The following is a 57671-nucleotide window of genomic DNA, read 5'->3' as shown; positions in this document are numbered from 1 at the left end:
TCTTTTCAAAAACTCTTTTTGAGTCAAACTTAATAATATCTCTTTGTGCAATTCGTTCAACATAAATCTGCTCATAATATACCTCTAAAATTAGATTTAATTGCACACATTATATCATAGTCCAAAGTTTACTGCAAGAATATCATAAAATTCACAAACCATCATAATTCAACAAAACAAACGATTTACTCTTGTAAAATATTCTGAAATGTATTATATTAAATTACACATGAAATCATTTTATTTAATTGCATAACAAATAAAATTATTGGAGGCTAAAATGTTTTTATTGACTTACTTTTATGAGGGTTCAGAAGCTGCAGGATTTCTGAACAGTAACAAGAATGGTATCATTCCTGCATCCGTTGTATTTTTAAAATTAAATGTTCCAGCACCTTCAAACATGCTGAATATAATTGATGTTTTTGATGATTTGGAATTGGATAAAATCAATGAGGCAATTGTATCCTGTTCTGAATTTATTGACTTGGATAAAGTTAAAATTTTGTCTCCAATTCCTTACCCCAGAAGAAACGTAATTTGTCTTGGAAAAAATTATCTGGATCATGTTAAAGAAGTTAAAAATCTAAAAAATGTAAGTGCTGACATACCGTCAAAACCTATTTATTTCAGCAAAATTGCATACCCTGCCATAGGTCAGGATGATTTTGTTGATATGCATCAGGGAATTGTCAAGGAACTGGACTATGAAGCAGAGCTTGCTGTCATAATAGGCAAGAAAGGCAAGAACATATGTAAGGAAGAGGCAGAAGACTATATATTTGGATATACAATTTGCAATGATATTTCTGCTAGAGATTTGCAGCAGGAACACGTTCAGTGGCACAAGGGAAAATCATTTGACACATTTTGCCCATTAGGACCGGTAATAGCTCACAAATCAACAATTGCTTTCCCGCCTAAACTTGAAATAAAAAGCTTCATCAACGGAGAAATCAGACAAAACAGCAATACTAAACAGCTCATATTTGACATACCCACAATAATAAGCGACCTTTCTGGTGGCATCACACTATATCCCGGAGACATAATCCTAACAGGAACACCTGCAGGAGTGGGAGCAGGATTTAATCCTCCGAAATATCTTAATCCCGGAGATAAAATGGAATGCTTCATAGAAGGAATAGGAACTCTTGTTAATACTGTAAAATAATTAAAAAATATTATCCAGTGCAAGACATTCATTTTCCTTAATAATGTTAAATTGTATCCTTAAGTGCTCAAGCTCTGCTTGAGCCATATTTTTATCTTTGTTTTTAATGAATGATTGGAGCTTTTTGATGGAGGAATCAATGTTGTCTATTTCATCCTGATTGACGAAATACACCCACAAACCCCTTGCTTCTTCCCACCTGCTGTAATAAAGTTCATAATCTTCTCCTGCTTTTTCCCAGTTACCATCTTCTATACACTGTGATAAAAGAGGCAGTCTTTCCCAATAATATGATGTAACAGGCTCTATGGATGTAAAATGAAACCACACCCACACCCCAATCATTACAATCAATACTATAAGTGAAATAATTACCATTCTCATATGCTACCTCTTATAAAAAATGAATTTATCATCTTCATCAACAAAACCATACAGTACCTGCCGGGATTTAAGCTTATTCTTTTTAAGCTCATCTTGTAAATCAGATTCTGAAATATTAAACTTCTCAAGATTTTTCTGCATTATTTCCCCGTCAAGAATTACTGCTATGGGAATTCTTGCGCATCTTTTGCCAGGCTCGTCGTCAGGAGCAATGATGCTCATCTCTCCGTTTGTCTCCATTATCAGATAATCTATGTCTTCAACGCTGTAATACCCTTTAAGCCTCATTTGTCCAAGAACATCATTGACATTGATCCTCAGCTTGTTCATGTCCTTTGTATTGAATTGTCCATGATCAATTATTATTGTGGGAGTGCCGCATATAATTTTCCTTGCTGTATTGCTCTTCAAAGTAATATAGGATATGAAACACTGTAAAAACATAATAACAGCTATTGCCATGAAACCATGGACCATTGGCGCCCCAAGATCTTCCATGGGCATAACTGCAAGCTCTGCAAGCATAAGCGAAACTACAAGGTCAAAAGGCTGAAGCTCGCCCAGCTCACCCTTTCCCATTATTCTCATTGACACAAGCAAAATTGCATACAGTATCAAAGATCTGATAGCAACAATAATCATTTTTACCTCTCTGTTTAAAGTTATCTAAAAATGCTAAAAACAAATGAAGCATAAACGTGAATTTTGCTTCATTAATATTATTGGTTTATTACATAAAAAAAATACTCATTTCTGAGTATTTTTATTGTTTATACAGCTTTGTTTATTACGTTTTTAAGTTTTGCAAAAATCATTCTTCCTGCAGCAGTCTGTAATACGCTAGTAACAGTAACCACAACAGAATCTCCAATACACTTTTTGCCGCCTTCCACAACTATCATTGTGCCATCGTCAAGATATGCAAGTCCCTGGCCTGACTCTTTTCCGTCTTTAACAACCATGACTGTCATTTCTTCTCCTGGAAGAACTATCGGTTTAACCGCATTTGCCAGCTCGTTGATGTTTAACACCTCAACTCCCTGGAACTCAGCGACCTTGTTAAGGTTAAAGTCGTTAGTCAGAACCTTACCTCCAAGCTCCTTTGCAAGTTTTAAAAGCTTTACATCCACTTCAATGTTGTCGCCGTAATCCTTTGATTCAATCAAAACATTTACTGTGTCATCCTTTTGAAGAATATTTAAAATATCCAGACCTCTTCTTCCTCTGTTTCTTTTAAGACTGTCGGAAGAATCTGCTATGTGCCTTAATTCCTTAAGTACAAATTCTGGAATTACAAGTGTGCCTTCAACAAATCCTGTCTTGCAAATGTCAGAAATTCTACCATCAATAATAACGCTTGTATCAAGTATCTTTGGAGAAACTATTTCTTTTTTCGCACTTTTATCTTTCTTAACCGGCTGGACTTTTTTAAGATTTAACTGCGGCCATATAACATCGTCTTTTTTTCTTGTGGATATTTTTATTCCCAAGTAACCAAACAACAAGTATGACAATATGGAAACTATTGTTCCCACATACTTGATGTCAGCAAATGGCTGGCTTATTAAGAAAGCTATAACAAACCCAACAATAAGACCCAAAGCCCCCCAGATAATATCAATAGTTGAAAATTTCATCAATTCCCTTTCGAAAGCTTCAGCTATCCTCTGACCAGTCTTTTTAATTTTAACAGAAAGTAGAAAAAATATTATTCCAAAAATTAAACTGATACCAATAATTATTAAAATGTTTTGCAAACCTGATAATTTAAGAAGACCATTTTGATTTAACACTACTCCTATAAAAGCCCCTATAGAAGCTCCTATGGTAGTAATAACTGCTCTTACAATTTTATCTATCATTTAATCACCTCCTTAGTAGTATACCCAAATTTTGTTATATTATTTAATGTAACACATTTTTTCTTATTTGGCTACATTTAAATGAAATTATACCGCATTTTTATTAAACAAATCTTAACCTGCATAAAAAAAGAATGCACTAAGCATGAGCTTCTAAACATTCAGTGCATCTTCATTTATTATATTGTCCAAATATTCCTGAATTCCGTTGGAGTCTGTCTCTGTTGAAAGTGATATTTCACTTACAAGCATCTGCTTTGCGCTTACAAGCATTTTCTTTTCTCCGGTTGAAAGACCTTTCTCCTTGTCCCTGTATGTCAGATCCCTAACCACCTGGGCAACTTCAAAAATGTCTCCTGTCTTCATTTTAATCATATTATCGCGGAACCTTTTGTTCCAGTTGGAATCATTCAATACCGCAGCCTGCTTTAATATGCTGTAGACTCCTTCAACAAGACTTTTATCAATAATGTTTCTCAAGCCGATATTGTTTACATTGTCAACAGGTATCATAAGCTTCATTTCTCCAATCGGCATTTTCAAAACGTAATAACTTTTTACTTCGCCTAAAATTTCCTTAGACTCCAATGTCTCTATTACCCCAGCTCCGTGCATGGGATAAACTACCTTATCTCCTAAATTAAACATATTGTTACCTCCTATTATTTATAGTATACACTATCGGGCAACTTATGTCAAATTTATCATTATACCTTGGCAGTATGTTGTTGTCAACAAAAAATATTAATTTTTTTATTAAAATTTCAACTTATTTTTTAGTTTTCTTTTATAACGTTATACCGACATGAAAACGATATGCATAAAATTTCAAAAAAAATATTTTTTAAAATTTTATAAAAAACAAGTGCCTTTCGGCACTTATTTCATTTTTATGATTTCCTTACATGAATCTTCTATATTTTTCTCAGTGAGCATGTATTTTTCCATGAGGTCTTCAGGTTTTCCAGATTCACCAAATGTGTCCATAACTCCGATTCTTCTTACAGGTACAGGGCATGTGTCCGAAAGTACTTCCAGCACTGCACTTCCCAATCCGCCGATAATGCTGTGTTCTTCAGCAGTTACTATTGCTCTTGTTTCTTTGGCAGCCTTAATGATAATTTCCTTGTCAATAGGCTTGATTGTGTGTATGTTTATAACTCTTGCATCAATCCCCTGTGCCTTTAATGATTCAGCTGCCTTCAAAGCTTTCTGAACCATTATTCCTGTGGCAATTATTGTCACATCACTTCCGTTCTTAAGCTCAACACCCTTACCTATTTCAAACTGGTATGAAGAATCATAAACATCTTCAACAGCCATTCTTCCAAGTCTTATATAAACCGGCCCAACATACTCCGCAGCTTTTAAAACTGCCTGTTCTGCTTCTATACAGTCTGCAGGGTTTATGACAGTCATGTTTGGAATGCTTCTCATGAGGCTTATGTCTTCAATGGCCTGATGTGATGCTCCGTCTTCTCCGACTGTAAGGCCTGCGTGTGTTGCAGCTATTTTAACATTTAAAAATGGATATGCCACAGTGTTTCTGATTATTTCAAATGCTCTTCCGGCAGCAAACATTGCAAATGAGCTTGCAAATGGAATTTTTCCCGCAAGAGACATTCCAGCTGCCGTGCCGATTAAATTTTGTTCTGCAATTCCCACATTGAAAAATCTCTCAGGACTTACCTTTTTAAATTCTGCTGTCTTGGTGGAACCGGACAAATCAGCATCCAACACCACAACATTTGGATTGTTTGCAGCAAGCTTTTTTAACGCCTCGCCGTATGCTTCTCTAGTTGCTTTAGCCATTCAAGCCACCTCCAATTTCTTCCATTGCCATACAAAACTCTTCATAGTTAGGGGCTTTTCCATGCCATGAAGCCTTACCTTCCATGAAGGAGCAGCCTTTTCCTTTTATAGTTTCTGCTATGATCAGTGCAGGTTTTCCTGTTAACTTTTTTTCTTTCTTCGAATGCCTTTTCAAGTGACTCAAAGTCATGACCGTCTGCCTTTATAACATGCCATCCGAATGCTTCGAATTTCTCATCTATTGGCTCAACTGTCATAACGTCGTTGTTTTTACCGTCTATCTGTAGGCCGTTGTGGTCAAGAATAGCAGTGAGGTTGTCAAGATGGTAATGATTTGCAAGCATAGCAGCTTCCCAAATCATTCCTTCCTGAATTTCTCCGTCTCCAAGAAGTGCAAACACTCTGTTTTCCTTTTTGTCCAGCTTGAAAGCAAGAGCCATTCCGTTTGCAATGGAAAGTCCCTGTCCAAGAGATCCAGTTGAAGCTTCAACTCCTGGAAGCTTTTTCATGTCAGGATGTCCCTGAAGCTTTGAGTTAACCTGTCTTAATGTGCCCATGAGCTCCTTATTTATGAATCCCTTTTCCATGAGTGCTGAGTACAGAACCGGAGCCCCGTGTCCTTTTGAAAGAATGAAACGGTCTCTCCCCTCATCATGAGGATCCTTTATGTTCATTTCCTTGAAGTACAGATAGGTAACAATTTCAACAGCTGAAAGAGACCCGCCCGGGTGCCCTGATTTTGCTTCATGAATCATAGTCAGAATGTTTTTTCTTAAATTCTGTGCTGTGAGTTTCAAATCATCATATTTCATATTTTCCTCCGCTTTTTTATTAATTGAGGTAATTAAGTTCTAATTTTAAAACTAACTCAATCATTATTCTTAATTTTTTGGAACTGTTTCCCAGTCCTTGAGAAACTGCTCAATTCCCCTGTCTGTAAGAGGATGCTTTGTCATCTGAACAAGAACCTTGTATGGAACTGTTGCTATGTGACAGCCTATTCTTGCAGCCTGTGTTACATGCATAGGGTGTCTTATGCTTGCAGCAATGATTTCTGATTTTATGTTGTGATAGTTGAATATATCAACAATTTCTGAAATAAGCTCCATTCCGTCTGTACTTATATCATCAAGTCTTCCCACAAATGGGCTTACATATGTTGCTCCTGCTCTTGCGGCAAGAAGAGCCTGACCAGCTGAAAATATAAGTGTTACGTTTGTTTTGATGTTTTCACTGCTTAAAACTTTAACAGCCTTGAGTCCTTCAGCAGTCATAGGTATTTTAATTATTATGTTTTTGTGTATTTTGGCCAGTTCAACAGCTTCTCTAATCATTCCTTCTGAATCAAGGCTTATAACTTCAGCACTTATGGGACCGTCAACAATTTGCGTTATTTCTCTTACAACTTCTTCAAATTTTCTTCCTTCTTTGGCAATAAGTGAAGGATTTGTAGTGACTCCGCAGATGATACCCATGTCATTTGCTTTTTTTATTTCTTCAACATTGGCTGTATCGATAAATAATTTCATATGTACCTCCTATTTAATTTCTTTCACTATATTTTTATTTCCAAAAATAACCTTTAGCATAAATACAGGCAACACTGCCTGACGAGATATTCTCTTTGGTTCCTTTATGAGTCTGTACAACCACTCAAGTCCTAAGTTCACATATATGTCAGGGGCTCTTTTCACATTGCCGGCAAGAACGTCAATTGTTCCTCCATTGCCGATTATGATTTTAGCATTTAACTTATCCTTGTTGAATTCAATCCATTGTTCCTGTTTTTTTGCTCCGAATCCAACAAACAATATGTCAGGTTCCTGCATGTTTATTTCATCAACAACCTTCTGTTCTTCTTCATGTCCTCCCTGGCCTAAGTGTGCTCCCTTGAAATAACCGTGATGATACCCGGCAATTTTTATTCCGGGATATTCTTCGTGGACATTTTTCATGGCAGTTTCAGCAATTCCGGGCTTTCCTCCAACAGCGTAAAGCTTAAGTCCTTTTTTGTCAGCAAGCTCAAGAAGTTTCATTGACAAATCAAATCCTGCAACTTTTCCCTTCAAAGGATGTTTTTTGATTTTTGATGCATAAACAAGTCCTATACCATCTGGTATGTTGATGCTTGATTTGTTCATGTAGTTCAGGAATTCCTCATCATTCTGGCACATCATGACTATTTCTGTATTGGGAGTATATATAATGTATTTTTCTCCCTTTGACAAACTGTCCGCAACGGTGCTCATCACTTCGTCCATTGACTTGTTGTCAATTCTTACACCCATAATACTTATTTTATCCATTTTAAATTTCCTTTAATATTTTATAATTTACATTTGTCAGTTCACGAAGTTTGGATACGCTTTGTTTAAGCATCAGTTTCTCTTCATTTTCATTTTCTATTTTGTTTATTATTTCACTGTATAGCTGTATGGAATCTATATTGTCTATCTTGCATGAAACCTTCATGTTGACGCTGTTTGCAAAATGGTCAACCTTGTGGTCATAGGATACAGCAACAAAAGGTACATTGGCTGCAGCTGCAAATATTAAAGAATGAAGTCTCACTCCAACCATGACATCCATATTTTTTATTATGTCAAATGCATCAGTTGTAGTAAGTCTTTCCTTGTAATACACTGCCTTGTCGCCCAGGCTTTTTTCAACCTCTTCAATGAGAAGTAAATCTTCGTTGTAATAAAAAGGTATGAAACAGCACTCTATACCGTCACTTATTAACTTTTGTGCAACCTGTACGATTTTTGTGCTCACATCTGCATTTTTCCAGTTTCTCAGTGAAAAACAAACCCTTTTTGGTCCATGTGGGGTTTTGTTAATGCTTTCGCCGGCCTTTAAGTTGATAACCGGGTCCGTTGACAAAAAAATCTTGTCCTGGTTTACTCCCAGGGCCTCTAAATAGTCCTTTGAATGTTTATCTCGGACAGTTATATAATCCACAAGCTTAAGTGTGCTTGCTACTGCATTTTTGCTCTTTTCATTTATAATTGGTCCTATTCCCTGACTGAGCATTATGATTTTATTGTTCATGAGCTTTGCTAGCCTTATGAGGAATAAATAGTAATAAATGCTTCTTTTGCTCGTTATATCCTGAAGAAGGCTCCCTCCTCCGAACACTATGGCATCAGATGACTTGAGTTTCCTAAGTATGGACATCACATTGTACCTATCTATGGTGTCTATGTCATATTTTCTTGCGGTTGCTTCCTTGTTGCCCGACAAAATGGTTATGTTTTTTCTGTCCGTTATTTGCAGGATTTGCTCAAGGGCCATTTCCAGTATTGCTTCGTCACCTAAGTTGCCAAAGCCGTAATACCCTGCTAACAATATTCTTTTCACTTAAGTCTCTCCTGTAATTTAACGAATAATTTATTAAGCCAATCAAGCACAACAACCAGAATGCATCCTATAATTATACCAAATCCAAGAGCAATTAATGTCCTTGCAAATGATAAGTAAATCGGAGTTCTCAAATGAGAAAATGTATTTATTACGGATGATGTTCCAATGGCAGAAGCCAGCATAAACAGCCCTGTATAAAAAATTGATTTTTTGCTTGCAGCATAAACAGCAGCAAAAATAGAAGGGAATGCAATTAAGAATTCCTTTGTTCTAGGCCTTGCAAGAAGAACATATTCCATGAAATTTCTGGATATCATTTCAATGTTTGAAGGCTGAATGTTTGTTTCATGTCCTGTTCTTGAAATGTAGATATAGCCTACAACAGCCAATATTCCTGCAATGATTCCATAGTAAATTTTAATTTCCTTGTTCAAAATTTTAATTGTTGTATTGACTACGCTTTTTACCGAATCTTCCTGTTCGTTGTTTATGAAATATATTAAAAACATCATTACAAAGACTCCAAACGGAAGAATCTGAGCAAACTTAACTCCTCTGAAAATATCCATTTCAAGGAAGTACTTCACATCAGCAAGCATTGCATCAACAAACACAGCACCTGCCAGTGATATGGCAACAGAAGCTGTAAGGATTAACGTTGAATAAATCATAAGCTGGACGTTTGTGTATTGTTTTTTTGATATGAATATTTTCTTTATATGCATCATGAAAAAATAAATTGCAATTCCTGAAAATGAAACCGCAGCAGCAAAGGAAAATCCTTTTTCAGCAATATTTCTCATGACAAAAGGCACTGCTGAAGCCGGGACTGCTGCCAGGTACAGGTAATTGAAAAACTTGTGTTTAATGTTGAACATCTTAAGGAATAAAAACACACAGGATAATGTAATTCCTGCTGCCATTACAGCAAGTCTTTTTGCGCCTATATGGAATTCATGCATTGCCTGAGCCTTTCCAAGAGTTATGTTGTGCTCGCTCAGTCTTTCCTGAAGGCTATTGAATGTTCTTTCATATTCTGCTGCTTCAGTCATGAACTTTGTGCTTTTTTCTTCTTCATAGAAGGGTTTGAAATAAATGACTCTTATGTTTCGTTCTGTTATTGCCCTGAACATTGTATTTTCTATTTCTTCCGCACCTTCATAATTGTAATATTTGTTCCTTGCCCTTATGTAATCCCACATTGTGAATGCTCTTAATGCCTGGTACCCTGAATCTTCAACCAGGTCCTCAAGCCCTTCCTGCTTGATGTGCTCTCTCTGCTCGGAACTTTCAATCATAACTATGGAAATATCATTTTCCATTACATAATCAAGAAGTTTTTGTTCATTATCAGGAAATCCCAGAACTTCCTTGCCGTGAAGTATGTAAAGCCTCGGCTCTAAATTGTATCTTTCATTTGCATTCTTATATGCATCTGCAAGCTTTTCGTTGTGAGACGGAAAATTAATTGGTCTTAATATTACATCAAGATCTGCATCTTTTATAAGATTGATTTTTTCCTCATCATAGCCGATTCCTATGTTAAGAAGCCTTGAATCGCTTATTTCTTTTGCTTCGTAAACTCCCAAGCCTTCATTGTTGACAATTTTAAGAGTAGGGCTGTAATAAAGATCGTTGGCTGTTCCGTCAAGAACTATGTAAAAAACACCATCAAAAGAGTATGTATTGAAAAATTCATCAGTATATCTTTCATTGAGCCCTGAAACCAAGTAATCATAAGTTTCTTTATCCTTTGTTGAAACAACCACATCATACTGATCTATTTCTTTATTCATGATCATTTCTACAATTTCAGGTTTGTAAAATTCAACCCAGTTGTAGTTTTCAATCAGCTTTGAAACAATTTCAGCTCTGAGGGGTTTACCGTCTTGGATGAGAAGTTTTATTGTTTCTTCCTGTATTGCAACAGACTGAGAACCGTATTTTTTAAACTCTTTGAGCCACCAACTCAAATCTTTTTCAGAGCTGTCGGCAAATTTTTTCATTTCATTGTAATCAAGTACTATTTCAGCAGTCTTGTACTGCTTTTCAACTTCTACGCGCTGGTATATGGTAAACATCCCCACAAGCAGTGTCAGGCATATTATTAAAAACACTGTTTTATCTATTTTGTTAAGTTTCATCATATCTCCTTTTCAGACGTTTAAATCTAATAAACAATAACATATTAATTTCATAAAATCAACTTTGTAACTATCAAATTATTTTTCCAGCACGCACACAACCATTTTAACAAGAAATTCCTTAAAAAAAGGTAATTTTGCAGGATACTTAAATATTCCACGAAGGGGTTCTTCCGAATAATACACAGTCTTGAACCTGCTGTTATTTAAGATTTTTTTTGCTCTTTTGATTGTCATTTTGTTTATGTATGAAAAATACTCAGTTCCATCAGATTTTGCTGCAATTCTAAACTCAACTCTTTCCTTGCCGTCAGGCAAATCCTTCACAAGTTCCTTGTATGTTTCTATGAGTGTTTTTTCACTGAAAAATACATGTACCCACGGCATTCCTATGGCATCGCTTAAATGTGCTCCGTAGGGATGGTTGTATGGTGGAAAATTCAAATATAATTTTCCGTTTTTTTTCAATATTCTGTAGCATTCTTCAAGAACCTTCTCCGGCTCATCCACATGTTCCATGGCATCATTCATTATAATAGTGTCAAATGTCTCATTGTCAAAAGGAGTTTTTGAAGCATCCGCGCACACAAACTGGAACTTATCGCTCATGTTGTATTTTTCTGCAAGCTTTTCTGCTTCATTTTTATACTTTCCCAGTATTTCTACCCCTGTTATGCTCTTAACGCCCTTAGAGCCGTAAAAAACAGTCTTTCCTCCTGCTCCGCAGCCAATGTCAAGCACATCTTTATCCTTAAACATTTTATCCACATCTGTATATTTCAAATAAAATTTTATAGTATCTATTCCTTTTTCATACTGCCATTCTGCATATGTTTTTTTACCTTCATTGTTTAAATTGAAAGGATGTAGTGGCAGCTTGAACAGTTTGTTGACTGTCATACATAAATTGCGCATATAATAACCTTCTTCTTTAAGTTTTTATTACTTTGCAATTATAACATTACATTTTGGCAAATTCAATCTTTAGTTGCATATTCAGCATATTTCGTTCTTCTTCTAAAATTTTACCCATAATTTTTATTTGTCACTTTATGTTGAATTATTTGTTAATTTAAGTTAAAATGTTTTATATACTATTAAGGGAGTTGTTATTTTGAAAAAAGTTTTAGTTTTGACATTGATATTGCTGCTTGCATTTTCTACGGTTATTTTTGCAGCTCCAGGAGACACAAGCGATCCTATTGTGGTGTTGAGCTACTTGAATGAGCAGATAGAAGCTCTTATCAGCAAGTACAAACTTGAAGACATCGATGATATGCAAAAACAAATTGACAATTTAGACTCATCAGGCGGAAGTTCCTCTGGTATGGCTCTTGAAATTGTTGAAATCAGAGATGGCGAAAAAATAATTGCAGGCTCCGGATCTGAGCTCATTTTAAGAGGCGGAGAAGCTGTCATCATAGGAAGCGAAATGGGCGGTATTTCAGATGTTACCCTAGGTAAGGACTTTGTGTCAGGAATGTCTGTTGTTCCAAACCACCTTATGATAGTTCCAAGAGATGACGGAAGAGGCGTTTATGCTGAAAAATACGCCATATTCATGGTGCGAGGCTCATACGAAGTAGTTAAATAAGAATTATAACAAAATGATAAATGGATTTCCATTTATCATTTTTTATATATTTAGCCTTACAGACACTTCCCCTGAAATAATTTTCTCAGTCTTTCCATCTTCAGTTATAACCACCAGTTCTCCTTCAGAACTTATGTCAACGGCAGTTGCCTTTCTGACTAAATTGTTTTCAATGAGGTTTATGTTCTTTCCTATGACATATGATTTTTCTCTGCATATGTCCAGGCTTTCTTTAAAATTCCCTTTTATGAATTCATTGTACAAAATTTCAAAGTTATTGAGTATTTTTGCAGAAACAAGACTCTTCTCAAAAATAATTCCTGTTTCCATATACAATGAAGAAGCTACGTCTTTTATTTCATCAGGAAAATTGTCGTTGTTTATGTTCATTCCTATTCCAACAACCACATATGGATGTTTGTTCATCTCAGTCTTCATCTCAGTGAGTATTCCGCATATCTTTTTGCCGTTTAAGAAAATGTCGTTAGGCCACTTGATCTGAGAGATGATTTGAAGTTCATCAAGTGCTTTTGCCACTGCAGCAGCACAAACTTGAGTGATTTTCGAAATTTGAGACAGTTCAATTTCAGGAATAAGCACTACGGACATGCACATTCCCTTTTGCGATTCCCATCTTCTGCCCAGCCTTCCCCTGCCTGTTGTCTGTTCTTCACATGTTACAAGGCTGCCATTTGAAAGGTCGTTGTTTTTAGCATAATTGTTTGTTGAGTCAACTTTTTCAATAAACACAACATTTCTTCCCATAAACTTCGTATTGAGATGTTTGTTTAAATTTTCCCCACTTAAGTAATCCTTCATTGTTGTTCAGCCAGTTCCTTTATAAATTTTACAAACTCTTCATCAGCCTCGTACCCTTGAAGATCCAGTCTGTTGTTTTTAGTGCTGAATTCGTTGTGGTATTTTTCCTTCACATAAATTTTTTCTTCTTCAATATCATAGTAAAGATCAAAATTGTATTCATCTTCATTTTCAAATATGAAAAAACTGTTTTCAACAATTACACTGACATCCAGCCAGTAGTACCCGTCATCCTTATTAGACAACTCCTTGACTTTAGCTGCTTCATCTGCATCTGCCAGATTTTCCAGTAAAAGTTTTGCAACGCCAACTTTATCAAGGTCATCAGACAAAGCGCCATCAAAGCTGTTAAGCTTTTTAATTCTTTCATGCTGACTTGTATATCTGATTCCTTCATTGGAATATACAGTTGGGTCAACAAATGAAACGCTGCTTATGCTTCCGGAAATTTTTAATATTTCCGAGCTCATAACCTCATCAATTTTCTCCTGGTAATCCTGGGTGCTAAAAAAGCTGTATACTGCAAACACAAGAGCAGCCAGCACCGCAAGCAGCACAATTATTCGTCCGTAATTTATTTTTCGTTTTTTGCTGTACATGCTATGTCTTCTTGCCATAACTACCACCTTATATCTTTTAATTTAAGAAGCTTCTTTATATTTTCTTCAAGCTCCTGTAGTGTGCCCTCATTGTCAATGATTTCATCTGCCATTGAAATTTTCTTTTTAATAGGTATTTGTTTGCTGATGATTTTTAAAACATCTTCAGGGTTTTTACCTTCCTTCAGAGCCCTTTTTTCTAGCCTTTTTCTTTGTGTTTCTTCACTTACACTCACAAGCCATATCTCATCAAACTTAACGCTGTATGACTCATTCCTTGCAATGCTTTCAAAAATCAGAGGTATGTCTAAAAATATTACTTCGTCATTTGAACTTTCAACACCCTTTGCAAGCTCCTCCCTGACGAATGCATGAACCATGTCATTGAGAGCTTCGAGTCTTTGTGTGTCATTGAACACAATGCTGCCGAGAATACTCCTGTTAATTGTGCCATCTTCATTTAAAATTGTATCTCCGAATAAGTCAACAACCTTGTTATAAAGCTCTGTTCCTTTATTGTAGCCTTCATGGACAATTTTATCCGAATCAAGAACATTAAATCCCATTTTTTTAAAATATCCACAGCCGCTGACTTACCTGTTCCAATGCTTCCTGTGATGACAATCACTTTTTTATCATTAAATGTTTCTGATTCTTTTTTATGATGATCTTGATTATTTTGCTTCATACCAGCTACCGCCCACATTCACGTCAGATTCCAGGCGAACCTTGAACCCTTGGACCACATTTTCCATTTCTTCCTTAAGAAGTGTCTTGACCGCTTCCAGCTCATCACCGGCAGTTTCTATTATAAGCTCATCGTGCACCTGCAAAATCAGCCTTGATTTCATTTTGTTTTTCTTTAACCTGTTGTAAACTCCAACCATTGCAGATTTGATTATATCTGCTGCCGTACCTTGTACAGGTGTGTTCAGGGCAATTCTTTCTCCAAAAGAACGGATGTTGAAGTTGCGGGATGCAAGTTCTGGAATGTATCTTCGTCGCCCAAAAAATGTTGTAACATATCCATCCTTCTTGCCCTGTTCAACAATGTTTTTCATGTATTGGTCAATGTTTGAGAAAAACGATAGATAATTGTCTATGTACTGTTTTGCTTCCTTCCTTGGAATACCCAGGTCTCTGCTTAAGCCGTAGTCGCTTATGCCATAGACGATTCCAAAGTTTACTGCCTTCGCCCTGCTTCTCATGGTGGAAGTAACTTGTTCCATGTCAACATGGAAAACCTGTGATGCTGTCTTTGTATGTATGTCTTCATGATTTATAAATGCATCAATAAGATTTTTTTCATTTGCAAGATGTGCCAGCACACGAAGTTCTATTTGGGAATAATCGGCATCGCATAGAACAAATCCATTCTCAGCAACAAAAGCCTTTCTCAGCTCCCTTCCCTCATCCGTCCTTGTAGGAATATTCTGAAGGTTTGGTTCTGTGCTTGATATTCTTCCTGTTGCTGCAATTGTCTGGTTGAATACAGAATGAACTCGTCCGTCTTCCTTGCTTATTACATTTTTAAGCCCGTCAACATATGTTGAGTTTAACTTAGCCATCTGCCTGTAATCAACAATATATCTGGCTATTTCATGTTCAGACATGAGTTTTTCCAACACTTCCGCATCAGTTGAAACGCCTGTCTTAGTCTTCTTTATAACAGGAAGATTCAGTTTTTCAAAAAGAATATATGAAAGCTGTTTTGGGGAATTTATGTTGAAGTTTTCACCTGCCATCTCATAGATGACTTTTTCAAGCTCTGCAATTTTTTCCTGAAAATGAACTCCAAGTACACCAAGCATATCCGGATCAACCTTGAAACCTATGAACTCCATGTATGCCAGCACTTCAATAAGAGGAATTTCAATCAAGTTGAAAAGGTCTGTCATTTCAAGTTCAGCAATTTCAGATAAAATAAGTTTTTCGGTCCTTATGACAACATTAATGAAATTGTACAAATAAGTTTTTTTGTTTTCCAAGTCCAGTTCACTGAATGTAATTCCTTTTTTGCCTGTACCAAGAATTTCATTTTCAGAAAGTATGTCTTCTTTCAGGTATTCATAAGCTATTTTGTCTATGGAATATGAGCTTTCAGAAGGATTAAGAAGATATTTTCCTATTTCAGAGTCAAAGAATATTCCGTTAAGCTCTATATTATTTCTCATAAGGTAAATAACTTCATTTTTGATGTTGTGTCCTGATACATTAATTGTTCCGTCAACAAATATATCCTTTAAAATGTCAAGGACCTTTTCTTCGCTTACTTTATCTAAATCTATGTAGTATATTTTGATTCCGTCAGAAATTCCTATTGCAACTGCATTGCTGTACAATGCCCTTTCGCCGTCTAAGAGAAATTTAATATAAATCTTTTTAGTTTTTTTGATATCTTCTGCAATTTCAATTATCTTTTTTTCATCATCTAAATAAATAATGCTTGTGTCCATGTAGTTTTTTGCATTTACATTTACATTTACATCTTCATTGACCTCTGCAGCATCAAACAAAGACATTTGCGACTGTTCCTGTACATTTTCAGGCGAGGTAGTGTCTTCTATTCTTTTTTTGAAATTTCTGAACTCCAGCTGATCGTACAAATCTGAAAGACTTTTTGCATCCGGCTTTTTAAGCCTGTAGTCTTCAATATTAAAATCAATGGGAATGTCTGTGATTATGCGAGCGAGGCCCTGGCTCATATATGCCTGAAGTTTGTCTGTTTCAAGTTTTTCTTTTAGCTTACCTTTTATGTTGTCAATATTTTCATAAATGTTGTCCAGGCTTTTGTATTCCTGAATTAGCTTCAGAGCTGTTTTTTCTCCCACACCCCCAACTCCAGGAATGTTGTCAGAAGAATCTCCCATAAGAGCCTTAAGGTCTATGAACTGAGCAGGGGTTATTCCATATTCCTCGTTCATTCTTTCAATGCTCATTTCCTCGGTGTTTGTAACGCCTTTTTTCGTAAGTATAACTCTTGTGTTGTTGTCTATAAGCTGAAGATAATCCTTGTCGCTTGTTACAAGGTATGTCTTTGCTCCATATTCTTCTGCAGCGCTGGCAAATGTTCCTGCCACGTCGTCTGCTTCAAAACCTTCTATTTCAACACATTTAATATTATGAACCTCAAGAACATCCCGGATGAGCTGAAACTGTGAAACAAGCTCGTCAGGAGCTTTTTGTCTTGTGGCTTTGTAATCCTTGTATTGTTCATGCCTGAATGTAGGCTTCTTTGGATCAAATGCAACACATATGTACTCAGGAGAATATGTATCTAAAAGTTTATACATCATGCTTAAAAAACCATAAACAGCATTTGTAAACTGACCTTTTTTAGTCTTAAGAGGAGGCATTGCGTAAAACGCTCTGAAAAGCAAGCTGTTGCCATCCAATATCATAATTTTATTTTCCATGTAATCTCCTTTGCATCAAAAGAATTCCGTTTTGCTGCAACAGCACCGGTATCTTATTATTATTTTTATTATAACAATTTCTATTCTCAGGGTAAAGGAATATTTTATCTCATATATTGATTTTTCAAACATATAATTAATTAACGATGTGGAGGTGCAATAAATATTGAACAAGATTGCTGCTAAAAACTATAATTTTTCAAATGTGAAGTTCTTTACTCCCATGCAATTAAGCGAACACTACAACTTGTACACAAGATATATTGATAGCCTTAATAAGGTTAATCTTGAAATGACCTACAGCGATACAAATGAATGCAACCAAAATTACAGCAGTACAAGATCCGCCCAAAAATCAAAGACATTTTGTTTTGATGCCATAAAACTCCATGAACTGTATTTTGAAAACCTTACAGGAAACAACACAACAATTTACGGATCTGCTTCAGAAGTAATTGGCGAGGTGTTTGGTTCATACAGCAATTTTCTTGAAAAATTCAAATGCATCGCACTGTCCATGAGAGGATGGGTAATGTTTTGTTTTGACAAGTACAACGGCGAATATTACATCTATGGGCAGGATTCCCACGACGACGGTGTCATGCTTTACGCTGAGCCTCTTATAGTTCTTGATGTTTATGAGCATTCCTATATGATTGATTACGGAACTAACAGAAGCCTATACATTGATGTATTTTTTGAAAACCTTGATTTTAAAGTTGTTAATTCAAGAATAAATTATCTACAAAATTTGGAACCCAAAGAAGCCCCCCACATATAATAAATTAAACAATAAACTTAAGGAGGTTTCAAATATGGGATTTTTTCATGGCAATAGAGTAGGCGGCGCTAGCGGAACAAATTTACTGTTTTTCTTCTTATTGTTGGTAATTTTATTCGACCAGTGCGATAATTTTGATCTGTAATAAATAGAAATTGCATTTAATAAGAACAATAAAAGGCCTGGATTTCCAGGCCTTGTTATTGCATTTTTTTCTATTGTTATTTGTCTTTGTATCTTTCAACCATAAATTCCTTAAATTTTTCTTCAACTTTGGAAAAATATCTGTCAGGCTGATATACATAGTAAAGCTTTCTTTTAAGATTCATACCTTCAACGTTCAATATGAACGCTTTTTTTTCATTTATTTCTTGTTCCACTGCCTTTTTAGGAAGGACAGCAAGTCCTAAGTTGTTTGTTATGAACTTCTTGATTATATCATTGTCTTCAGCCTGAATTACAATATTCAGGTCGCTCAATTTAATTTTTTTTCCGTTCAGATAGTTTTCAAACATGTGTAATGTTGCTGATCCCTTTTCTCTGACAATGAACTTTTGCTCAAGAAGATCAGCAGCTTTTATTTTACGGTCCTTGAACTCTTCATTTTTTTCGGCAGATGCCACAACAACAACTTCATCTTCAGCAATGCATATGCTCTTTAATTTTTTGTTCTTGGATAATATTCCTGTAAAACCAAAGCTTGTGAATCCTTCTTCTATGTTTTTGAACACCATGTCCGAGTCAATTTTTTTAATTACATATGTTGTTTCAGGATACAATTTGTTAAATTCTATTATCAAATCGTGTATGTAGTAATCTGCAGGCATTGAACTTGTGTACACAGTCAAATTGCCCTTTACCAAGTCGTCTTCACATCTAAGCAAAGAATATATTTTGTTTTCTTCGCTCAATACGCTTTTTGCATATTTGTATAGAATGTAGCCTTCTTCGGTTGGTACTATTTCTCTGCCGCTTTTCTTAAAAAGCTCTGCTCCGAAATCCTTCTCAAGAAGCTGCATTTGTTTAGAAACTGCAGGCTGTGTTATAAAAAGCTTTTCTGCTGCCTTCGATATATTTTTCAAATTAATTACTTCTATAAATGTTCTTAGGTAAGATGTATTCATGATTAACCCTCATATTATATTGGCTGTATGCCCATACCAACTGCTTCATGCTCAAAACCTCTTCTAGGAGAGCCTATCTGTCCGTAAAGAACAACAGCAATCCAATTTCCGCTGGAAGGGTCGTCCTCGATTAAGGTACCTCTTACAATTGTAAATGTAAGGCCTGCGCTCCTTAAAACTTCACCTAGCATGACCTGCCCCCTGCAGTAACCGCTGAGAGCTTCGATGATAGCATGATAAAGTGCATGTTCTTCATGGTAGTTCTCACGAATGATGTCTTCTCTTGAAGCCGCTGTTTCTATGGCTGCAACAATTTTCTTCGCATCCATTGAACCGGCCTGGCCCCTGTAAATGACATAGTTCTTTTTTTCATAAAATTCTTTGAGATTTTCCATGTCGCCGTCATCCATTGCCAGCAGCAATGCTATTTTACCAATACCACGTTTATTCATGACTACCTCTTCATTGAGTTAATTATAACGCATAACGTTTTTTAAATTATACCATTAAAATGGTGATAATTCCAATACTTTTTTCTCATAAAAAAGTGTTTCTTCCTGAAGAACATCTGCTCTGTTTTTATATTCAAGAACAAAATCCTTATCACTGATTGTTTCAAGGTTTATTCTTACATTTAATAAAGCGGAGAGAACTGCTGTTCTTGCAAGCATTGCAGCTACAAGACCGTCAGTAACGGCATTTGAATTTCCTCTTGCAACAACGGCCTCAGCCAGAGGAAGGATTTTAAAAGATGTTTCAGCAACGTCAAGAGGAACCTCAGCTGCTATTTTTGCACTTTCTTCTATAGCTTTGTTTCTAAGAATTTTTTGTTCATCATCTTCCTTTGGCATTTTGTATGCTTCCATTACTTTGTTGTATGCGTAGCTGTCTCTTTCAATGTCATCAAGAAGCTTTGTTCTAAGAGCCATTGCCTTGTTTTTTATTTCATTCATTTCAGATTCAACTTCAATGTATTTTTTCTTGCCTGTTGTCAAATTTGCAACCATTTCTGCAAGAGCGGCGCTCAATGCTCCGCAAAGGGCAGCAATGCTTCCTCCTCCAGGAACAGGAGAATTAGAAGCTACAACTTCTGCAAATTCATGTATAGACTTATTTTTCATATGTGTTCCCCTTTACAATTTTTCCATTTTTAATTACTGTTTCAACTATGTTTACTGCTGCATGGTATGGAAGAAAATGAATGGAAGGATATTCAAGAATTATTATGTCTGCCTTCTTTCCTTTTTCAATGCTTCCTATTGTGTCAGCTCTGCCCACTGCAGCCGCAGCATTTATTGTGAGAGCTGTAATTATTTCTTCAATCGACAATTTCATGTGAATTGCTGCTAAAGCTATGACAAGTGGTATTGAATTTGTGAAGCAGCTTCCCGGATTAAAATCCGTAGCCAGTGCCACAGCACAGCCTTCATCTATCATCATTCTTCCCCTTGCATATTCTTCCTTGAGGCAAAATGCAGTTGCGGGCAGAAGTGTGGCAATAGTATCAGACTTTGATAGCATATTGATTCCTTCATCAGAAGACTGCAGCAGGTGGTCTGCAGAAACACAGCCCAGTTCAACTGCAAGTTCTGTTCCTCCAAGCTGAACCATTTCATCGGCATGAATTTTAAGTTTTAATCCTGCATTTTTAGCAGCAGTCAAAAATCTTCTTGACTGTTCCACAGAAAAAACATTTTTTTCACAGAAAATGTCTGCGAATTCTGCCAATTGTTTTTCAGCAACAACTTTCAGAACATCGTTTATCATAAAATCAATGAATTCATCTTCTTTTTCCCTGTATTCAGGCAGAACGCTGTGAGGTCCTAAGAATGTAGGAACCAAGTCCACAGGATGAATTTCGTCAAGTTTTTTCATGGCTTCAAGCTGCCTTATTTCTGTCTCCATGTCAAGGCCGTATCCGCTTTTTCCTTCTATGGTTGTAACGCCCATATCCATAACTTTATCAAGCCTTTTCTTGCCTGTCTGGACAAATTCTTCTAACGTTGTGCTTCTTGTGGCTCTTACGGAACTTGTTATTCCACCGCCTCTTTCCATGATGGACATATAATTGTCCCCTCTTAATCTCCATGAAAATTCGTCAGCCCTGTATCCTCCGAAAATTAAATGAGTGTGAGAATCAATAAATCCCGGAAGCACTGCCTTGTCCATGGCATCTATTACTGTATATTCATTTTCATCATATTTTGAAAGAATCTCATCTGAATCACCAACTTCAACAATTATACCGTCTTCAACGACAACAGCACCATTTCTGATTATTCCAATATCAGACATTGATTTGCCGTGCTTTGGAGCATTTCCTCTGCATGTCACAAGCTCTGAAGCATTTTTTATAATAAGTCTTTTCATTTTTCTCCTTTCACAGTTACCTTCTGCACCGAAATGCAGAAGGTAATATATTTTACTGCAATCTTGTTTCAAGCACCTGGTCGCTTGAGAAATTTTCAAGTCTTAAATAGTAATCTGCTGTATCAACCAATGCCTGCATTGGAACAAGCCCTACTATTTCGCTGCCCACAATGTTTACTCCGTATCTTGCAGCTTCCATTTTGATTGTTTCAAAAACTCTGTAAATGGATGTCTTTGTGTAGTCCGTAAGGTTCATGGATACCTGTACTATGCCCCTGTCTTCAAGTTCTATTCCAAGAGCCTTCACATATCTGAACCCGCCGCTTAAGTGTCTGACCTGTTTTGCAATTTTGCTTGCAATTTCAAGGTTGTTGGTTGAAAGATTAACATTGTATGCAACAAGAGGCATTCTTGCTCCAATTACTGTGGCTCCTGCTGTAGGGTGTATAGTATCAGGACCAAAATCAGGCTTCCACATGTCGTCCTTCATTTTTTCTGCCATTCCTTCAAACTGTCCTTTTCTTATGTTTGCTAGATTTTCTCTGTGAGGAGCTGTTGCAGATTTTTCATAAAGGAAAAACGGACAGTCCGTATTTTTCTAGAAGCTTCCTTTGCAACATGCTTTGCAAGAGCATCTGCTTCTTCAACAGTTGCATTTTTTATTGGAATGAATGGAATAACGTCAACTGCTCCCATACGTGGATGCTGTCCTTCGTGATGATTGAGGTCTATTAATTCAACTGCCCTGCCTATGGCTTCAATCATGGCAGCCCCTAATTCTTCCGGTTCACCAACAAGAGTTACAACTGTTCTGTTGTGATCTTCGTCGCTGGAATAATCAAGAAGCTTAATATTTTTCTTTCCTCTGAAAACATCAAGTATTTTTTCTAATTTCTGCAAATCTCTTCCTTCACTGAAATTTGGAACGCATTCTATTATTTTGTTCATGATTTTCTCCTGTTATTTTTTATATTCTGTAAATGTTCTGTCAATTAATTCATCGCTTGCAACATAAGGAATTGTAATGTGGTCTTCCCCTGCAAACTGCTTGTTGTATTCCATTGTTGTTTCGATGGAATTTTCATTTCGTGCCCATGACCTTCTTGATACTCCAACCATTGTATCCCATGGTATTGACTTAAATAGAATTTCATCAACTCTTCTGCTTCCGTCAAGAACCATTCCAAATCCACCGTTTATGGACTTGCTTATTCCAACTCCCCCGCCGTTGTGAAGGGCAACAAGGCTCATTCCTCTTGCTGCATTTCCTGCAAAGCAGTGTACTGCCATGTCTGCTGTTACGTTGCTTCCGTCATATATGTTTGATGTTTCTCTGAAAGGTGAATCTGTTCCCCCTGTGTCATGGTGGTCTCTTCCTATCATCACAGGACCTATTTCACCGTTTCTTACCATTTCATTAAACTTAAGAGCAATGTCACGTCTTCCAAGGGCATCCTGGTAAAGAATTCTGGCCTGTGTTCCAACAACAAGTTTGTTTTTTTCAGCATCGCGTATCCAGATGTAGTTGTCTCTGTCCTGTCCTCTTCTGTCAGGATTTATACATGACATGGCTGCATGGTCTGTCTTTCTTAAATCTTCAGGATTTCCACTTAAGCAAACCCATCTGAAAGGGCCGTAGCCATAATCAAACAGCATTGGTCCCATTATGTCTTCCACATATGACGGGAATATGAATCCTTCGCTGGTGTCAGTTCCATTTTTTGCAATTTCCTTTACTCCCGCATCAAAAACAGCTTTCATGAACGCATTGCCGTAATCAAAGAAATAAGTTCCTCTGTCAACCAGTGTTTTTACGGCCTTAAAATGTTCTGCCAGAGATTTGTTTACAAGTTCAGCAAATTTTTCTCTGTCAGCTTTTAACAGCTCGGTTCTTTGCTCAAAAGAAAGACCCTTAGGGCAGTATCCTCCGTCATATGGAACATGACAGGATGTCTGGTCGGACAAAAGGTCCACGTGAATATTTTTATCTACTGCATATTCAAGGAGATCAACTATGTTTCCGTGATATGCAATAGAAATTGTCTGTTTTTTATCCAGGTATTCCTGAGCCTTTTTAAAGGCTTCTTCAAGGCTGTCAGTTACCAAAGAAACCCATCCCTGATTCAGTCTTGTTACAATTCTTGAATAATCAACTTCAGCAATTATTCCAACACCGTTGGCAATTTCAACAGCCTTTGGCTGAGCACCGCTCATTCCTCCAAGACCTGAAGTTATAAAAAGATGTCCTGCAAGGTCCTGGTCAGCAGGTATTCCAAGTTCTTTTCTGCCAGCATTGATGAGGGTGTTGAATGTTCCATGAACTATTCCCTGAGGTCCTATATACATCCATCCCCCTGCTGTCATTTGTCCGTAGCTTGAAACACCCATGGCTGTAGCCTTTGCCCAGTCGTGAGGATTGTCAAACATGCCTATCATAAGACCGTTTGATACTAAAACTCTCGGACTAGTTTTGTGAGACTTGAAAAGTCCCAAAGGATGGCCTGACATAACAGCAAGAGTTTGTTCATCTGTAAGCTGTTCAAGATATTTTTTTAAAAGACAGTACTGCATCCAGTTCTGGCAAACCTGGCCTGTTTCCCCGTATGTCACAAGTTCATAAGGGTACAGTGCAACTTCATGGTCAAGGTTGTTGTCGATCATGACCTGAAAAGCTTTGCCTTCAACGCAGTTTCCTTTGTATTCTTCAATTGGTTTTCCGTAAATTCTTTCCTTTGGCATGAAACGATAGCCGTAAATTCTGCCTCTTGTCATTAGCTCTTCTAGAAATTCAGGAGCAAGCTTTTCATGCAGGCTTTCAGGAACATACCTGAGAGCATTTTTAAGAGCAAGCTTGATTTCTCTTTCATTCAATGTAAGCTCTCTCTTGGGTGCTCTTCTCACATTTTCTTTAAACACTGGGTATTCCGGAAGAACGTCATCTAATTTAATTGTCATAGCATTTGATATGTCTAAATTATTAATCATCTTAATACCTCCATTCTTATTAATATCATTATACAAGAACACCGTCGATAAATCGTCTATACATTTAAGATTTCTTAAAGCTTTTTTTATTATAATTAATTTACAGTTAGTAAGAGAAATCTTATTAACATCTCTCCCCCTTGTTTTTTTATAAATACGTTATTAGGTCTTGCAGTGCAAGGCCTAATTTTTTTCAATTTCACCCCTTATCCATTATGCTTAAAATTGTTGATTTTATTGATAATATACTATATTATTGAAATATAAACTTCAGGAGATACTATGGATATTATTTCAGTAAAAATGCTTGGTAACCCCACAGTTATGTACAACCAAAATAAGGTGACTTTTCCTTACAAAAAGGCAGAGGCCTTGTTTTATTATGTCTGCGTCAACAAGCATGTGAGAAGAGAAGAAGCAATTAACGTATTCTGGGCTGACACTGACGAAGCTACCGGGCGCAAGAATTTAAGGGATGCAATTTATAAAATAAAAATAAGCACCTACGATACAATTTTTTCGCCATCAAAAACATACATTGAATTTTCTGACAATGTTAATATTGAAATTGACACAGACAATCTTGATGTTTCAAATGCCAGAAATTTGTACTCTGGAGATTTTCTATTGAACTTCTCAGTAAAAAACTGCTTTGATTTTGAAAACTGGATGATTGAAAAAAGAAACTTCTATAAAGACATATACATACAATCCGTATTTGAAAAAGTCAATGAGCTTGTATCCATCGGTGACTATGTGAACATACAGAAATACTCGGATATATTGATTCAAAATGACCCTTACAATGAAAAAACACTGAGATATCTCATGAAAATTTTTGCTCTTTCTGAAGATTACAACACATCAGTTAAACTTTATTATGACATGTGTTCTGTTTTGAAGCATGACCTGGGAGTAGAGCCGGAACAAAAAACAAAGAAAATGTACAAAGAAATACTGGAACTTAAAAACACATTCAATCAGGATCAGCCAAAAAACAACTGCGACGAGCTAAAAATTAAAGTTGAAAATTTAACCGGTTACTACACCATGTACCACGAAACATACCCTGTACTTGCTTCAGAGTTTTCAAAAAAAGACGACTTTTCAGTAAATGATGTTGAAAGTGAACTTACAAATATCGAAAAAGACCTTAAAAATATCGATAACCTGGACACAGAATACATAAAAATCAAGATGGAAGAATCGTACCTGGCCGGAAGATATTATATTTCCAAAGGAAACTACAACAAGGGTATTGAAAAAATCAACATAAGCATAAAGCTTGCTGAAAAACTCGACAACTTCATTTATCTTTTGAACAATTACAAGCAAATGATTTACTACGGCATTCAGGTAGACAACAATGAAATAATGAAGGAATACATAGACAGGAGCATGAACCTTCTTGAAAAAAGAGATATCATCGAGGAAAGAGGAATAATGTTAAGGCTGAAGGGTCTTTATTTCATTAAGACTGAAAACTACAAGGAAGCAGCCAGCAACCTTACTGAATCCATCAACATTTTTTCAAGTCTGAATATGTTTAATAAAAAATATAGCGTAAATATTTCCGCCTGCTACAACTACCTTGGTCAGATGAACAAGGATCTTGGAAACTTCAAAGAAGCCTTTGATTTTTTCATGAAGGCAATTAACATATGCAATGAAAATTCTGTATTGAAGGGGCTTGAAATATTTTATTCCAATGCAGGCCAGGCATTGTACCACATGGGAAAATATGATGAAGCAAAAAAACATATCAACACGTCATTGGAATATTTTGAACGCTTCAATTCTATCTGGGGCAGGGATTTTGCCGAATGCTATGCAGCTCTCATTGAAATAAAAAATGAAAACTTTAAAACAGCACAGCTTCACATTAAAAATGCTGAAAAATATGCAAAAAAACTTAACAATCCAAAATCCATAGATTTGACAGAAAAAATAAAAAAAATACTGGAAGAAAAATAATCCGCCATTAAAGGCGGATTTTATTTTTCGTTGACCCAGTATTGTCCTCCGTCAGGAGTGCGAATTAATAAATTATAATCAACAAGAAGTCTTCTTAAAATGAAATAATCATTGAATGTGTGATTTTCATTTATTATGTGGTTTACCTCTTTCTCTGAATATTTCTTTCCTTTTTCAAATTTTCCTGCAAGATAAGTTAACACGGGAATTTTTGTCCTGTTTGGTGAAGGCAGTACTTTTATTTTTCCCTCATCATTTAAAAACGGCAATATATTTGTGCTTTTTTTCATTAAAAACCTCTCCTCTCCAATAAATCCTTAACTTCAGGTGACAGTTTCATATGTGCTGCCATTTCATACCCTGCTTTTTCAAGAAGTTTAAAATATTCTTGTTTTTCATCCTTGAATAAATCCGAATTTTCATTTAAGCATCTGCTCTTCGTGAAATATATTTCTCCTGATAAATCCATGTGAACTTTTTCTGCAACCCTGTTAATCCAAAGAGATGTAACGTCAAATTCCTTAGTATCATCTAAACCGCAGCTTGATATCATCATGAGCTTGGGGATTTTTACCTGGCTTGAATTATCAGCATGAACAGCTGGCTTTTGCTGCTCACCAGGTCCTCCTATCATTGTCATCCTGTCCATAAAAACCTTAAGCATTCCGGAAATATTTCCAAATTGAACAGGAGAAGCAAAGACAATTACGTCTGCATCACCCATATGCATCATAATCTCTAACATATCATCTATAATAACGCATTGTGCAGGTCCCTTTGTCCAGCATATGTGGCATCCCATGCAATGATTAATATTTTTTTCTGATAGTTGAATGTTGACGGTTTTTGCTCCTGCATCACCGGCTCCCTTTAAGAACTTTTCAATAATTACATTTGTATTTCCATTTGAACCCCTCGGACTTCCATTTATAACTGTTACTTTCATAATTCCACCTCATTTATATTTACTAATTTACTAAATTACTAAACATATATTAATATCTCAGCACTTATTTGTCAATGCAATTATTTTCCAAAAAATAAAAAATCCGACTTGTCAGTCGGATTTTTTAAATTCTTGCGTAAGACGGGGTTAATTCATTAACATGCTTCATATTTCTTAAATTCCCTCTGAATATAACTCTGCCATCAATATCAAGCAGGCTCTGCGGTCTCACCAGGTTTCTTGGCATGTTTAAATCTGCAACACCACAGCTGTTTAAAATGTAATAAACAAATTCAGAACATAAGAATCTGTCGCTGTAACATGCTTCATTGTTTAATAAGCCGTCAATCAGCCCCATGTAATTGTATTTATAAATGCTGCTGTTCATTATAAATTCATCAAGAAGCTCCACTGCTTTGTTGTATTGCTGTCTTGAAACATCAAGTTCTATAATAACTCCGTGGAGATTTGCGCACATTCCATATATTCCTTCATCGATATTTTCTTTAATGAAGCTGCCCATAAATGGATTGTAAACTTTTTTTCTTCCAAAACTGTACATTTGGTTGAGGTCTTCATCCAATGATATGGCAGCGTGTGTGAATTCATCATTTGTAACAAATCCGATCATCTTTGATAAAACAGTGCTTGTCCTTGTTAAAACTATATATAAGTGCATGGATTTCATAATTGCCTCCGTATGTTAATAACCATATTATCATACATACATCTTAATTATGACTAAATTATTTATTAAAACTTCATTAAATTTTACATTCAATACTAACAACATAAAAAAGTTGCTCCGCAACTCCGCTAGGGGGCCCTATGTCCCCCGACCGCGCAAAAAATACTAACGTATTTTTTGCTGAGCATCTCCCTTGACGGCAAGGGCGTCCCGCCCTTTGCAATCCCTGTTTTTGATATATTTGGAAAGAGAACTTTCCTAATATATCAAAAGCAGCATTAAGCTGCTTCTTTTATTTTTTCATTCCTGTGTAAATCAGCACAGCTTCTCTTAAGAATTCTGCAGTTCCAGGATTTTTGCTGTCATAATATGCTTTGAACCTTTCATCATCAATATACATCTGTGTTATATTGACGTGTGCTTCCTTGTTGTAATCACCCCAGAAAAATGACAGCCATTTTCCGTGAAGCTCCGCGGCCTTTTGAGCTGTTTCACTGTAGGGTTTACCTTCCTTAAAGGCCTTTTCCAATGTTTCTAAAACTTCATTTCCAAGGTCTTCAATTTCCTTTAACTGTTCTTCAGTCATATTTTTCAATATTTTATTTGATTTTTCCACTGCCTTTTCGCCATATTTTTCTCTTGCTTCTTTTCCAAACTTCTTTTCATTGTTTGTAATAAGCTCATCCTTAAATCCTTCAAACTTTTCAGTATTGCACATATTATATTTACCTTCCTTGCTCAAAATTGTTTTTTCCACATTATGGATTAAAATGTCCAGCTGTGTTCTTTTAGAAATGAGCAACTGTCGATGTTCTTCAAGTGCTTTTTTTTCATCGAATTCACGGGACGTTATTATTTCCTTAATTTGATCAAGATTCATCCCAAGTTCTCTGTAAAACAATATTTGCTGCAGCCTGTCAACTTCATGCTCACCGTAAATCCTGTATCCTGAAGAGTTGATTCTTGCCGGCTTAAGAATATCAATTTCATCATAATACCTGAGTGTCCTAGTGCTGACATTTGCCAGGGCTGCAAGTTTTTTAACCGTATATTCCATATGCTCACCTCTTGAATTCATTGTACACATTTACGCAGCGTCAATGTCAACAGTTTTTTATATTTTATACTTTTCTGTGATATTCCTCATACTTATTTATAAAGTACTTGCTTATAAAGTTGACGACAAGTATAAAGACTATGAAAAACAAGGACTTTGCAGGATTTTCAAAATATGAGCTCACATTTTGCCCTATGAATGCAAGAGACAAAATCATAACAAATTTTGAAGGCAACAAAGCCAGTATAAACTGCTGTGTGTTCATGCTTGTTAGAGCAGCTGTACCGCTTATTAAAAATGATGGCGTAAATGGAAAACAATACAGGAAGAACAAGACTGTAAGATTCTTCTTTCTTATTTTTTCCAATGTTCCTTTGTACTTGCTCTTTTCTATTTTGTTTTCTATTTTCTTGCCGCCGATTTTTCGTATGAGCATGAACAATAAAAAAGAGCCCAGGCAATTCCCGATCCATGAATAAAGATATCCCATGAAAAAGCCAAATACAGCAACATTTATGATTACAAAGCCAACAAGAGGAAGCACTGGTATAAATGCCTCAATGACAGGAAGAATGATTCCTGCAATCGGGCCTATCTGTTCAACAAAATTTAAAAAACATCCGTATAATTAGCGTAGTCCATAATAACCTCAGAAGGTATTTTCATTTTTTATTATATAACACTTGATTAATTTAGTATATAAAATATAATAATATTATATATTTAACAGCTTACAAAGCATATGCTTATTATTTCAGAAAGGATTGGTTATATGAAATATTTCATAGGAATTCCTGTTCCATATAGTTACAAAAATAAAATTGAAATGCTCAGGGCAGAAGCAAGATTTCTCACAACAGAGCCTCACATTACTCTTGTTCCTCCTCCAGCACTGCCCGATGATGATTCATTTATAGAAAAAGTTGTTGAAGTCTGCAAGAACACAAAAAGATTTAAGGTACGACTTGACAATCTTGAGCAGTTTGGGGACCGTGTACTTTATGTTGGAGTAAAAAGTCCCGAGCTTATTGTTCTTTATGATAAAATTTATGAAGCACTAAATCTTGAAAAAGAAAAAAGAGGCTATACTCCTCACCTAACAGTTGTAAAGCAAAGACCAAGACGTACTGTAGATTTGGAAGCAATAAGAAAAAAAGCAGAGAAACGTCTGTCTCCCTACCCTGAATACACTTTAAATTCAATTATTGTATACCGTCAACCAAAAGAAAAGTTCATGTACATACCATACATGGAAATCCCGTTTGATAATTAAGAATGAAGAGTTAAGAGTTAAGAATTAAATGAAGAAATTGTGCAAGGCACAATTTCCACAATAATTCTTAATTCTTCATTATTAATTCTTAATTATTTTCAGTTGTTCAATTGAACTTCTATGAGTGCTGCCAGTTCATTGGCATGCATTTTCAGCTCTTCAAGATTTTCTCCCTCTATCATTACTCTTACAAGAGGCTCCGTGCCGGATGGTCTGATGAGAACTCTTCCTTTACCATCAAAGTGTTTTTCTATGTCTTCAATTTTGTTTCTGATTGTTTCATCTTCCATATATGCTTTCTTTTTATCTTCCGCAACACGTGCATTCACAAGCACCTGGGGCATTACTTTCATTACATTGGCAAGTTTTGAAAGTTTGGTGTTTTTTTCCTTAATAACGCTTAACAGCTGAATTGCAGTAAGTAATCCGTCCCCTGTTGTGTTGTAGTCAAGGAAAATAATGTGACCTGACTGCTCTCCTCCAATTGAATGGTTACCGCTTAGCATTTCTTCAAGCACATATCTGTCACCAACATTTGTCTTGATGATGTTGATGTCCTTTTCCCCAAGGCATATATCAAGCCCCATGTTTGTCATTACAGTTCCAATAACGGTGTTGCTCTTCAAGTTTCCTTTTTCCTTCATGCTTATGCCGCATATGGCAAGAACATGGTCTCCGTCTACAATATTTCCGTTTTCATCTGCAGCAATAAGTCTGTCGGCATCTCCGTCAAAAGAAAGTCCTATATCTGCTCCTGTCTCAAGAACAAGCTTTTGAATTTCCTCAGGTTTTGTTGAGCCACAGTTCACATTTATGTTTATACCGTTTGGGTCATTGTGAATTACATAAACCTGTGCTCCAAGTTCATTGAGAAGCTCTGGAGCTGCCTTGTAAACCGCTCCGTTTCCGCAGTCCACGGCAACCTTAAGACCTTTGAAGTCCACATTTATGGTATCCTTTAAGAAATCCATATATTTTCTGACTGGATTTTCGATTCTTATTTTTCTTCCAACTTCTCCTGCAACAGGAACAGTCTCTATGTCCAGATCGTTGAGTATGTATTCTTCAATGGAATTTTCCATGCTATCAGTTAGTTTAAGTCCTTTTTCATTGAAAAATTTAATACCGTTGTATTCCACAGGATTGTGGGAAGCTGTAATCATAACTCCGCCGTCTGCTTCAAGAATTTTAATCATGCACGCTACAGCCGGTGTTGGCAGGACGCCCAGATACAACACATCTATCCCTGCTGAGTTAAGCCCTGCAGACAATGCTCCTTCAAGCATGTCTCCTGATATTCTTGTGTCCATTCCCACAACCATCTTCGGTCTTTTTTTGCCTTTTGTGAGAAAATAGCCGCCCACGCGGCCCAGTTTATATGCTAATTCAGATGACAAATCGCTGTTTGCAATTCCTCTGACTCCGTCAGTTCCAAATAACTTGCCCATTAGTTCCTCCAATAAAATTATTTCATATACATAATATCATATTTATTGATAAAAAAAAAGATACCATTAATATTTAATGGTACCAATCTGTTCTGTGCATTCCTATTTCATTTTTGTCATAAGGAGTTTCCTGGTATATAATATTAATCCAATTTTTAAACAATAAATTTGCATGACTTCTCCACTTTACAAATGGATTCCTGGAAGGGTCATCTCCTGGATAGTAGTTCATGGGAATATTGATATTCTTTCCTTGTGAAACATCTCTGTCATATTCTTTCTTCAGCGTCAGAGGATCATACTCTGAATGACCCATGACAAATATCCTGCTGTAATCATCTGTAACTGCTATATGAACTCCTGCATCTTTAGATTCAGCCAACACTATTAGTTCTTCAACGCTTTTTATGTCTAAAGCTGGTACTTCAGTGTGCCTTGAATGAGGAACATAAAATATATCGTCAAATCCATTTAATAGCATGCATGTTTCATGCATTTTCTCATGCTCAAAAACACCAAATACCTTGTTGTCCAGTGTTGTTTTATTTAAACCGTAAAAATGATGAAGTGCTGCCTGTGCCCCCCAGCAAATAAACATGGTTGATGTAACATTTTTGTTTGAAAAGTCAAATATTTCTTTAATTTCTTCCCAATAGTCCACTTCTTCAAACTCCATGAGTTCAACAGGTGCTCCAGTGACAATCATGGCATCATATTTCTTGTCCTTTACTTCATGAATACTTTTATAAAAACTTTTCATATGGCTTTCGGAAATGTTTTTTGAATCATGAGAACTTGTATGAATGAATTCAACATTAATTTGTATGGGAGAATTTGAAAGCAGCCTTACAAATTGTGCTTCAGTTTCTATTTTAGTTGGCATAAGATTTACCAATGCAACGTCTAATGGTCTTATATCCTGGGTTTCAGCTCTTTCTTTGCTCATTACGAAAATATTTTCTTCTTCCATTGTTTTATAAGCAGGAAGATTTGATGGTATTATAACCGGCATAGAGTTCATTCCTTTCTGTCATTATATAAAAAAACCTCTTTAAAAGAGGATTTTACTTATAAATATTAGATTTACTTTATACTAAACACAATTCATTGTCAATACAAATATGGTTTTAACTGTATATTAAGTTCTTTTCAATTCCCGTTGAAAGATATTTTTTGAATTCGAAATACTGACTAGCAACCTCATAATCCTTATGCAAAAAAGCTTGTTCTAAATCATTGTTTATGAGAGTCGTAAGTTCATGAAAATTACCCTTAAGTTCTCTTTTGTGATATTCATCATATGTATAATCAGTATGCCTTTTGCTGTGCCATAAATCGAAATACTTTGTTATAAAACTGAAAAATGACTTGTTGTTTTTAACGAAATCATAAATGCTTAAAAATATGTAAGCATCTGCACCTGGTTTAAAATTAATTTCTTTGCTTCCCAACCATGCATTCCATGTTTTTTCCTTAGGACAAAACTGAACATTTCCTTCAATGCAAGCAACAACAGCAGCCATAAAATAGCTGTCATCCAAATTAAAACCAGAACAACACGTATCCCATTTACTCTGTTTCAGATTTTCAAATTCTGAAATTTCAATATATTTTTCGACAATAAATTTATCGTCTTTGCTGTTTTGTGACATTTTATCCCCCCTATTTCCATTATATGATAATATATAATTTGCAATTTGTCAATATTTACATGTTTTATTTACATATTGTAAATTTTTGTTGTTTTTTGTTAGATCCTGCATTATAATTAAATAATCATAATAAAAGGACTGGTAACATGGAAACAAGTGAAATTATACGAAATCTGCGCATTAAAAACAACCTTTCTTCTAAGGAACTAAGCAAAATTCTTAATATTTCCGAATCATCAGTTTCATTGTATGAAAGCGGAAAAAGAAAACCAAGCCTTGGCTTAATCATAAAAATTGCCGATTATTTCAGCGTATCTACTGATTATCTATTGGGTCTGTCACATAAGGAATATGAAAACAACATGGCAGAAAAAGACTTTTCCATGTTGATAGAAAACATAGTTTATTTTCTTGAGAAGTCTGATTACATAGTATATGACGGCAAAATGGTCAGCAAGACTCTCACATTGATTTTAAGGAATTATCTGGTTGGAATTTTAGAAAACATGAAATTGCTTACAACTTTATAACAGTAAAACAATTTGATAAAAATAATTAAAACTGATATAATCATATGAGTTTTATTTTATTTATGTCAGAAAGGAATAAAAAATGATAGTTTTATCGTGCAATGATGTTTCCAAGGCCTATGTGGTTGAAAATATAATAGAAAACATTTCATTTACCGTAGACGACAATGAAAAAGTCGGTCTCATAGGACTTAATGGAGCAGGAAAAACTACCTTGTTTAATATATTGACTGAAAACCTGGAGCCTGATCAAGGCTCAATATTCAGAGCAAAAGGAAAAAAACTTGGTTATTTGAAACAAAATACAAACATAGAATCAGAAAAAAGCATAATGGATGAAATGCTCACCATTTATGATAATGTCATAAAAATGGAAGAAGAACTTCATGAACTTTCACACAAAATAAGCAACTTTACAGAAAATGACGATCCCGGCGTTCTTGAAAAGCTTATGAACACATACGCAAGCTTAAGCGAAAAATTTGAGGATGAAGACGGTTACAGCTTTAAAAGCCACATTAAGGGAGTTTTAAGAGGTCTTGGCTTCGACCACAGCGAATTTGACAAACCCATAAATTTATTGAGCGGCGGTCAGAAAAGCAGGGTGATGCTTGCAAAGCTTCTTCTTGAAAAAGCAGACATACTTCTTTTGGATGAACCTACAAACCACCTGGACATTGAAGCAATTTCATGGCTTGAAAAATACATCAAGGATTTTAAAGGATCCGTTATTTTAATTTCCCATGACAGATACTTCCTTGACAATACTGTCGAAAGAGTTTTCGTCATGGAAAATAAATCTTTAAAAGCATACAACGGAAACTACACTGAGTTCATGAAAAAGAGAAAATGCGAACTTGAACTTGAAATGAAGCAATATGAAGAATATGAAAAGGAAATTGAAAGACAGGAAGAAATGATTCGCCGCCTTCACGCCTATGGTAGCAAGAGAAACATAAGGCAGGCTTTCAGCAGGCAAAAAGCACTGGATAAAATCAAAAAAATGGATAAGCCATCTCAGGACAACAGAAAAGTGAAGCTTAGGTTTACACCTAAAATCAAAAGCGGCCGAGATGTTTTAAAAGTTGAAAAAATGGGTATAAGTTTCAATGAATTTGAAGTATTTAATAATCTTAACATGGAAATTTACCGCGGTGAAAAAGTAGGCATAATAGGTCCTAACGGCATAGGAAAAACAACTCTTTTAAAAACAGTTGCCGAAAAAATTGTTGACTACAAAGGAAATTTCACACTTGGCCACTATGTGCAAACAGGATACTATGACCAGGAACAAACAAACCTAGACAGTGAAAACACGGTCATAGATGAAATATGGGATGAAAATCCAACACTCAACTACTATGACATCCGTACGATGCTTGCTCAGTTTCTATTCAACGGCGATGATTTATATAAAATTGTCGGTGATCTCAGCGGAGGTGAAAAAGGCAGGCTTTCACTTTTAAAGCTCATGACTTCAAATGCAAACTTCCTTCTAATGGATGAACCTACAAACCATCTGGACATTGATTCAAAGGAAGTTTTAGAAGATGCTCTTTTAAATTATGAAGGAACTGTTCTTGTTGTTTCTCATGATAGATACTTTTTAAACAAGGTTGCCAACAAAATATACGATATGTCAAAAGATGGTATTTCCCCGTACCTTGGCAACTACGACTACTACCTTCAAAAAAAAGCAGAGCTTGAGGAAAAGGAAGATGATGTTTCAGCCTCAAAAACAAAGACTCAGATTATTGCTGAAAAGAAAAAAGAACGTGAAATCATTCGTGGACGGCAGCAGCGGGAAAAAGGAATCAAAAAAATCGAAGAACAAATTGAAATGCATGAAAATGAAATTTCTGTATTGGAAGACAAATTATGTCAACCTTCGACATATGACGACAAATTTTTAATTATAGAATTAAACGAAAAATTAAACATTCAAAAAATCGAACTTGAGGAATTATACAATCAATGGGCGGAAATTCAGGACAATTAAAAAAAGTTATCCACCCTTTGTTGATATGTTGTGAATAACTTTTTCTGCAATAGACTGTATCAACAGCTTTATCCACAGCTGTTGATACTTTTTTATTATTTTCTGTTAATTACTCTCAAGCTCCAAATTAGGAAGAGCATTTAGTGATGAATCTGCAAATTGTTTATTTAAATATTTATAATATGCAGCTGCTCCTATCATGGCTGCATTATCTGTGCATAAAACAGGCGATGGTTTTGTAAATTTATAACCTGCTGCAAGACACTGCTCTTGAAGAATTTCCCTGAGTCTTGAATTTGAAGCCACGCCTCCTGCTAACGCCACAGTATTGCATTCTTTCTTCTTTGCAGCTTTCATGGTTTTCATTGCAAGAACTTCAACAACTGCTTCCTGGAAACTTGCTGCTACGTCTTCAATGACTACTTTTTCATTCTTTTGCTCAGAGTTGTGAATATAATTCAATACTGCTGATTTTAAACCGCTGAAACTGAAGTCAAGAGTTTCCTCATCAATAATTACCCTAGGAAACTTTATGGCATCCTTGTTTCCCATTTTTGCAGTCTTGTCAACCAGCGGACCTCCCGGATATCCAAGCCCTATGGCTCTGGCAATTTTATCGAAAGCTTCTCCCGCTGCGTCGTCTCTGGTAACTCCCAATATTTCATACTTCCCGTAATCTTTCACATATACAAGGTGTGAATGTCCTCCTGATGCAACCATGCATATGAAAGGAGGCTCCAGATTTTTGTCTTCAATGTAGTTGGCGCTTATGTGTCCTTCAATGTGATTTACACCTATGAGAGGTTTTTGCCATGCAAAAGCAAGACCCTTTGCAAAATTTACTCCCACAAGAAGAGCTCCTACAAGACCGGGACCGTATGTAACGGCAACCGCATCTATTTGTTCACTTGTAACATTTGCATTCTTCAATGCTTCTTCTACCACATCGCTTATATTTTCAATATGCTTTCTTGAAGCAACTTCAGGAACAACACCGCCGAATTCCTTGTGAATTTCAATCTGTGTTGAAATTACGTTTGACAGAACATTTCTGCCGTTTTCAACCACAGCCGCAGCAGTTTCGTCGCAAGATGACTCTATAGAAAGTATCAATACATTTTCTTTCATTTTTTCCTCCGTCAGTACAATTGCTTTGATTATACTACTTCAAGTTATTGAACGCAACTTTTTTAACCACGTTACTAATAGCGAAAAAACAGCAACTTCAGCAGATAGCAAAAAGGGACCTGCATTTCAATGCAAATCCCTTTTTGCTGTAAATTTCGTAAATTATAAGCTTATCTTATTTAATCAAGAGTTATTTTACCCTTCTTGTTGGATCTCCATACGTGAAGACCAAGAGCAAGACCTATTACTCCGTAAACCATGAATGTTCTGAAATATTCTCCAAGAAGAGCATTTCCAAACAGAGACTGTCCGATTTCCGGTGACATGATAAACATTGAATTGAACAACACTGTTCCTATTATGGCATGTTTTAAATTTGCCTTTTGAGTTGAAGCTCCTCCAACCAGTAATGAAGCAACTGAAAACATTCCTATTTGAGTGTGTGCGTTGTAAGTGTTCAGAGTTCCCATGTTCTGTAGATACATTATTTGTCCCCAGGCTGCAAGAACTGTAGACATAATGGTTGCAATTATTCTCGTTCTGTCAACATTAATGCCTGATACTTCAGCAATGTGCTGGTTTTGCCCAACACTTCTGAAGTCTTGTCCAAGCTTTGTCCTTAAAATAAGTTCATTGAACACACAAAGTGCTATTATAAGGAGTGCATTGACAACAGGGACCTTTCTTACCATCATGAGGCTAGAGTTTGTTAATATAGCCTGTGCACTTATTCCTGCAATTATCAAACAGCTTGCAATGTTAATGTATGTCATCCTTTTTTTGTTTTTTGAGAAAACAGGATTCTTTGAATTTTTCGCCATTCTTATTAACTGAAGAAGTAACACTGCTATAGCAACTATGAGTACTGCCCACATGAACGGTATTTCCATAATGCTGTCAAGTGCATACTTGAGTCCCCCATCCTTAACAGGGACCAGGTCCACAGTCATTCTTATTCCCACACCGTCAGGCTTTATCATAGGATGTGTTGCAGGCACCTTTATGATAACGCCAACAACAAACAAGAACAAGAACTGGTAAATACCATTGGCAAAGTAACCTACAATCAAGCTGGCTATCATTTCCTGTCCTCTTGTCTTGTTGTACAACACTCCTGTGAAATAACCAAACAAAGCAGATATTGGAAATGCAAGGAGGAATGTGAGCATGAGGCCTGAGAATCCGCCTAGATTAAAATATCTTATTATTGCAATGGCTATTTGCCCTGCCATTGCACCAACAACTATACCAAAGTTAAGTCCAAGACCTGCAACAACAGGGATTATAAGGGACAAAACCAGAAAAGCATTTCTGAAGAAACGACTTGACAACTCTGTAAGGAAAAAATTCATTGTTACGCCGTCAGAAACCATAAACCCGAATATAGTAAAGGCAACAAATATTAATGTAACAATATTGTCAGCAAACCAGGATGACTCCTTTTTAACTTTCAATCTTTCACCTGTAGATACATTGTTCATTATTTTCCGCCTCCTTTTACTTGTGTCAAAGCATAAAGGATTATTCCGTTCTGAATTATCATACGAAGTATTTCAGACAAGTCAGTACCTTCAAACAATTGATTTGCTACAGGTAGTGCTGTAGTCAAAAGCCCCTGGAATATTATTACGCCTATTATTACATGTGATACTTTAGCCCTAGAAGCTGTAGCTCCGCCTATAAGTATAGCAGCAACAGCAGAAAATGCCATCATCAAAGGGGCACTGTAAAGCTGTGCGTAACCGTAGCCCTGTGAATAAACAATAATTCCTATGGCACCAAGCACTGTTGAAAGCATATTGGCTTTTATTCTGTTATTGTCTATTTCAATACCTGAGGCCTGGGCAAATCTTGGATTAATACCGCCTGCAGATATGGCAATACCTGATTTTGATCTGAAATATAGCCACACTATGAAGCAGCAAACACCAAATACAAGAAGCATTCCTGTAGGTATGATGATTCCACCGATTGTGAATTTCCAGAAGTTGTTGAGTATCTGAGCTCCTCCAACTGCATCCAGCTGTATTGTTTCTCTCAGACCTGTTCCTATAAACCATCCCATTTTCGGATTTTTAAAAGGAATCATAAGCCATGCAAGACACATTGCAGCTACTATGGAAAAGCCTGTATATGTTGCAATTGTCATTTCTGAACCTTTAACTGCATTAAGAAGTTTTCCGTACAAAAATCCTACCACAGCAGCCAATGGAATTGCAAACGCTATAGACGCTGCAAGCCATGCTGCTCCCGTGAATCCAAGTTCAATTGAACTAACAAGTGAAAACAAACCGCACACAATTCCCACAGGTAGTGCAAAGTTTGGTCCTGTACCTGACTGGATTGAAGGAACCATTGCAAGAACCAGAATTCCGTTCATGCCGGCACGCTTTAACGTGTCACTTAAGAGAGTTGTCATGGATATTCCCAAGAAACCCCCGGTAATTATAAGAATCAGCCAGAACACTCCTATTATCAGAGTAGGCAGACCTATTTTGTTTACTGTTTCCTTAAAGCTGAAACTACCTTTTTCTTTCATTTCAACCATTATGCCTCACTCCCTTCTGCATGGCTTTTGCTTCCAGACATCATCAGACCGAATTCAGCATCCGGAGCTTCTGGAGAAAGCACGCCTTCAACCTTGCCTTCACAAATAATTACAATTCTGTCGCTTATTGCTCTTAATTCTGCAAGTTCAGAAGAAGTCATAACAATAGTCATACCATATTCTGTGTTCAACTGTTTCAATAAATCAAGAACAAGTTTTTTTGCTCCAATATCTATTCCTCTCGTTGGTTCGGAAACCAGAAGAAGTGTTGGATTCAAACTTAAAGCTCTTGCAACGCATACCTTTTGCTGGTTGCCTCCGCTTAATCTTCCAACTTTCTGAAGCGGCGATGTACATCTTATATCAAGGTCCTTGATCATTTTGTCTGTATGTGATCTTATTTTGCCAGAATTTTTAAATCTGAAAGGTCCCAATTTATTTAAAAAGTCATTGTTTATCTGCATTGCTGAAAATGCTATGTTAAGTTCTATAGATTCATCAAGCAGCAAACCAATGCCCTTCCTGTCTTCACTAACAAAAGCAAGTCCTGATTTTATAGCAGCTTTTGGATCATTTAAACTAAGAGTTTTTCCATTAAATGTAATGTCTCCGCTTGATGGATAAATACCCATCAATCCATTAGCAAGTCCTAGTTTTCCTTGTCCTGCCAAACCACCTATGCCGACTATTTCTCCTTTTTTTACTTCGAGGTTAATTCCCTTGACCCTTTCACCCGGCATTGCTACATTTAAATCCTTAATACTTAAAATAATTTCATCAGAAGCTTTCTTATTTACGCTTTCACTTCTGTCGATTGAAATTTTTCTTCCAACCATAAGCTGAGCTATTTCAAATTTATTTGTATCCTTTATGTCCTTTGTGGCAACATGCTCGCCATCTCTGAGAACAGTAACCTTGTCAGCAACATCTACAATTTCATCAAGCCTGTGGCTTATGAACAATATTCCTATTCCTTTCTGGGACAGCTTTCTTATGGCGTCCAGAAGATTTTTCGCTTCGGCTTCCGCGAGCACTGCCGTAGGTTCATCAAATACAAGAATTTTTATTCCTGTCTTGTCAATCTCACGGGCTATTTCAATAAACTGCATGTGGCCTACAGGAAGACCTGCAACAGGAAGAAACTCATCAATGTTCATATCCAGAGTATCAAGAGCTTTTCTAGCATCTTCATTCATCGCTTTGAAATCCAGGGATTCAAGCCTTTTACCGAGCACTGTGCTCACAGGATTTTGTCTTGTTATTTCTCTGTTGAGTTTAATGTTTTCAGTAATGGTAAATCCCGGTATAAGCATAAATTCCTGATGTACCATGCCTATTCCGTATTTCATGGCATCGTGAGGAGATTTTATATGTGCTTCCTGTCCGTCTATCTCAATTTTTCCTTCAAAACCTCCGGTAGTATGAATTACCGGCATTCCGAAGAGAATATTCATCAATGTTGATTTTCCTGCTCCGTTTTCTCCAATAAGAGCATGTATTTCACCTTTTTTTAGCTCAATGTTAATATCCTTCAACACTTTGTTTCCGGAGTATTCTTTTGAAACATGTTTTAAGCTTAGAAGGTTATCACTCATCATTACCTCCTGAAATATGATTTAGCGTAAAAAGGAATGCCAGAAGTTCATTATAAGAAATTCTGAAACATTCCTTAGTTATAATTCAATTCTATAAAGTTTTAGCTGTTAAATTATGTCTTCTTCGCTGTAAGTTAAGAAATCCATCATTATCAATCTAAATGTAGGATATTCTACAGAATTTTCTATATAAGTATTAGTTTTAACACCAATACCGTTAGCATATTCTGTCATCAGTTCTTCCAATACCTTTGTATCAAGTTCATCGCCAACTTCACCGTTGATCCATTTAACTGCATATTCAGTTGAAGCAACTGTGTTCATCATAGCAACTGGTACAGGCCATGTTGAGAATCTGCCAAGAAGACCGGCGTCTTTAAGTTTCTTTGCAGTTTCGCTTATAACGTTTGCCATAGCATCAGCTGAATAACCTGTTGACTCTATACCAAGAGCTGATGGATATCCATGGTAAGGTGATGGACAGCATGGTTGAGGATATATTGCACCTGCATCGTAGCAAGCTTTAATAAGTGGAGTCTGCATTGCGCAGTTTGTTGAGAAGAATGCTGTATCCTTGCCATATTTTTCTACCATTTTAGGAACGTCTTCAAGAATGAACTGCTGTGCACCTGGAACACCAGAATCTCCAGTTGGGTCCGGAGCTGTAGCATCAACAAATTCAATACCTATCTTCTTGCAAGTTTCAATCATCAAGTCTCTTCTAGCTGAAAGAAGAACAACTGACATATGTCTTGGGAATGAGTAGTGAACAAAAGTTTTAGCTCCCATATTTTTTGCCTGTTCAGGAATAGTTGTTCCCATTCCAAGTTCGTCAGGCTGCAATATTAAGTCAGCTCTTTCAACAACGTCTGGTGGGTTTTCCTGTGGTGAGCAATATGCTATGAACATGTCATCACGAGTTTCCAGAAGTTTATCAACTGCAGCGTTTGTTCCTGGAACTGCCTGGTTGATTATCAAAGCTTTAACTTCAGGATCAGAGCCAATCTTAGTGATTGTACTGATCATTTGTTCCTGTTCAGTCATGAAATTATCTGGCCACAAAACGTGCATTATCTTTTTATCGCCGTACTTTTCAACCATTTGTTGAGCTGAACGATATTCTTCTTCATTTTGAGAAAGAGTATTTGTTACTATTGCAATTTTACCAGCAAATGGTTCTTCAGCTGATGGTTCTGCTGCCGGTGTTTCAGCTGCCGGTGTTTCTGCTGGTGTTTGTGCAGGGGCTTCAGTTTTTTGAGCGCATGCACCCAGACTGAATACCATTGCAAGTACTAAAAAGATGCTTATAAACTTTTTCATTCTTTTCCCTCCAAATTTTTTTACAATATGTACTAATTGTATATACACTTTATTATAATTGAATATATATTAATTGTCAATCCATAGTTATTAAGAAGAACACTACAGGTTTTCAAGTAAAAAATAACAAATGAATTTTAATGAAAACGATTGTTGTCGTTATTTGTAATTTTTAAATACGTTTTCCGTGGCTATGTATTCGTTTTCAAGCCATTTTTTTCTTATTTTTGGTTTAATCCTTTAAACATACGTGTAATTTATATTTATAAATTAATTTTAATAATAATTTTGCCAATATTTTTCAAACTGGAAGAATGTAATTATTTATCTATTGAAATAAAAAATATACTTTAGAATTTTAGCAAAAAGTGGTAGTATTAATTAACAACGTTTTCATAAGATTAACTAAATCCTCAAAATTCAAAAAACTGATTCGTCAACAATACATTATGCAAAGCTGAATCATCATAAAAAAATGATTAAGAAGGAAGGTCGATTTATTTGTCAAAACAAGAACATATTTCTGTTCAACCAAAAGCTTTGAAGATTATTAACGAAATTAATAAAACAATAATTGGTAAAGATGAAGTAATTGCAAAAGTACTTATGGCCATCCTTGCAAAAGGTCACATTTTATTAGAAGATACTCCTGGCGTTGGCAAGACAACACTTGCTCTTGCTTTCTCCAAAACTATGGGACTTGATTATAAACGAATACAATTTACGCCGGAAATCATGCCAGCAGATGTGGTAGGTTTTTCTGTCTATAGTAAAGATAAGGAAAAACTTTTATATCAGCCTGGAGCAGTCTTATGTAATCTTCTGCTAGTAGATGAAATTAATAGAGCCAGTTCCAAGACACAAAGTGCTTTACTGGAGGCAATGGAAGAATGCTCGGTTACAGTTGACGGAGTAACACGCCAGCTGCCTAACCCTTTTACAGTTATTGCTACCCAGAATCCCATAGGTTCAACAGGCACACAAATGCTTCCTGAATCTCAAATGGACCGTTTTATGGTCAAACTTTCCATGGGCTACCCGGAATTTCAAGATGAGCTTAAAATTTTAAAAAATAAGCAATCAAGAGAATTACTGAAATCATTAGAGCAATCCACCAACACAACGGAAATTTTACAAATACAGGAGCAAGTGGAAAACGTTCATATAGATGATGACATATATGTGTATATTACCCGCCTTGCTTCAACTACAAGAGAACATCAACTGATTCGCCTCGGTGTTAGCCCACGGGGTTCTATTGCGCTTGTTAGAATGAGTAAATCTGCTGCGTGGCTTGCAGGCAGGGATTATGTAATACCATCAGATGTGCAGCTTGTATTTTTTGATGTTTTTGAACATCGCATAATTCTTAACACTCAGGTAAGTCTAGGGAATGCAACTGTTCACAGCATATTGTCAAGAATTATGCAGACAGTCCTTCCGCCTGACATCTCCCGAAAGAGAGCTAATCCATGATATCAAAAAGATTGGAATATTTGGTGCTGTTGTTAGCTGCCTTTGTCTTTCATATATTTGTGGTAGATTATATTTCATTTTGGATTCTTGCATTTCTTTTAATGCTGCCGCTAGTTTCCTTGCTTATTACAGTTCTCGCAATGGGCGGAGCAACAGCCGAACTAATAATAAATAAGGCCTCAATTCAAAAGAATGAGTCCCTTCCAATACAATTGAAAATACATAACAAGCACTTATTTCTAACATGTATGTGCATGGTAAAATTGACCATACAAAACGAATTGCTGCAACAGGAAGAAACAAGATTGTTTTTCATGACTGCAACACATTCCGGACAGACTGTGGAACAGGTAATATCATCTAAATATTGCGGCATGCTTAAATGCAGCATTTCAGAACTTAAGATTTATGATGCTCTCGGGTTATTCTCGTTTCGTAAAGAAACCGAGTCCAGCTATTTTGTCTCAGTTCTTCCTTCTGTTTATCCTCTGATGGCCATCAGTTCGAAAATTCAGCAGGATATTAAAAACAACATAACTTCACGAACCGTGAAAGGAAATGATCCTTCTGAATTTATGGATGTCCGCCAGTATCGTGACGGAGACCGGCTGGCAAGAATACACTGGAAGCTTTCCGACAAATATGATCAAATAATGGTAAAGGATTTCGGTGATCCCATTTCAAATGATGTACTGCTGCTTTTTGATTTAAATGGTAACAGCGACGAAAAAATTTGCGGGCTTTTGGATGCAGTTTATTCCATCTCCAATTTTCTAATTAAAAATCAGATTACTTATGAAATACAGTGGTATGACAGCGTGCATGAACGTTCAGTGCTCACAGAAATTGCACAGAATAATGACCTGGTATCAGCCTTTGAAGCCATAATGACTAAAAGCAGATATCAAAAGCAGTCTTGGATCTTGAAAAACTGCAACAATGTCTACGACTATAAGCCATATTCTGTTGTATTGTACCTATGCTCTGAAATCACGTCAAATTCCATTGCTCTTATTCATAAACGTCTAGCCGGAAGCCGTATAAACATCCTGCTTGTTACGGATGTACCAGAAACTCGTACAGACCTGACAATCATAGATCTGAAAAATATAAAAGAAAACATGAGCAACCTGGTGATTTAGTACTTTGTATAGGAGACTTATATGAAACACAATATTACAAAATCAAAACATGTAATTCACCTTGACAATCCAGCCCTCTTTCAATCAAAAAACTCTTTATTTATGCAGTTTCTTTTTTATTTTTTATTTTTAATTCTGGGAGTTTCCGGAGTGTATGGATGTTTTTACACTACATTTTCCCTTCCTATCATGCAGAAGGAATTTATATTCTATTCAGTTGTATTTTGTGCTGTCATTACATTCGTGTTTTTAATCAAACCCAAACGCAAAATTGTGCTTGCTCTATTACTTTCAGTTTCTGCCTATATTTTTTTTATAAAACGAAAAATAATATACGTCTTAGCAAATAATTTGACTCAGGGATATTTCCTTACCTATAATTCTGTAGCTTCAGCATACGCTCAAAAAGCACAATACAGTCTTTTCACATTTCCAGTATCTGTAGCTGGCACAAACGAAATAAGAGCTTCCATTACCATGTTTGCTGTTCTTACTTTATTCTTTTTTTCACTTCTTTTGGCATGGATACTTGTTCTGAGAAAAAATTCAATTTTGTGTTTTATTCTTACTGCACCATTTTTAGGTATATCAGTGTTTTTCGGCATTATTCCCCATTATGCAGCAGTAGGGGCATTATATATTTTTTGGGCTTTTTTGATTATGAACTCTTCATTTTTGCGTTCTAAAAATAAATTCAATAAAAAGAAAGGTATATTTTACAGCGGCGGAAAAAATGCAGCAAATCCTCAATCACTTATATTTCTTCCAATTTTAATTTCATGTCTCATTTTTGTAACTGTCCTCTTTCCAATGAACAGCTATAAGCGTTCAGACTTTGTGAAGGATCTTCGCATAAGCATTCTCAGCGTTCCTAAAATTCCATCTCCTATTCAGCTACCCATACAAAGCATTTTAGGATATACCGGACGTGTAAATCTTCAACTGATTGGAAACATAACATTTACAGGGAAGACCGTATTGCGTGTAAAGTCTTCTGGACCTGAAAGTGACTATCTTAAGGGATTTGTAGGCAGCATATATACCGGCCATAGCTGGGACTGTTTACCTGCGAAGGAATACGAAAAACTTGATTCAATATTAAGCCAGTGGAAGGTTCAAAATTTTTCTTCACACTTTAACAAGCTTCTTGGAAGGAATGCAAAAACATATGATCTGACGGTTCAAAATATGAAAAGAAATTCACTGCGTGTTTATGCTCCTTATGGTCTGTTATCAAGACCTGAAGAGTTACCTGGCATAGATTTTATACATGATGGTTTTTTAAGATCCGGCAATAAGCTGTTTGGCTTAAGTGAATACAACATGAAAGCAACCACCCTGCAAATTGATGCATGGAAAATGTCAGAATCAATGATAAATGCCTTTAACAAAGAGCAGCGGCCATTTATCCATGCAGCAATGGAATATAAAGATTTTGTGTATTCCCACTATACTCAGCTCCCTGAAGCACTGGATGAAAGGCTTAGTCAATATCTCCATGAACATAATTTGAACATTAAAAACTATACTAATCCTAACGCTTTTGCAAATGCAGTCATTACTCATGTAAAAAACGAAAATTCATATACACTTTCACCTGGCATGACTCCAGAAGGGAGGGATTTTGTGGAGTACTTCCTTTTCGAAAATCACAAAGGTTATTGTGTACATTTTGCCTCTGCCACAGTTGCATTGCTCAGGTCTGCAGGAGTTCCTGCCCGTTATGTTGAAGGTTATGCAGTATCTCCCGATGATTTTGAAGGGCATGATGAATGGGCAAGTATCCCCGATTCACGTTCACATGCATGGGTGGAAATATATCTCAGCTCAGTTGGCTGGGTCCCTGTTGAGGCTACACCAAGTGCTGACAGGGGAATAATTAATCATGAAGCTGCTGAGGCACAAAATTCTTCTTCCATAAATGACTTGGAAGATGACGTAACTAATGATAAATTTTATAAACATGAGCCTCCTCAAACAAATGAACTGCCTGATGATGAAAACAATGAATCCATCTCTGGTGAAGTGCAAAGTTCATCTGCCAATTATACACATAATATAATTAGTATATTGACAACATTAGCAATGTTTGGCTTATTCATAGCAGTCTTTCCATGCAGCAGAAAACTGCAAATTGCCTTGCGCAAGAAAAAGTTTACTCAAAATGATAGCAACAAAGCTGCAATTGCAGTCTACGATTATATTGTGAAGCTACATGCATATGAAAGGGCTTATAAAACTGCTGACTCCAAGATTCCAAACAATATATATAATATTGTGCTAAAAGCCAGGTACAGCCAGCATATGCTTACAGAATATGAGTTGGGAAATCTATTGGTTTATGCTGAAAATCAAAGTGTTGAAATTCAAAAAACAGTTTCGTTAATTAAGCGGTTCGTAGGCAAGTATATCTATGTGTTGTTTTAATTTAGCACATTCATAATTATGGCTGCAAAACAAAAAGGAGGATATCCTCCTTTATAAAATGTTTTTTGTTGAAATTACTTTAAATTTTCAAGAAATGTTCGAAGTTTCTTTTTTTGTTCAGGGTTCAGGAACATTTCAAAGTTCTTCAGATCCTGAATTTTCTTGTTATATTCCTGCTCTCCGTATTGTTCCTTAAGCTGCTTGCTCATGTTCTGAGCATCTTTTATTATTTCTTCTTCGGTCTTCCCGTTGTATTTTTCTTTGAATTCCTTAAACTGCTTGTTGTTTACAAAATCATTTATATTTTTGTCGTTTGCTGCCTCTTTAAATTCTTTGCTTCCAGTAATTTTATTGACATTTTTATCGTCAAAATTCTTAAAAATATTTGCCATTCATATACCTCCATTTCATAATACATAGTATGCAGAAACACACAATAAATTACAATTTTAATTACCGCATCCTTGTAACACTATTGCACCAGGGGAATAAACTATATTATTAAATATGATATAAGAAGGTGATAATATTCCTGTTCAAATATTATTTTATTTTTTGGCTGCCAGATATATAATGGGAAACAGCCAGCTTCCGGGTATGGTTTCAAAACTTTCCGGACCTACAAAAAATGTTGCTGCATCTCTGATTTCCGATCCACACAAAATTGAAAATGTCATAGGAATGGTGCGCACATTTGCTCCTCTTGCATCACCCCAAACAGTATCAAAAGTAAATACATATCTGCCGCTTGCAGAAAAAACAAGCACACTATTAGGAATGTATTCGTTTTTAAACAGAGCTCAGACATTCAAACCATTAGAACCCTTAAACGCAAGTACACCTGCTGAAAAATTATCAGCACTGATGAAAAGCGGAAATATTCCTGTTGCCAAGCTGGCACAGCCGCTAATAGCAAACAACATGGAAAAAGTCATGGGTGGAATGGCTATGAATATGTTGAAAAACGGCAACTTGGGAGACATTCTATCATCATTTGCAAATCAGCAGTCAGGAACAAAAAATAGCGGAAACGGCGGATTAGACTTAAACAATCTCGATCTTAACAGCCTCATGGAAACTTTCATGCCAATTATAAACAACATGTCAAATCAAGAAGAAAAGGTGCCTGAAAAACAATCAGAAAAAAGTCCAGAAATTAAAACAGAAAGGAAGCCGAGAACATCCAGACAAGATGTGCATGCTCCTAAAAAAGACACAACGCCCTCAGTGATCTTTAACGAAACGAGTCTACCTGATTATGATGCAGAACCGGTGCCAGAGCATGAGTACAATGATAATAAATACGAAGATCATCAAGATAATCAGGATGTTTCTCTACATGAAGAAATAAACGACCAGTCACAAAGAGAAAACCACACCCCTATAAAAATAAGACATAAAAGAAGAAGATAACAATAAATAGAATGGAGGATATTAATGTCCTCCATTCTATTTATTAATCTATTATCACTGCTTCACCAATGTCAAACAGGTAAAGGAAGCATTCCTTTACATTTCTGCCTGTAATTTTTTCAACGGCTTCCTTGTATGACAGAATCTGAGGGCTGTATTCCTCTTTGAGGGCTTCGATTCCTCCCTTAGACACCTCGTCTGTCTTGTAGTCAATTATAACCGCCTCTTCTCCCTCCAGAAAATAACAGTCAATAATTCCCTGAATCAATATAACATCTTCCTTGTTCAAGGAGCTGATTATTTCATGGGCTTTCTTTTTTATAACAAAAGGAATTTCCCTTTTCACATCTTTGGATTCTTTCATTCTAATGCCGATTTCAGACTTAAAAAATTCTTCGATTTTTCTTCCATCGACAACAGCTGCTTCTTTTTCTGAAAGAAGCTTTTTAATTACCATTTCTTCCACTTGTAATTTTATGTCTTCATGATTTAATCCTCTGTCAAGCTCAAGATGCTGCATGACAAAATGTACAACCGTACCAATTTCTGCTTTTGTGAAGTCTTTTTCATCTTCCTTGAACTGAGGAATGTCTCTTATCACAGGAATTCTGTATTTGATGCTTTCGATTTTTTCCTGTTTCATGGTCTTTATGTCCGTAACCGATAGTTTAGTTGGAATGTTGACTGATTTAGAAAAAGCATACTTGTAGTTAAGACGCCTTTCTATTTCATTTTTCATATTAAGGTCTTCATATTTTTTGAAGCTGTTTATTTCATGAAACATATTTTCCTTAATTTTTTGACCTTCTTCCTCAGTCATGCTTATTTGAGGCAACGTTATGCGATTTATGTTCCAATCTGAACTAAAGTTTAAGTTTTCTTTGCAGCAGTCAACATGATAAATGAATTTATGGTCATTAACGGCATTCATGATGAAATTTTCGTCTTTCCTTCCGAACAAGCAGCTGCATATCCAGTCAAGATATGATTCTTCAGTGTATATGTTGTAAATGGAAGGACCCTTTCTCCACTTCTTCATTTTTGTTTCAAAATTATCCACGGTTCCTATCATAATCAGCCTGTCCACTGCTCTTGTCATGGCAACATACAGAACTCTCATTTCCTCTGACAGATTTTCCTTCTTGATAATGTTTTTAACAGCCATCCTTGGAAAAGTTTCTCTGAAGATTCTTTCATCCGGATTGACATACTTGGGAGCCACACCGTAAATCCTATGTTTCAAAATGCTTTTAGATACATCTGTTCGGTTGAATTTCTTGTTCATTCCACACATTATAACGACAGGAAATTCAAGCCCCTTGCTCTTATGAACGGACATGAGCCTTACAACATTGTCGTTTTCACCCAATGTCTTGGCGCTTCCTGTATCACCTGATGCAGCACCCAGTTTTTCTACATATCTTAAGAAGTTAAACAAGCCAAACATTGCTGTTTTTTCAAATTCAAAGGCCTTGTCTGTGAGCATCCTAAGATTTGCCTGTCTTAAATTTCCTTTGGGAAGAAGTCCTACAAAGTAATAGTAGTCAGTTTCCATGAGCACTTCCCATATGAAATCATTGAGATGGGTGTAGCGGCTCCTTTTTTTCCAGCCTTCCACCATATCCACAAATTTCCCGATTTTTAAGGACAATTCATCATCATATTTATTTTTATATTCGTAGACAGCATCTATATAATTGTATTTTGGGTATGCTATTCTGATTTTAACAAGTTCTTCTGTGGTAAATCTGCCAATGGGAGACCTCATGACACTTAAAAGAGGCACATCCTGCCTTATGTTATCTATAATTTTTAGAAGGTTCAATATTACTTGTATTTCTATTGATTCAAAGTAACCCTCACCTCCGTCAAAATAAAAAGGGATTCCTTCATTGCTGAATATTTCTTCGAATATTCCAGCCCATGATGAAACTGAACGCATTAAAATCACAATGTCCTTGTACATAATCTTTTCTTTTGATAAAGACGGTTCATCTTTTTTTAAGGGCACATTTTTATCCTTGAGAACAAGCTGTCTAATTTTCCCTACAGCAACCATTGCTTCAAGCTCTGCAGTCTTCATGGCTTTTATTTCATCATCAAGCTCCTCTGATTCGGCTGAATTTTTATCAATTATATCAATCTCTGTTACACATTCACTGATTTCTTCAAATTCTGCTCCCCAGTTTAAAAATACTTGCTGGTTGTAATCAACTTCTCCTAATTCCTTTGACATGATGTTGCTGAAAATGAAATTGATACCGTCAAGGATTTCCTTCCTGCTTCTGTAATTCTGGTTCAAATCAACTCGTCTGTTCAGACCGACATCGTCAGTGTTGGGATAATCATCACTTTTCTGATTGAATATACTGGGATCTGCAAGTCTGAAACGGTAAATGCTCTGTTTCACATCACCGACCATGAACATGTTGTTTTCACTTTTAACTGAATTTAAGAGCTCTTCCTGCAGCCTGTTGCTGTCCTGGTACTCGTCAATAAAAATATATTTGAATTTATTTTTATATGTCTGGCTTATTTCCGTTTGCCTTAATATTTGAAGAGCATAGTGCTCCACATCGTTGAAATCAGCTATTGATTTTTCAAGCTTCGCCGCCTTGAACTTTTCACTGAGCTCTTGAATTAATTCAAACAGAGCGCGCATGGGAACGTGCATGTATTCAATGTCCCAAGCAAATTCTTCCAGTGTTCTTAGAGGAATCATGGAATTAATTGTCTTGATTGCCTTTTTGTACTCTTCTCTTGATTCTTTCACATCTTCCTGCTTCCCGATGTCCGTTTCATCCTTTGCCTTTCCCCTCAGAGCTTTTAGAGCAGGAAAAACAACGCTGTGAGCTTTCCTTGTAAATAAAGTAAAATCACTTTCAAGAGCTTCTTTAAGATTTTTTAAATTATTTAAATCTTCAGCTATGGTATCCTCATAAACAGTAGGGCCATCAGGTTCACGGCAAAGCTCCAGAGCAAATTCAAGAGATTCTCCTGCTCCATCCAGAAGAAGATTTAAATTGTCCTTAACTGCGGATAGCCACATGGAGTCTTTAAGCTCGTCGCCGGAAATGTCAAGCATATCCACATTTTCTTCAAGCCACTCCAATGGATCCGGGAAGCTTAAAATAAATTTGTACACATCCTTAATTATTTCATTAAGCTCCTTATCTCCTCTGTTGCCTGTGAAGCTTTCAACAAGTCTGATGAAGCCTTCTTTCTTTTGTGCATACGCGTTTTCCAGCACTTCATCTATGACATCATTAAGAAGTATGTCCACTTCATTCACATCACCTATGCGAAAGTTCGGATCTATGCCAACCACATGAAAATTTCTTCTTACTACATCTATGCAAAATGAGTGTATTGTCGAAATGCTTGATTTGCTCAGCATGTTAAGCTGTCTTCTCAGATGGTCATTGCCTGAACCTTTTAAAACTTCCTTCACAAGTGATTTGTGTATCTTCTGCTTCATACCACTGGCAGCTGCATTGGTGAAAGTTACGATCAGAAATTTGTCAATATCTTCATTTTCATTTATTATCAACTTGATTATTCTCTCAACAAGCACGGTTGTTTTCCCCGAGCCGGCGGCGGCCGACACAAGAATATTCTTGTTTCTCAAGTCTATTACAGTCTGCTGATTTTTGCTAAATTTCATCTGGCTCGCCTTCCTTCATTATTTCAAGCATTATTTCATCTTTTTTGAGCTTTTTTATTTTTCTGTAGCTGTTTTTATCAGATGAGGGATCAAACTGACACACGCCCCTGAAATCGCAGAATGAGCATGGGACTTTATCCCCGGATTCTTTCCTGTATGGGTTTATTCCAATGTTTCCATCGAGAATTTTTCCTGCAATGTCTTTAGCCACACTGTCAGTCTTGTTTAATAGCGCCTTGAATTCCTTGTCTGTAAGAGTCTTGGATGATTTTGAAGTGCTTCCGTCCTTGTTAAAAGTTACAGGAATTATGTCAGAGGCTTTTTTATCCCCTATTTCTTTGTCCATGCCTGTTATTATTTCTGAATCTTCAAGAACATATCCCTTGAGAGAAAGCTTATTGAATATTAAATCCTGCGGAGTACTTTCAAGAACAACATCACCGTCAACTAAAGGATCGTCGATTAAGAAGTAATATGCACCTCCTATTTCCGGCTTGGAAGCAAAAATTTTTTCTCCGTTTTTCATGATTGCAGACATATACACAAGAAGCTGAAGCTGAAGACCCTGCACTGCATCCGACAAATCAATGTCTTTGTAGGATGATTTATAGTCAATAATGTTAACATATGTTTTCTGTTCTTTTTCAAAGGTATCCACCCTATCGATTCTCCCCTGAAAATAAATGCTCAAATCATTGTCTATTTTGATTTCCACAGGTTCAACAAAAATATTTCCATCTTTGTCACCGATTGAAAGTTCCGTGAACTTTGGCCTGAAGCTTCCTCTTTGAAGCTGCTTTATAATTGTATCCGCAGCCCTGTTCACAAGCCTTTTAATTTTTTCTTTCATATACTTGTTGCGCTCATTTGCATCAAGGGCAATATAATCCATTTCTCCTTCTGCAAGGATGTTTTCAGTGCAGATACAAGAAATTTCTCTTGCCATTTCTTCATCCACGGTGCCTATGTCAATATTTGAACTTATAATTTCATTGGTAAATCTTTCAACTGCCTGGTGGTATATGTTTCCTATATCATAGAATTCAACTTTCTGAACTATTCTTGGCTGAGGTTTGATAATATTTTCCATGAAAAATTTAAACGGGCAGGCTGCAAAGCTTTCGAGCCTTGAAACCGACATGGTTACCGGCATTTGGTAAATTTTTTCAAGGTTTTCTTTGTTTATGTTTTCAGCCCTGTTTTCGTAGAGAAGCCCAAGCTTTATAATGTTAATAGTGTTTTCATCATTTTCTTCATACCATGCGTAAACATTCTTCCAAACATCCTTGATTTCACCACTCTCGCTGAAATCGCGGAGCTTTGAAACCAATGTGTCTACAGTTCCTCCAACACTAGAAACATTGTCAAGTTCCCGCGTGTCACTTAGATCCGACTTTTCCTTAATTCCTGTGAACAAAGATTTGAGTCTCTCTGTGTACATGGAAGGCTGCAGTGATTTCCCTTCAGAAGTTCCCATGGCATAGCTCAAGTACAGTCTTTCCCCGGCAGAAGAAAAAAGCTTGTACAGCATATGCTTTTCTCTGTACATGTAGTAATCAGCATTATTTATAGCTTTCATGCCTGAAGCTGCCAGAATTTCTCTTTCATCATTGAGAAGAAGTCCGCTCTCTGAGCTTCTTGAATCAAGTTTTCCTTCATTGGCACCAAGTATGAATAATGCTTTGTATGATTTTACTGAAATTTTGTCAGTTTCCCCCACTGTTACCTTGTCCAGAGTTGGAGGTATTATGCTTATTTTAACCTCTCTGAATCCGGCTTCAATCATTTTCCTGTAATCTGAGGGGTTAATTTCCATGTTGCCCCCAGTCAATATTATTTGCTCAAGAATTTCAACAACGTAATTCCAAGACTGGGCATTTTCACTGGACAGTTCATAGAGCCCCGACTTTTTGAACACATTGACCTGCCTTTCAATTTTTTCCTGGACGTTGAATTTGTTCAGAAAATCAAAAAGGAACAATGTTATGTCCATAGCATTGTCAAGCTTCTTGAATTGTTTTTTTGCTTCTTTCATTCCGCTTGTAAATTTTTCTCTCAGGCTGTTGAAATATTCAATTCCATCGCATTTGAGGCGAAACGTCCTGAACCATTTCTCTCCTTCAATACCATACTGCAGCGCAAAGTTTTCAAGCTTGCTCACTTCATCATAATTAAGAACTGAAAAACCCGTCTTCAGGAATTCAAACACGCTGTCATGCTTGAAATTATAAATAAACATATCAAATAGTGACAATATGAATTTTGTAAGAGGGTTACCCATAATGTCTCTTTTAATGTCAAGAAAAAACGGTATTTCAAATTGTGTGAAGACTTTCTTGATGTTTATGCTGTAAGAATCCATATCACCTACTGCAACACCAATATCCTTCCACCTGTATCCGTGATCCCGCACAAGACTTATAATTTCAAGGGCTGTTTTTTCCGTTTCTGTATATGGGTTCAGGGAAGAACGTATTTGTATGTTGTCTGTCGTTATGGAGAATTTTTCATCTTTCAAAGAAAACATGCTTTTTTCAACTATCTTAATTTCTTCTGCAAATGTATGTTCATTAAGTGCTGCAATTTCAAAACTGACATCTTCATCTGTCAGTGACTTGAATGTGTCATGAACTGTTTTAAATGCTTCCCAATCATCAATACTCTGAAGAGAATTAATGCATGCAGGATCAATGTTCAAAGATACGGTTACTGAGCCGGCATATTTCACAAGCTCTTTTATAAGCTTGAGCCTTTGTCCATTAAAACTTTCAAACCCATCAATCCATATTTTTGAATTTTTTATAAATTCCGATTTTGCCACAGCAGAAATAAACAGGTCCATTTTGTCTTCTTCGTCAAAAAACCTGTCCTTTGTGTGCTTATTAATTTCTGAGTATATGGTTAATATGTCTTCAAGCTTTGAGTTTAAAAGATGGTTGTCATTTTCTGTGACCTTGTGCTTTAAAATTTGTTCAAGAAACTCCTCGCTCACCATGTTTTGTTTCAGTTCGCTTATAAGGCTGTCAAATTCCCTTAAAAATCCTTCCTGTCTTGAAGCTTTTTTAAAGAGCTTGAGTTTGTCCTTGTTTTCCTCGAATATTTTTTTCAAAAGCATTATTTTGCCATACCGGTTAATTTCCTGAACTTTAAGTCCTCCGACTTCTTCAAATACCTTGTACCCAAGACGTTTGAAGCTTAAAACCTCCAGAGACATAATGCCGCTTGAGCTTATTCTGTCAATGACTTCATACTCGGACTGATATGTCATTTGTTCAGGAACAACCAGCAGTAAGTTTTTTTTGCTTCCATTTGATATTTCCTTGTTGATTTCATCATAAATATATGTTGACTTTCCTGTCTTGGCACGCCCTGCGACAATTTTAAATCCCATAATCCCTCCGCTATTAAAATTAAGAATTAAGAGTTAAGACTTAAAAATTAAATGCAGAATTATATATTAAATTCTCAGACTATTGACAAACCTTCTTTTTAACAAATCGTAGGGGCGGATTACTGTCCGCCCGCTTTATTAATTCATTATTGATACAATTTAGTCATCAAACTGAGAATTTTATAAATTAAATTCTACATTTAATATGTTATTAATGATTGCTGTCTGTAGGTTTATACAGGTTTCTGTTATCAAGAAGCCATATTTTGTCTGTAAACTGACCAGGCCCTATTGCTTCAAGCGCATGTTCAAAATCGAACATACGAGCATCTATGATATCAAGAAAATGAAGTATTTCTGCTTCAGGAGTCATTGGTTTTTTAGGGCTTCCGAATTCAGGCTCATAGTGATGTGACAGTACCATGTGCTGCAGAATAATGCTTTTTTCTCTGCTGAGTCCTATTTTTTCTCCTTCAATTTCAATTTCCTTTATTCCCTGTATGATGTGCCCCAGAAGTTTTCCTTCCATGGAATAATCAGAAACTACTCCATATTCATCGGAATCCATTTCAAGTATCTTGCATATGTCATGAAGCAAGACTCCTGCGTATATGTAATCCATTTTCAGGAATTCATAAACCTGACCAAGCCTTTCCCCTGATTGCAGCATCCTGAGAGTATGGTACAAAAGGCCACCCATGTAGGAGTGATGATTTTTCTTTGCTGCAGGATAGTAATAAAGCTTTTTTTCATACTTGGTTAAAATGTTCGAAACCAAAAGCTTGATTTGTGAATCTTTGATTTTTTTCCCGTATGATTTTACAGCTGCAAGCATTTCAGATGATTCTATGGGAGCTGAAGGTATGAGTTCGCTTATTTTTATGTCATCATCATCATTCTTGCCTCTTAATTTGTTTACTTTAAGCTGCCTTGTTCCGCTCCATTCAAGAACCTCTCCCCTAACTTTTACAACCGGGTTTTCAGCTAAAATTTCTTCTGTTTCTTTTGAATATTCCCATATTTTTGCATTTATTTCTCCGGTTTTATCAACCAGTTCAAGATCTATATATTGCTTTCCATTTGTTGTTTTCTTAACTTCAAAACTTTTCACAAGATAAAAGCCATCAGCTTTCTCGCCTGCCTTAAGCTCTGAAATAGTTTTGCCTGTGCCTGACATGCTCTTCATCTGTTCTCTAGCCTTTTCGTTAAGCATATCGCCAATACTTGCCTGACCCATAATTTGCCTCTTTTCATCATTTAATAGTTAATTATAACATATTGAATGCTGCTATAAAATAATTTTTTGCGATTTTATAAATAAAACATATAATCTGAAAATTTATAATATATTTTTATAAGTTTATAATACGGAGGAGAACAGTAATGAATAAAGATATTAAAAACATGATATTCAAATCTATTGGCTTGGCAATGGGAATCGCTACACTTGTTCTAAACGTAATTAAAGCACTTGAAAGTAAAAGTGCTATAACTTTATTGTCAATTGGCTTAATTTGTTTAGCTATTAATGAACTTGAAACAAAAAAGTAAATACCGCTATTTTATTCGGACT

General features: G+C 36.1%; 48 protein-coding genes and 3 pseudogenes (1 of these 51 running past the window's edge). 12 read left to right on the top strand and 39 right to left on the bottom strand.

Annotated features, from left to right (window positions below; genetic code table 11):
* Positions 1-75, bottom strand: partial view of a hypothetical protein gene (locus BN358_RS01855; RefSeq protein ID WP_019227624.1) — the 5' end (the start) only. 4794 nt of this gene lie to the left of the window's left edge; only the first 75 of its 4869 coding nucleotides appear in the window; it begins with the start codon at positions 73-75; its stop codon lies beyond the left edge, outside the window.
* Between the two features lie 205 nt (positions 76-280).
* Between BN358_RS01855 and BN358_RS01850 the strand changes: the two genes are divergently transcribed.
* Positions 281-1174 carry a fumarylacetoacetate hydrolase family protein gene (locus BN358_RS01850; protein WP_019227623.1) on the top strand — a complete coding sequence of 298 codons (894 nt, stop codon included), beginning with the start codon at positions 281-283 and terminating at the stop codon, positions 1172-1174.
* On the opposite strand, the gene BN358_RS01845 is transcribed toward BN358_RS01850, so the two are convergent.
* From BN358_RS01845 to BN358_RS01795, 11 genes and pseudogenes are all read right to left on the bottom strand, one after another.
* On the bottom strand, positions 1175-1558 hold the full coding sequence (locus BN358_RS01845; RefSeq protein WP_019227622.1) for a DUF4363 family protein: 384 nt from the start codon (positions 1556-1558) through the stop codon (positions 1175-1177).
* Positions 1559-1561: 3 nt separating this feature from the next.
* On the bottom strand, positions 1562-2200 hold the full coding sequence (locus BN358_RS01840; protein WP_019227621.1) for a DUF421 domain-containing protein: 639 nt from the start codon (positions 2198-2200) through the stop codon (positions 1562-1564).
* A gap of 128 nt (positions 2201-2328) precedes the next feature.
* Positions 2329-3420 carry a PIN/TRAM domain-containing protein gene (locus tag BN358_RS01835; protein WP_019227620.1) on the bottom strand — a complete coding sequence of 364 codons (1092 nt, stop codon included), beginning with the start codon at positions 3418-3420 and terminating at the stop codon, positions 2329-2331.
* A gap of 153 nt (positions 3421-3573) precedes the next feature.
* Positions 3574-4068 (bottom strand): CarD family transcriptional regulator, encoded by a 495-nt coding sequence (locus BN358_RS01830; RefSeq protein ID WP_019227619.1) that lies wholly within the window; start codon positions 4066-4068, stop codon positions 3574-3576.
* A gap of 231 nt (positions 4069-4299) precedes the next feature.
* Positions 4300-5232: a transketolase family protein gene (locus tag BN358_RS01825; RefSeq protein ID WP_019227618.1), complete on the bottom strand. Its 933-nt coding sequence runs from the start codon at positions 5230-5232 to the stop codon at positions 4300-4302.
* Positions 5225-6044, bottom strand: a pseudogene (locus BN358_RS01820) (transketolase). The gene BN358_RS01825 and the pseudogene BN358_RS01820 overlap by 8 nt, the downstream one beginning before the upstream one ends.
* Before the next feature lie 69 nt (positions 6045-6113).
* Positions 6114-6761 carry a fructose-6-phosphate aldolase gene (fsa, locus tag BN358_RS01815; protein WP_019227616.1) on the bottom strand — a complete coding sequence of 216 codons (648 nt, stop codon included), beginning with the start codon at positions 6759-6761 and terminating at the stop codon, positions 6114-6116.
* Between the two features lie 9 nt (positions 6762-6770).
* Positions 6771-7538, bottom strand: a complete 768-nt coding sequence (locus tag BN358_RS01810) for a WecB/TagA/CpsF family glycosyltransferase (RefSeq protein ID WP_019227615.1) — start codon at positions 7536-7538, stop codon at positions 6771-6773.
* Position 7539: 1 nt separating this feature from the next.
* Complete coding sequence (csaB, locus tag BN358_RS01805) at positions 7540-8592, bottom strand: polysaccharide pyruvyl transferase CsaB (protein WP_019227614.1); 1053 nt, start codon at positions 8590-8592, stop codon at positions 7540-7542.
* On the bottom strand, positions 8589-10739 hold the full coding sequence (locus tag BN358_RS01800) for a DUF5693 family protein (protein WP_019227613.1): 2151 nt from the start codon (positions 10737-10739) through the stop codon (positions 8589-8591). Before BN358_RS01800 ends, csaB begins: the two co-directional genes overlap by 4 nt.
* Positions 10740-10817: 78 nt before the next feature.
* Positions 10818-11654, bottom strand: coding sequence for a class I SAM-dependent methyltransferase (locus BN358_RS01795; RefSeq protein ID WP_019227612.1), 837 nt, complete (start codon positions 11652-11654; stop codon positions 10818-10820).
* 199 nt (positions 11655-11853) lie between these two features.
* On the opposite strand from BN358_RS01795, the gene BN358_RS01790 reads away from it, so the two are divergent.
* Complete coding sequence (locus tag BN358_RS01790) at positions 11854-12333, top strand: hypothetical protein (RefSeq protein WP_019227611.1); 480 nt, start codon at positions 11854-11856, stop codon at positions 12331-12333.
* 42 nt (positions 12334-12375) lie between these two features.
* Here BN358_RS01790 and BN358_RS01785 read toward each other — a convergent pair whose 3' ends face one another.
* The 4 genes and pseudogenes from BN358_RS01785 to polA all read right to left on the bottom strand — a co-directional run bounded on the left by BN358_RS01785 (position 12376) and on the right by polA (position 17167).
* Entirely contained in the window at positions 12376-13152 is a 777-nt protein-coding gene (locus BN358_RS01785) for a biotin--[acetyl-CoA-carboxylase] ligase (protein WP_083851464.1), read from the bottom strand.
* A complete protein-coding gene (locus BN358_RS01780) occupies positions 13149-13769 on the bottom strand; it encodes a hypothetical protein (protein ID WP_019227609.1) in 621 nt (206 codons plus the stop codon). Before BN358_RS01780 ends, BN358_RS01785 begins: the two co-directional genes overlap by 4 nt.
* 2 nt (positions 13770-13771) lie before the next feature.
* A pseudogene (gene coaE / locus BN358_RS01775) lies at positions 13772-14323 on the bottom strand (dephospho-CoA kinase); the annotation flags it as partial.
* Between the two features lie 102 nt (positions 14324-14425).
* The gene (gene polA / locus BN358_RS01770) at positions 14426-17167 is read right to left on the bottom strand and encodes a DNA polymerase I (protein ID WP_019227607.1); all 2742 of its coding nucleotides are present in this window, start codon (positions 17165-17167) and stop codon (positions 14426-14428) included.
* Positions 17168-17333: 166 nt separating this feature from the next.
* Between polA and BN358_RS01765 the strand changes: the two genes are divergently transcribed.
* Complete coding sequence (locus tag BN358_RS01765; protein ID WP_019227606.1) at positions 17334-17948, top strand: superoxide dismutase; 615 nt, start codon at positions 17334-17336, stop codon at positions 17946-17948.
* Between the two features lie 221 nt (positions 17949-18169).
* Here the strand turns inward: BN358_RS01765 and BN358_RS01760 are convergent, their stop codons facing one another.
* The 6 genes and pseudogenes from BN358_RS01760 to BN358_RS01735 all read right to left on the bottom strand — a co-directional run bounded on the left by BN358_RS01760 (position 18170) and on the right by BN358_RS01735 (position 24424).
* On the bottom strand, positions 18170-19072 hold the full coding sequence (locus tag BN358_RS01760; RefSeq protein WP_019227604.1) for a selenium metabolism-associated LysR family transcriptional regulator: 903 nt from the start codon (positions 19070-19072) through the stop codon (positions 18170-18172).
* A 14-nt stretch (positions 19073-19086) separates the two neighbouring features.
* Entirely contained in the window at positions 19087-19524 is a 438-nt protein-coding gene (locus tag BN358_RS01755; protein WP_019227603.1) for a HutP family protein, read from the bottom strand.
* Positions 19525-19578: 54 nt separating this feature from the next.
* The gene (locus BN358_RS01750; RefSeq protein ID WP_019227602.1) at positions 19579-20193 is read right to left on the bottom strand and encodes a cyclodeaminase/cyclohydrolase family protein; all 615 of its coding nucleotides are present in this window, start codon (positions 20191-20193) and stop codon (positions 19579-19581) included.
* On the bottom strand, positions 20183-21442 hold the full coding sequence (gene hutI, locus BN358_RS01745; RefSeq protein WP_019227601.1) for an imidazolonepropionase: 1260 nt from the start codon (positions 21440-21442) through the stop codon (positions 20183-20185). Before hutI ends, BN358_RS01750 begins: the two co-directional genes overlap by 11 nt.
* A 52-nt stretch (positions 21443-21494) precedes the next feature.
* Positions 21495-22390, bottom strand: a pseudogene (gene ftcD / locus BN358_RS01740) (glutamate formimidoyltransferase).
* A gap of 12 nt (positions 22391-22402) precedes the next feature.
* Entirely contained in the window at positions 22403-24424 is a 2022-nt protein-coding gene (locus BN358_RS01735; RefSeq protein WP_040581901.1) for a urocanate hydratase, read from the bottom strand.
* A 285-nt stretch (positions 24425-24709) separates the two neighbouring features.
* Between BN358_RS01735 and BN358_RS01730 the strand changes: the two genes are divergently transcribed.
* Positions 24710-26401, top strand: a complete 1692-nt coding sequence (locus BN358_RS01730) for a BTAD domain-containing putative transcriptional regulator (RefSeq protein WP_019227598.1) — start codon at positions 24710-24712, stop codon at positions 26399-26401.
* A gap of 20 nt (positions 26402-26421) precedes the next feature.
* Here the strand turns inward: BN358_RS01730 and BN358_RS01725 are convergent, their stop codons facing one another.
* The 5 genes from BN358_RS01725 to BN358_RS01705 form a co-directional block, all read right to left on the bottom strand.
* Complete coding sequence (locus BN358_RS01725; protein ID WP_019227597.1) at positions 26422-26691, bottom strand: DUF2087 domain-containing protein; 270 nt, start codon at positions 26689-26691, stop codon at positions 26422-26424.
* Positions 26691-27347 (bottom strand): flavodoxin family protein, encoded by a 657-nt coding sequence (locus tag BN358_RS01720; protein ID WP_019227596.1) that lies wholly within the window; start codon positions 27345-27347, stop codon positions 26691-26693. The genes BN358_RS01725 and BN358_RS01720 overlap by 1 nt, the downstream gene beginning before the upstream one ends.
* A gap of 124 nt (positions 27348-27471) precedes the next feature.
* Complete coding sequence (locus BN358_RS01715; RefSeq protein WP_019227595.1) at positions 27472-28035, bottom strand: hypothetical protein; 564 nt, start codon at positions 28033-28035, stop codon at positions 27472-27474.
* A gap of 292 nt (positions 28036-28327) precedes the next feature.
* Complete coding sequence (locus BN358_RS01710; protein WP_019227594.1) at positions 28328-29092, bottom strand: MerR family transcriptional regulator; 765 nt, start codon at positions 29090-29092, stop codon at positions 28328-28330.
* Positions 29093-29156: 64 nt separating this feature from the next.
* Positions 29157-29636, bottom strand: a complete 480-nt coding sequence (locus BN358_RS01705; RefSeq protein ID WP_019227593.1) for a TVP38/TMEM64 family protein — start codon at positions 29634-29636, stop codon at positions 29157-29159.
* Between the two features lie 228 nt (positions 29637-29864).
* On the opposite strand from BN358_RS01705, the gene BN358_RS01700 reads away from it, so the two are divergent.
* Positions 29865-30365, top strand: a complete 501-nt coding sequence (locus BN358_RS01700; RefSeq protein WP_019227592.1) for a 2'-5' RNA ligase family protein — start codon at positions 29865-29867, stop codon at positions 30363-30365.
* A 98-nt stretch (positions 30366-30463) separates the two neighbouring features.
* Here the strand turns inward: BN358_RS01700 and glmM are convergent, their stop codons facing one another.
* From glmM to BN358_RS01685, 3 genes are all read right to left on the bottom strand, one after another.
* Positions 30464-31813 carry a phosphoglucosamine mutase gene (glmM, locus tag BN358_RS01695; RefSeq protein WP_019227591.1) on the bottom strand — a complete coding sequence of 450 codons (1350 nt, stop codon included), beginning with the start codon at positions 31811-31813 and terminating at the stop codon, positions 30464-30466.
* 73 nt (positions 31814-31886) lie between these two features.
* Positions 31887-32825 carry a homoserine O-succinyltransferase gene (metA, locus tag BN358_RS01690; protein ID WP_019227590.1) on the bottom strand — a complete coding sequence of 313 codons (939 nt, stop codon included), beginning with the start codon at positions 32823-32825 and terminating at the stop codon, positions 31887-31889.
* A gap of 115 nt (positions 32826-32940) precedes the next feature.
* Positions 32941-33465, bottom strand: a complete 525-nt coding sequence (locus tag BN358_RS01685; protein ID WP_019227589.1) for a hypothetical protein — start codon at positions 33463-33465, stop codon at positions 32941-32943.
* 146 nt (positions 33466-33611) lie between these two features.
* Between BN358_RS01685 and BN358_RS01680 the strand changes: the two genes are divergently transcribed.
* Both BN358_RS01680 and abc-f read left to right on the top strand, forming a co-directional pair.
* On the top strand, positions 33612-33995 hold the full coding sequence (locus tag BN358_RS01680; RefSeq protein WP_019227588.1) for a helix-turn-helix domain-containing protein: 384 nt from the start codon (positions 33612-33614) through the stop codon (positions 33993-33995).
* A gap of 82 nt (positions 33996-34077) precedes the next feature.
* On the top strand, positions 34078-35994 hold the full coding sequence (gene abc-f, locus BN358_RS01675) for a ribosomal protection-like ABC-F family protein (RefSeq protein ID WP_019227587.1): 1917 nt from the start codon (positions 34078-34080) through the stop codon (positions 35992-35994).
* Between the two features lie 105 nt (positions 35995-36099).
* Here abc-f and tsaD read toward each other — a convergent pair whose 3' ends face one another.
* The 5 genes from tsaD to BN358_RS01650 all read right to left on the bottom strand — a co-directional run bounded on the left by tsaD (position 36100) and on the right by BN358_RS01650 (position 42585).
* Complete coding sequence (gene tsaD / locus BN358_RS01670; protein WP_019227586.1) at positions 36100-37122, bottom strand: tRNA (adenosine(37)-N6)-threonylcarbamoyltransferase complex transferase subunit TsaD; 1023 nt, start codon at positions 37120-37122, stop codon at positions 36100-36102.
* 179 nt (positions 37123-37301) lie between these two features.
* A complete protein-coding gene (locus BN358_RS01665) occupies positions 37302-38603 on the bottom strand; it encodes a hypothetical protein (RefSeq protein WP_019227585.1) in 1302 nt (433 codons plus the stop codon).
* Entirely contained in the window at positions 38603-39670 is a 1068-nt protein-coding gene (locus BN358_RS01660) for a hypothetical protein (protein ID WP_019227584.1), read from the bottom strand. The genes BN358_RS01665 and BN358_RS01660 overlap by 1 nt, the downstream gene beginning before the upstream one ends.
* On the bottom strand, positions 39670-41268 hold the full coding sequence (locus BN358_RS01655; protein ID WP_040581886.1) for a sugar ABC transporter ATP-binding protein: 1599 nt from the start codon (positions 41266-41268) through the stop codon (positions 39670-39672). The genes BN358_RS01660 and BN358_RS01655 overlap by 1 nt, the downstream gene beginning before the upstream one ends.
* Before the next feature lie 105 nt (positions 41269-41373).
* Positions 41374-42585, bottom strand: a complete 1212-nt coding sequence (locus tag BN358_RS01650) for a DUF3798 domain-containing protein (RefSeq protein WP_019227582.1) — start codon at positions 42583-42585, stop codon at positions 41374-41376.
* A gap of 501 nt (positions 42586-43086) precedes the next feature.
* On the opposite strand from BN358_RS01650, the gene BN358_RS01645 reads away from it, so the two are divergent.
* From BN358_RS01645 to BN358_RS01635, 3 genes are read left to right on the top strand one after another with little or no spacing between them, the layout of a single operon-like run.
* A complete protein-coding gene (locus BN358_RS01645) occupies positions 43087-44061 on the top strand; it encodes a MoxR family ATPase (RefSeq protein WP_019227581.1) in 975 nt (324 codons plus the stop codon).
* Entirely contained in the window at positions 44058-45203 is a 1146-nt protein-coding gene (locus BN358_RS01640; RefSeq protein ID WP_019227580.1) for a DUF58 domain-containing protein, read from the top strand. The genes BN358_RS01645 and BN358_RS01640 overlap by 4 nt, the downstream gene beginning before the upstream one ends.
* Before the next feature lie 21 nt (positions 45204-45224).
* Positions 45225-47630 (top strand): transglutaminase family protein, encoded by a 2406-nt coding sequence (locus tag BN358_RS01635; protein WP_019227579.1) that lies wholly within the window; start codon positions 45225-45227, stop codon positions 47628-47630.
* 74 nt (positions 47631-47704) lie between these two features.
* Here the strand turns inward: BN358_RS01635 and BN358_RS01630 are convergent, their stop codons facing one another.
* Complete coding sequence (locus BN358_RS01630; RefSeq protein ID WP_019227578.1) at positions 47705-48022, bottom strand: hypothetical protein; 318 nt, start codon at positions 48020-48022, stop codon at positions 47705-47707.
* A gap of 181 nt (positions 48023-48203) precedes the next feature.
* On the opposite strand from BN358_RS01630, the gene BN358_RS01625 reads away from it, so the two are divergent.
* Complete coding sequence (locus BN358_RS01625; protein WP_157593218.1) at positions 48204-49043, top strand: hypothetical protein; 840 nt, start codon at positions 48204-48206, stop codon at positions 49041-49043.
* Positions 49044-49086: 43 nt separating this feature from the next.
* Here BN358_RS01625 and addA read toward each other — a convergent pair whose 3' ends face one another.
* From addA to BN358_RS01610, 3 genes are all read right to left on the bottom strand, one after another.
* Entirely contained in the window at positions 49087-52707 is a 3621-nt protein-coding gene (gene addA, locus BN358_RS01620) for a helicase-exonuclease AddAB subunit AddA (protein ID WP_019227576.1), read from the bottom strand.
* Positions 52697-56098, bottom strand: coding sequence for a PD-(D/E)XK nuclease family protein (locus BN358_RS01615; protein ID WP_019227575.1), 3402 nt, complete (start codon positions 56096-56098; stop codon positions 52697-52699). The genes addA and BN358_RS01615 overlap by 11 nt, the downstream gene beginning before the upstream one ends.
* 211 nt (positions 56099-56309) lie before the next feature.
* A complete protein-coding gene (locus tag BN358_RS01610) occupies positions 56310-57335 on the bottom strand; it encodes a 3'-5' exoribonuclease YhaM family protein (protein ID WP_019227574.1) in 1026 nt (341 codons plus the stop codon).
* A 146-nt stretch (positions 57336-57481) separates the two neighbouring features.
* On the opposite strand from BN358_RS01610, the gene BN358_RS25255 reads away from it, so the two are divergent.
* On the top strand, positions 57482-57649 hold the full coding sequence (locus BN358_RS25255) for a hypothetical protein (protein ID WP_019227573.1): 168 nt from the start codon (positions 57482-57484) through the stop codon (positions 57647-57649).
* Positions 57650-57671: the final 22 nt, after the last annotated feature.

The organism is Sedimentibacter sp. B4 (assembly GCF_000309315.1).
Lineage (GTDB): Bacteria > Bacillota > Clostridia > Tissierellales > Sedimentibacteraceae > Sedimentibacter > Sedimentibacter saalensis.
This window is presented reverse-complemented; position numbering and strand designations above follow the sequence as displayed.

What these genes read in the sequence shown, in the direction of transcription:
- BN358_RS25255 (WP_019227573.1), top strand. Translation starts at nt 57,482, where the DNA reads ATGAATAAAGATATTAAAAACATGATATTCAAATCTATTGGCTTGGCA.
- BN358_RS01850 (WP_019227623.1), top strand. Translation starts at nt 281, where the DNA reads ATGTTTTTATTGACTTACTTTTATGAGGGTTCAGAAGCTGCAGGATTT.
- BN358_RS01640 (WP_019227580.1), top strand. Translation starts at nt 44,058, where the DNA reads ATGATATCAAAAAGATTGGAATATTTGGTGCTGTTGTTAGCTGCCTTT.
- BN358_RS01845 (WP_019227622.1), bottom strand. Translation starts at nt 1,558, where the DNA reads ATGAGAATGGTAATTATTTCACTTATAGTATTGATTGTAATGATTGGG.
- addA (WP_019227576.1), bottom strand. Translation starts at nt 52,707, where the DNA reads ATGAAATTTAGCAAAAATCAGCAGACTGTAATAGACTTGAGAAACAAG.
- BN358_RS01625 (WP_157593218.1), top strand. Translation starts at nt 48,204, where the DNA reads ATGGGAAACAGCCAGCTTCCGGGTATGGTTTCAAAACTTTCCGGACCT.
- BN358_RS01730 (WP_019227598.1), top strand. Translation starts at nt 24,710, where the DNA reads ATGGATATTATTTCAGTAAAAATGCTTGGTAACCCCACAGTTATGTAC.
- hutI (WP_019227601.1), bottom strand. Translation starts at nt 21,442, where the DNA reads ATGAAAAGACTTATTATAAAAAATGCTTCAGAGCTTGTGACATGCAGA.
- metA (WP_019227590.1), bottom strand. Translation starts at nt 32,825, where the DNA reads ATGCCGGTTATAATACCATCAAATCTTCCTGCTTATAAAACAATGGAA.
- BN358_RS01840 (WP_019227621.1), bottom strand. Translation starts at nt 2,200, where the DNA reads ATGATTATTGTTGCTATCAGATCTTTGATACTGTATGCAATTTTGCTT.
- BN358_RS01710 (WP_019227594.1), bottom strand. Translation starts at nt 29,092, where the DNA reads ATGGAATATACGGTTAAAAAACTTGCAGCCCTGGCAAATGTCAGCACT.
- BN358_RS01780 (WP_019227609.1), bottom strand. Translation starts at nt 13,769, where the DNA reads ATGGCAAGAAGACATAGCATGTACAGCAAAAAACGAAAAATAAATTAC.
- BN358_RS01785 (WP_083851464.1), bottom strand. Translation starts at nt 13,152, where the DNA reads ATGAAGGATTACTTAAGTGGGGAAAATTTAAACAAACATCTCAATACG.
- BN358_RS01750 (WP_019227602.1), bottom strand. Translation starts at nt 20,193, where the DNA reads ATGAAAAATAAGTCTATACATGAATTTGCAGAAGTTGTAGCTTCTAAT.
- BN358_RS01660 (WP_019227584.1), bottom strand. Translation starts at nt 39,670, where the DNA reads ATGGTTGAAATGAAAGAAAAAGGTAGTTTCAGCTTTAAGGAAACAGTA.
- BN358_RS01650 (WP_019227582.1), bottom strand. Translation starts at nt 42,585, where the DNA reads ATGAAAAAGTTTATAAGCATCTTTTTAGTACTTGCAATGGTATTCAGT.
- fsa (WP_019227616.1), bottom strand. Translation starts at nt 6,761, where the DNA reads ATGAAATTATTTATCGATACAGCCAATGTTGAAGAAATAAAAAAAGCA.
- BN358_RS01715 (WP_019227595.1), bottom strand. Translation starts at nt 28,035, where the DNA reads ATGAAATCCATGCACTTATATATAGTTTTAACAAGGACAAGCACTGTT.
- BN358_RS01635 (WP_019227579.1), top strand. Translation starts at nt 45,225, where the DNA reads ATGAAACACAATATTACAAAATCAAAACATGTAATTCACCTTGACAAT.
- polA (WP_019227607.1), bottom strand. Translation starts at nt 17,167, where the DNA reads ATGGAAAATAAAATTATGATATTGGATGGCAACAGCTTGCTTTTCAGA.
- BN358_RS01665 (WP_019227585.1), bottom strand. Translation starts at nt 38,603, where the DNA reads ATGAACAATGTATCTACAGGTGAAAGATTGAAAGTTAAAAAGGAGTCA.
- BN358_RS01835 (WP_019227620.1), bottom strand. Translation starts at nt 3,420, where the DNA reads ATGATAGATAAAATTGTAAGAGCAGTTATTACTACCATAGGAGCTTCT.
- BN358_RS01630 (WP_019227578.1), bottom strand. Translation starts at nt 48,022, where the DNA reads ATGGCAAATATTTTTAAGAATTTTGACGATAAAAATGTCAATAAAATT.
- BN358_RS01755 (WP_019227603.1), bottom strand. Translation starts at nt 19,524, where the DNA reads ATGAATAAACGTGGTATTGGTAAAATAGCATTGCTGCTGGCAATGGAT.
- BN358_RS01655 (WP_040581886.1), bottom strand. Translation starts at nt 41,268, where the DNA reads ATGATGAGTGATAACCTTCTAAGCTTAAAACATGTTTCAAAAGAATAC.
- BN358_RS01615 (WP_019227575.1), bottom strand. Translation starts at nt 56,098, where the DNA reads ATGGGATTTAAAATTGTCGCAGGGCGTGCCAAGACAGGAAAGTCAACA.
- BN358_RS01610 (WP_019227574.1), bottom strand. Translation starts at nt 57,335, where the DNA reads ATGGGTCAGGCAAGTATTGGCGATATGCTTAACGAAAAGGCTAGAGAA.
- BN358_RS01760 (WP_019227604.1), bottom strand. Translation starts at nt 19,072, where the DNA reads ATGAATACATCTTACCTAAGAACATTTATAGAAGTAATTAATTTGAAA.
- BN358_RS01720 (WP_019227596.1), bottom strand. Translation starts at nt 27,347, where the DNA reads ATGAAAGTAACAGTTATAAATGGAAGTCCGAGGGGTTCAAATGGAAAT.
- BN358_RS01685 (WP_019227589.1), bottom strand. Translation starts at nt 33,465, where the DNA reads ATGTCACAAAACAGCAAAGACGATAAATTTATTGTCGAAAAATATATT.
- BN358_RS01795 (WP_019227612.1), bottom strand. Translation starts at nt 11,654, where the DNA reads ATGCGCAATTTATGTATGACAGTCAACAAACTGTTCAAGCTGCCACTA.
- BN358_RS01830 (WP_019227619.1), bottom strand. Translation starts at nt 4,068, where the DNA reads ATGTTTAATTTAGGAGATAAGGTAGTTTATCCCATGCACGGAGCTGGG.
- BN358_RS01680 (WP_019227588.1), top strand. Translation starts at nt 33,612, where the DNA reads ATGGAAACAAGTGAAATTATACGAAATCTGCGCATTAAAAACAACCTT.
- abc-f (WP_019227587.1), top strand. Translation starts at nt 34,078, where the DNA reads ATGATAGTTTTATCGTGCAATGATGTTTCCAAGGCCTATGTGGTTGAA.
- BN358_RS01725 (WP_019227597.1), bottom strand. Translation starts at nt 26,691, where the DNA reads ATGAAAAAAAGCACAAATATATTGCCGTTTTTAAATGATGAGGGAAAA.
- BN358_RS01700 (WP_019227592.1), top strand. Translation starts at nt 29,865, where the DNA reads ATGAAATATTTCATAGGAATTCCTGTTCCATATAGTTACAAAAATAAA.
- BN358_RS01825 (WP_019227618.1), bottom strand. Translation starts at nt 5,232, where the DNA reads ATGGCTAAAGCAACTAGAGAAGCATACGGCGAGGCGTTAAAAAAGCTT.
- BN358_RS01810 (WP_019227615.1), bottom strand. Translation starts at nt 7,538, where the DNA reads ATGGATAAAATAAGTATTATGGGTGTAAGAATTGACAACAAGTCAATG.
- glmM (WP_019227591.1), bottom strand. Translation starts at nt 31,813, where the DNA reads ATGGGCAAGTTATTTGGAACTGACGGAGTCAGAGGAATTGCAAACAGC.
- tsaD (WP_019227586.1), bottom strand. Translation starts at nt 37,122, where the DNA reads ATGAAAGAAAATGTATTGATACTTTCTATAGAGTCATCTTGCGACGAA.
- BN358_RS01800 (WP_019227613.1), bottom strand. Translation starts at nt 10,739, where the DNA reads ATGAAACTTAACAAAATAGATAAAACAGTGTTTTTAATAATATGCCTG.